The following is a 57671-nucleotide window of genomic DNA, read 5'->3' on the forward strand; positions in this document are numbered from 1 at the left end:
TTTTTCTGATAACCGAATTGGTTTTTTCTCTGAAAAGCATTGGTATTTTGCCGATGCACAGCAGGCAATGCTCGAAAAAGAGCTTATTACCCGCTGGCGTTTAGAACCAAAAAAGGAAGATGAAGAACGTTATTTGAAAGGTGAATTAGTAGAGCCGAAAAAACCAATCGTTTACTACATCGATCCGTCAACTCCAAAACAGTGGAGAAAGTATATTATTGATGGGGTACACGATTGGCAGGCAGCTTTTGAAAAAGCAGGATTTAAAAATGCTATTATTGCAAAAGAACCTACTGAACAAGATTTAGATTTTGATATTGATGATGTTCGTTATTCGGTAATCACGTATGCTGCTTCTTCAAAATCGAATGCAATGGGACCATCTGTAGTTGACCCAAGAAGTGGCGAAATTATAGAATCGGATATTATCTGGTGGCATAATGTAATGACTTCATTACAAAGCTGGATGCGTATTCAAACCGGGCCAATTGATCCAAAAGCTCGTGGAAACACTTTTAGCGATGAGCATATGGGAGAAGCAATTCGTTTTGTTTCCTCTCACGAAGTGGGTCACACTTTTGGTTTAAAACATAATATGGGTTCTTCTTTTGCTTATGATGTAGAGTCATTGCGTTCTAAAGAATTCACAGCAAAAATGGGCGGAACGGCTCCGTCTATCATGGACTATGCGCGTTACAATTATGTGGCACAGCCCGAAGATAATGTTACGGTAATCACGCCAAAAATTGGTGAATATGATAAATACGCTATCGAATGGGGTTACAGATGGTATGGTCCAAATGAAAATGAGGCTTTAAAACTAAACGCTTTAATCGCACAACATCAAAATGATCCGGTTTATTTTTACGGAGAACAGCAGGAAAATGTTATCGACCCGCGTTCACAATCTGAAGATTTAGGAAACGATGCTGTAAAAGCAAGTGAATATGGTTTAAAAAACCTAAAACGCGTTGTAGACAACATCTTAGACTGGACATACGATAAAGATAAATCGTATTATGAAACCGGCAAATTATACATCGGGACTATCGGTCAATGGCAAATGTACAACCGTCATGTCATGAATAATATTGGTGGTATTTATCTTAATCCAACTGTTCACGGCGATAACAAGCAAAGTTATGTCCCGGTTCCGGCGGCGATGCAGAAAAAAGCAACAGATTACCTGACGAGAAATTTAATTACCATTCCGCAATGGTTGTTTTTTAATGATATCCTGGACAAAACCAATCCGTTAAAAGATTCTCCACTTGGACCTTATGAGTATACGCCTTACACGCTTTCAAGAGAACTACAATACAGCATTTTGTATGATTTACTAGGTGATGATCGTTTGCTTCGAATGACTGAAAACGAATTATACCAAAGAAATAAATCTAAAGAAACGGTTTTCACCGTAAATGACTTATTTAAAAAATTACATCAGAGTGTATTTGCCGGAACAATCCAGAACAAAAATTTATCCATACTGGAGCGTATGACCCAGAAAAATTATGTTGATGTGCTGATAGTTTCGACAAACAAATTGTTTGAAAAAACAGAACCTAAGAAAACAATTGCCATTCAGCAAACATTAAATATGCCTCATTTGTGCAATCATTTAGACGATGCGCATATGGCAAGAAATATTAATTCGTCTTCTTTAAAAAGAGTTACAGAAGTGACTTCTGATAAAAAAGGAGAATTAAATAAAATCCTTCAATTATTAAAAACTAAAAAGAGTACAGGAGATCAATCTACCCAAAACCATTACCGCGATTTGATACAACGAATCGACAAAGCCCTAAATAATACAACCTTTTAATACATAACCCAAAACATGAAAAAAATTCTACATGCCTTACTGCTGTTCCTGGCCATCGCAGGTTACTCGCAGGAAACCCGTACTATTACGGGAATTATTCTGGACGAAGCAGATCACTCGCCAATTCCGGGTGCTTCTATTTACGTCGAAAACAATTCCATTTCAAACAAAACTGCATTAGCAGGAATTATTCAAAGTGAAGGAATCGGAACTACTAGTGATTTCGACGGAAAATTCACTTTGAAAATTAAAAAGAGTGTTACTTCCCTTAGAGTTACTTTTATGGGATACAAATCGTATACTCTTGAGCTTGATGCTCAAAAAGACTATACTGTCAGCTTAAAATCTGAATCTGCAAAACTTCAGGAAGTTGTCGTTACCGGTTACCAAAAAATTGAGAAAAGAAAAGTTACAGCTGCCATCACTAAAATTGATATGGCTGCAATCCAGCAGACTGGGGTTTCAAGTATCGATCAATTACTGGTAGGACAAATTGCGGGGGTTGCCGTTTCTACTCCGTCAGGAGCACCTGGAGCGCCGGCAAGAATCAGAATCAGGGGTACTGCTTCTCTTAACGGAACTCAGGATCCTTTATGGGTACTTGATGGTTTACCATTAGATAACAATGAGGTTCCTAAAGTATACGATAAAGATAATATCGATGCCTTAAACAACTACTCTATTGCTGGTTTAAATCCAGATGATATTAAAGATATTACGATTCTTAAAGATGCTGCTGCAACTGCAATTTATGGTGCACGTGCTGCAAACGGAGTTATCGTTATTACTACTAAAAAAGGTAGAGCCGGTAAAATGGTTGTAAGCCTTAATACAAATACATTTATTACGCTTAGACCAGAATTTTCGAAATTAAACTTAATGAACTCTAACGAGAAAGTTGATTTTGAGCTTGGAATGGCTAGTCGTGCCGACTTGACTTACAGAGACGCCGGTGGTGAAATTGCTCGAATCTTAAATGGTTCGAACGAATTAGAGGCATTCAGAGCCGGTGGATTCTCTTCTTTGAGTCCGCAAACACAACAATCTATCAATGCCTTAAGAGGTAACAATACCAACTGGGGTAACTTATTGTACCAAACTGCCGTAAATACACAACACGGTTTAAGTTTATCTGGTGGTGGAGAAAAATCAGATTACTACTTCTCTTTAGGATACTATGATGAGAAAGGAACCACTATCGGAACTGGTTTCAAACGTTACAACTTAACTTTGAAAAACAATTTCGAAATTACAGATAAATTCAAAGTTGGAGTTGGAATTTTTGGTTCAGAAAACAAAACTACTTCTTACCTGACAGATACCGGAGCTGCAACAAATCCTGCAAATTACTCCAGAAATGTAAACCCATACTTAACTCCTTACAATGCTGACGGAAGTTATAAATACGATCAGGATATTACAGGTTACTCTGAGCGTTATGTGCCTTTTAATTTCTTAGAAGAAAGAAACAATACATCTTACGATTATAAAACAAGAGCCGTTAAAGCTTTATTAGATGCTGAATACAAAATCACTAAAGATTTAAGAGCTACTTCTCAATTAGGTTTGCAGCTGGATAACAGTTCTAGTGAAAAATACGCAGATCAGGATACTTATTATACAAGAAAGCAAAGAGAAAAATCACGTTATTTCTCTAATGGAGCTTTCAATTATTTCCTTCCAGCTGGCGGAATCATTCAGAATTCTAACATCGACTTCTTTCAGTACAACCTTAAAACCATGTTGAATTACTCTAAAACTTTTGGAGAAAAGCATGAGGTTGAAGCTATGGTTGGTAACGAGATCAGAAGAAGTTACAATACTTTGGTTGCTACAAAAGGATTTGGTTTCGATAAAAATAATCTGACTACACAGCAGATTCTTTTCCCAAACACTACCAACATTAACGACGCAGATTATAAAACATACTTGAAGACGCAGAACGAAAATGCATTTGCTTCATTTTTCGCGACAGCATCTTATACGTACGACAGAAAATACAGTTTCTTTGGAAGTGTTAGATACGATGGTTCAGATTTATTTGGTGTAGATCCAAAATACAAATATTTACCACTTTGGTCTACTTCTGCTTCATGGGCAATTTCTGAAGAAAATTTCCTAAAAGACAACATGACGCTTTCGAACTTAAAACTTCGTGCATCTTACGGTTTACAAGGTAACATCGACAAAAATACTTCTCCTTTTGTAGTAGGTACAAACGGAACTGTAATTATACTTCCGGGTCAGGCAGAACCATCTATTGTAGTAGAAAGTCCGCCAAACGACAAATTACGTTGGGAAAAAACAGAAAATGTCAACTTAGGTTTGGATCTTGGATTGTTTAATAACAGAATCAGCATTGTAACTGAGGTTTACGGAAGAAAAAGTTCTGACTTAATTGGTAATAGAGCACTTCCGCTTGAAAATGGTTTTGAGTATACTAATTTAAACTGGGCACAGGTATCAAACAAAGGATATGAAATTACTTTGTCTACAAAAAACATCGACCGTCCAAATTTCAAATGGAATACAAGTATCAACTTTGCTCACAACAAAAGTAATGTAGATCGTATTGAAGTTAGAGATAGTGAGTTCTTCCCAAGCAGAGAAGGTCGTCCGGTAAATTCGGTATTTGCATTTAAAACAAATGGAATTGACGAAAACGGATATCCTTTATTTGTGAACAAAAAAGGAGAAACTGTAAATGCTCAGACTTTCTTTGGTTTATTTGATCCTTACGCAGATTTCTTCCCTGGATTAACATCTCAGTCAAGCTTAACTGCTGCTGAATTTAGAGATTTGTTTACTTACATGGGAGACAGAGATCCTAAATTTACAGGTGGTATTACCAATACTTTCAAAGTAAGTAATTTTGATTTGACAATTGCTGCGGCATTCAACATTAAACAAACTGTAGTAAAAACTCCTCCTTACAACGGAACTCAGGTTGACAGAGGACAAAATTACAGCAGAGATATTTTAGATGCGTATTCTCCAACAAATACTTCATCTAACTTACCTGGAATTACAAGCGAAACTTCAGGATCAGGAGATTCATGGATGGCTTATCAATATTTTTCAGGAGGAAACGCTATTCAGACTATGAATTATTTAGATACATGGGTTAGCGAAATGAGTTATATGAGATTAAGCAGTATGCGTTTAGGTTATACATTCCCTAAAGCGTTTACAGACCAAATCAATATTTCAAGCATAAGATTTAATGTAGAAGCAAGAAACTTATTCGTAATTAGTTCAGATTACAAAGGTTATTTTGACCCTGAAACTTATGGAAATATTTATGCACAACCAGTTCCTAAATCATTCACTCTAGGATGTAATGTAACTTTCTAATACAATTAAAGATGAAAAAATTCTCAAAATATATAGTACTATTTGTTGCTGCAATTGCCGTAACAAGTTGTGACGATTACCTGGATATTACACCTGTAGGGAGAGTAATTCCGGAAACATTAGACCAGTACCGTGCGCTTTTAACAGCAGCATATTCTAATTATCCTGAACATAAATCATTGACAGCAGTTCGTACAGACGAATTGGTACTAAATGATTTAAATGATGAGATTAACATTTACAAAGATGTTTACTTTTGGAAGGATTCTAATCCGGATAAATTTACACAATCTTTCCAGTATCAGGAATTATACAATGTCATTTTTTATGCAAATGTTATCATTAATGAAGCTTCAGCAAAATTAGGCGCTTCTGATGAAACAAATCAATTAGTTGGAGAAGCTTATGCATTAAGAGCGTTAGCTAACTTTGATTTGGTTAACCTTTTCGCAAAACCATATAATCCTGCGACAGCTGCTTCAGACAAAGGAGTTCCGTTGGCTTTAGAAATTGATTTGGAAAATGTTTACAAACCAGAAACTGTAGAAGTGGTTTACAATCAAATAATTTCTGACACTCAAAAGGCCGAAAATTTAATCAATGTAGATGCTCAGATTGCGGGTAAAAATTACCGTTTCTCTAAAATAGCGTTGTATACTTTTGAAAGCCGTTTGTATTTGTACCAACAACAATGGCAAAAATCATTAGACGCTGCAAACAAAGCTTTGGCGATCAACAGTAATTTAATTGATTTAAAAGCGACTGCTGTTCTTGCAACAAAATACAACTCTAAAGAATCTATTTTAGCGCTTGAAGACGGATTAATCAATGGTTTAAAAGGAGCAACATATGCTTCTCCAGACTTACTTTCAGCTTACAACAGAACAACAGATTTACGTTTTCCGCTTTACTTTGTAGCAAACGGAAGCCGTTTCAGAATTCAAAAAGGTGGTAATGATGATCAGAAAAGTACTTTCAGAACTTCTGAATTATATTTAACAAAAGCAGAAACATCATTAAAACTGAATAATATCGGAGAAGCTAAAACAACCGTTTTAAACTTCATCAAAAACAGATATTCGGCAGCAGGATATACTGAATTGGAAACAAGCATCAATGCGATGAATGAAGCCGATCTAAACACTTTTATATTAGCCGAAAGACAAAGAGAGTTTGCTGTTGAAGGTCAAAGATGGTTTGATTTAAGAAGAACAACTCAAAAACAAATTGTTCACACTTTTGACGGTGACAATTATACTTTGTTACAAAATGATCCGCGTTACACGATTATTTATCCTGCAAACGCTAGATTGAATAATCCCAATCTGTAGGTTTACCTATTGTTTTTTTTTTGAAAAAGGTCCGGTTTTAAACCCGGGCCTTTTTTGTTTTTAAAAAAATCTTGCATAAAAAGCCGAGTCGACTATATTTGCAAAATAAATGAGAAGCTCATTTTCCGATACGCAAATCAAATAGCAGAATGAAAATCGCCATTATCGAAGACGAATATCTTGCATCCAGTTATCTAAAATCTATTTTAGAGCAACAGGATATTTTTGAGATTTCCGACATAACGGTTTTGAAATCTATTAAAGAAGCAGTTACTTTTTTTAGCGAAAACAGAATCGATCTGGCTTTTATGGACATTCATCTGGGCGATGGAAAAAGTCTTGAGATTTTTGAAAAAACCATTGTCTCCTGCCCTGTCATATTTATCACTGCTTATGATTCCTACGCCATTTCGGTCTTTAAACATTTTACAATTGATTATCTTCTAAAGCCATTTGAAGAACAGGAATTGCTTGAAGCACTTCAAAAATTCAAAAAAATAAAAGACAGCTTTAACAGCGATTCAACACTTCAGTCCCTTGTGGCAATAGAAAATCCCGAAAGCAGTAAAATACAGCGCCATTTTCTGGTCAACCACGGCTATAAGCTCATATCCATCAACGAAAGTGAAATTACCTACTTTGCAGCCACAGGAAAGCATTTGTTTATCTACACCAAATCGGGTCACAGCTACCTATATAATAATACCCTGACTGATATTATAAACAGTCTCGATTCATTCCGTTTTTTTAAAATAAACCGTAAGTATATTGTTAATAGAAATTGCATAAAGGAAGTTATAAAACATTCCAATCAAAAAGTCGAATTAATTCTCACGGTCCCTGCGGTCGAAAGTGATCCGATTTTGATCAGTAAAAAAGAGATTAATAATTTTAAAAACTGGCTGGACCAGTAAATTGAGTTACTATTTTTAAGAATTGCGCTTTCGCGGAAGATCAAAAAAACTGCATATTTCACAATTTGTGAATTAAAAGCGGATTAAAAGCTGTCAAAAAGATTTCAAAACGTTAAATAAGCGTTATAGAAATCATAAAATTGACGATTCTGAATCAACAACATAGCATTAATTTTTCGTTAATTATTTATCTTTGAGAGAATAGAAATCAAATGTAAAAGAAAATGCCACAAAATAGATTTTATCCAAACGAACAGTTTAAGGAAATAGAAATAAACGCCTCATTACAATTAAAATATGCCATTTCGAACAGAGGACGCTTAATTAGTTTTACAGACAATATAGAAAACGGCCGCATACTAAAAGGCGGTTTAAGCGATGGATATCCCACTTTTCGTTTTAAAGTAAAAAAAGACGATAAAATCGTAAATAAATATCTCTTTTTATACAAACTGGTTGCACAATATTTTATTCCGAAAGATTCAGAAGACCAAACGTATGTACTCCATCTGGACTATAACAGAAGCAATGACGACGTCAGCAATCTGCGCTGGGCTACTAAACAGGAAATGATGGCGCACAGCCGCAAAAGTCCGCGTGTAATCCAGGCCAAAAAGAATCTTATAGAACACAATCTTAAATCGGACGGAAGAAAATTAACCACAACCAAAGTGATGTTAATTAAAAAAATCCTGGCAAGACCCGAACAAAAAACACGTCTGAAAATGATTGCCAAACAATTCGGCGTAAGCGAAATGCAAATCAGAAGAATCGCCAGCGGTGAAAACTGGGGACACGTGAAGGTTTAGAATTTTGTTTCAGGTTTAAATTTGTTTCAGGTTTCAGGTTATGCCTGTCAATTTGAGCCTTACCTCTAAATATAGTTGCCACATATTATTAGAATTAATGATTTTTATAATCCTGTTAATCCTGATAATCTGTGGCAATACTTTTTTAAATGAACCGAAAAACAATTTAATTTTTAGATTAAAAGCCTAAAAAACTAAATTCAATTCATAATTCATAATTTACAATTCACAATTCCTTCGGTTTCTGTGAAAAGATCAAAATCTGCAGGTGCAAAAATAAATTTTCAGGTGTTGATTTAAAATAAATCCTTAAATTCGCAAACACAAATAACAAAATAAAAAATCGGAAGTGAGTTTCGGAAAAATAATCTCATTTTTCGGTAGTTAATACTAAAAACAAAAAAAATGAAATACGACGTTATTGTTTTAGGAAGTGGTCCCGGAGGATATGTAACAGCAATTAGAGCTTCTCAATTGGGCTTCAAAGTAGCTGTTGTTGAAAAAGAAAGCCTTGGCGGAGTTTGCCTTAACTGGGGATGTATCCCAACAAAAGCATTACTAAAATCGGCTCAGGTTTTTGATTACCTTAAACACGCTTCTGATTACGGATTAAAAGTTTCTGACTTTGATAAGGATTTCCCAGCAGTTGTTCAGCGTAGCCGTGGTGTTGCAGAGGGAATGAGCAAAGGTGTTCAGTTTCTAATGAAAAAGAACAAAATTGACGTTATCGAAGGTTTTGGAAAACTTAAACCAGGAAAAAAACTTGACGTTACCGATAAAGACAATAAAGTTACAGAATACAGCGCTGATCACATTATCATCGCAACAGGAGCTCGTTCACGCGAACTTCCAAACTTACCACAAGACGGCGTAAAAGTAATTGGTTACCGTCAGGCAATGACTTTGCCTACACAACCAAAATCTATGATTATTGTAGGTTCCGGAGCAATTGGAGTTGAGTTTGCTCATTTCTACAACTCAATGGGAACTGACGTTACCATTGTAGAATTTATGCCAAACATTGTTCCTGTAGAAGACGAAGACGTTTCTAAACAAATGGAGCGTTCTATGAAGAAAGCAGGGGTGAAAATCATGACTAACTCTTCTGTAGAAAAAATTGATACTTCAGGAAACGGAGTAAAAGCAACTGTAAAAACAGCAAAAGGAGAAGAAATTCTTGAAGCTGATATTGTACTTTCTGCAGTTGGAATCAAAACAAACATCGAAAATATTGGTTTAGAAGAAGTTGGAATCGCAGTTGACAGAGATAAAATCTTAGTAAACGCTTACAATCAAACTAACATTCCGGGATATTATGCCATCGGAGACGTTACTCCGGGTCAGGCTTTAGCACACGTTGCTTCTGCTGAAGGAATTAACTGTGTTGAAAAAATCAAAGGTTTACACGTAGACCCAATCGATTACGGAAATATTCCTGGTTGTACTTACGCAACTCCTGAAATTGCTTCTGTAGGTTTAACAGAAAAACAGGCAAAAGAAAAAGGTTACGATGTAAAAATCGGTAAATTCCCATTCTCAGCTTCTGGAAAAGCAAAAGCTGCCGGAGCTGCAGACGGATTCGTAAAAGTAATCTTCGATGCTAAATACGGAGAATGGTTAGGATGCCACATGATTGGTGCAGGAGTTACAGATATGATTGCTGAAGCAGTTGTAGCCCGTAAACTTGAAACAACAGGTCACGAAATCCTAAAATCGATCCACCCTCACCCAACAATGAGCGAGGCAGTTATGGAAGCTGTTGCAGATGCATACGGCGAAGTAATTCACTTGTAAAATATACAAAGTAAAGATTGAAAGATCTTTACGGAGTTATATATAATTTTCAATTTATAAAATCCGGTTTGCGAAAGTGAATCGGATTTTTTTTTGTGCATTTTTCTTTTTTGTCATTTCGACTGAAAGGAGAAATCCCACTCGGGATTCCACAAAGATTGGAGATTTTCTTTCGCGGAATTCTATTGCGATTTCTCCTTTCAGTCGAATGACAATACTTTGTCATAAAATTACTTTTGTATATTTGATTGCATTTTAAGCTTTTATAAATTATCTAATTATCTCAATTTCCAAATTATCTAATTTAAAAAAATGACCACTGACATTATAGAAGTAAACAATTTTATCGTCTTAATCGAGCAATCCAATTCTGATAAAGAGTGTGTACAAAAATGCGAAATAGATGGCGACTCTGTTGGATTTGCTTTTTACGGTTCCGGGAATGTAGAATTAGAAATTAAACACAACGAACAGACAAAATATTTAACCAATACGACAGGTCTGGCGATTTCGTTTTTCGGAAATCAGAAAGTAGCTTTCGCACATAAAATTGCACCTGAAAAACCATTGCAATCCATCAGCATATTTGCAAAACTTAAAACCCTGCAGACCTTACCAAAGGAAGAAAAAGAAATATTCGAAAAACAATTACCTGAATTAGTAAATCCGACAGCGCATTTTGTTAAAGGCCCTACCCTATTTATGACGCTGGAAATGCAGCTGGCAGTCCAAAAAATATTCAATACCACATATACAGGTAATACCCGACTTTTATTCTTAAAAAGTCAGGTAAACGAATTACTGGCCCACTACTTTGCACTTTTATCCAGTGAAAAGAAAAGTGAGTTAACAGAAAAAGACAAAGAAAAACTTTTTCGGGCAAAAGATATTGTGACCACCAATTATTCAAAACCTCCAACGATTAATGAATTATCCAAATTAATCGGACTCAACAGTAGCAAGTTAAAAAAGAATTTTAAAGAATTATTTGGAATCCCGGTTTACAAATACATTCAGGAAGAACGACTCAATAAGGCTTACGAACTACTTTTCTCCAGCGAAAAAACGGTTCAGGAAACGGCCTGGGAAGTGGGTTATGAAAGTTTAAGTTCGTTTTCAAATGCATTTCAGAAAAAATTTGGATCAAGGCCCAATGAAATCCGTAAACAATTCCTTTCAGACAAATCATAATTCTTTTCAGACAAATGTTTTCATGATGATCGATGCAACTTTGCATCATCATTAATTTAAATCATTAATCATGAAAACAAACAAAATTTTAGTTCTGGGCGGAAATGGTAAAACTGGCCGTCGCGTTGTTCAACTACTGGAGAAACAAGAAAATGTATCAATCAGGATCGGTTCCAGATCTGCATCAATCCCTTTTGACTGGGAAAAACCGGAAACCTGGGCAAACGTTGTAAAAGATATCGATCGCATTTACATCACATTTCAACCCGATCTTGCAGTACCATCTGCACCTGAGATCATGCAGAATTTCACCGAACTTGCTGCTCAAAGCGGTGTCGAAAAAATAGTTCTTCTCTCTGGCAGAGGCGAAAAAGAAGCCCAGGTTTGCGAAGAAATTGTCAAAACTAAAGCAAAAAACTGGACCATTGTAAGAGCAAGCTGGTTCAATCAAAACTTTAGCGAAAGCATCTTTTTAGAACCTATTTTAGCTGGTTTTGTAGCATTACCACGAGCAGAAGTTTTAGAACCATTTACAGACGCTGATGATATTGCAGAAGTTGTAACAGAAGCTCTTTTGAATGAAAAGCACAATGGAAAAACATACGAATTGACTGGACCGAGATTACTGACTTTTAAAGAAGCAGTAAATGAAATTGCTGAAATTTCAGGTAAAAAAATCACTTTTCAATCTCTCGAATTGAAAGAATACATCTCAATGCTTAGTGAATATCAGGTTCCCGAAGATGAAAGTTGGCTTATCAATTATTTATTTACAGAAGTTTTAGACGGGCGAAACTCAAGTATTACAAATGATATTGAAAAAATTCTGGGTCGAAAAGCCACAGATTTTTCCGATTATGTTCAGAAGACAACGCAGACGGGAATTTGGAATGAAATAAAGCAATATAATTAAACACCAAACGCTCATCCGTTTAAAGACGCTCATAAAAGTATTTTATATTCTTAAATAAAAATTAAATCCGATTTTTTACAGATCGGATTTTTTATCTTGCTGTAAATTTATTTTCACAACGATACAATCAAATAAAAATATAAAATATGTCAGAAACACCAATATTCTACGCCGACGGCGAAAGTCCGAAAATGATTGAAGCTTACCAAAGAGCTCAGGAAACCTTTAAATATTTCTGGAGAGAATTATCTTGGGAATACCGCCGAATTGTTCCCGGACTGGATGTAGCGTGCGTAAAACTGGCTTTTACACAGGAAATCGATGGCGAAACCGTGGTAGAACACATGTGGATTAACGATGTAAATTTTGACGGCGAAGTTATTTACGGTGTCTTGGTAAATGATCCGGATGAATTAACCAACGTTAATAATGGTGACGAAGTTGCTATACCGGTCAATCAGATTAGCGACTGGCTGTTTGCTGCTCAGGGCAAAACATACGGCGCATTTACAATACATGCGATGCGTTCTGAAATGAGCGATGAAGAAAGACAGTCACACGATGAAGCCTGGGGATTGGAATTCGGAGATTTTGATGATATTGAAGTTGTTTTTGAACAAAAAGAAAATCCCGAAAATCTTATAGAACATCCTATGAGCAAAAACATGAAAGAAAGTTTAGTTGAATTCTTAAAAAACAATCCTGACGAAATAAACGGGCAGGACGATTTAGGCTATACTTTTCTGCATCGCGAAACCATTGCCGGAAACCAAAATTCTGTCGAAGTAATTTTAGATCATGGCGCAGACAAAAATACCAAAACAAACAGCGGAAAGACAGCCTTAGATTTTGCCAAAGAACTCAAATGGGATCATTTGTTACCCTTGCTGCAATAAAATTTAGAATCCGGTTTGCTCAAGTAAATCGGATTTTTCATATAATCTATGCAGAATAAATATTAATTTTTCATAACAATTTGCAGACAAATTTTTAATTATAAAGGCTTAATTTTGCAGCGCCCAATTAAATCTGTCATGAAAAAATTATTTTTCCTATTCGCCATTGTTTTCTTTTTACCTCTACATTTTAATGCTCAAATAAAACCGGAAGCTTCAGTCATTTTTGCGAAATCATACGATTACGTAAACGATTTTGAAAAAATCCTTACTCCTGCTCAGATCAAAAATTTAAATGATTTTTTAAAATCAAGCGAGGAAAAAACAAAAAGCAAAATCCTTATTATCACCACATCTTCCATAAGTCCGTACACCGATCTCACAGATTATTCTATGGATTTGGACAAGTATTTACTGTCAAAATTAAAAATAGACACTTCTATTCTAATTGTCATAAGCAAACAGCTGCGACAAATTCAGGTACAGGGAATAGATAAAATACGGGCAAAAATGAGCGATCAGGAAATGAAAGATATAATTTCAACATACGCTGTTCCCGAATTGAAAAAAGGAGACTATTACAAAGGTTTGCAGCAGGCTGCGATGCAATTAGTCAAAAAAATAGAATAGACTGACTTAAAAAATTCCTTTAAGGATGGCTAATCTCATTCGAACAAAATAAAACCACATTACAGGAAACCTATCTTATTGTTTTTCATAATTTTACAAAACTGTAAAATAATTCTATGAAAAACGAAATTGCGAAGTACAATAGTTTACAAACCGATTCGGATAAAAAAATCTGTGATCTTCTTTATGAAATTATAGACGGGAATTTACTGGAAGCCGAAAATAAAATCTGGCACGCACATCCTGTCTGGTTTTTGGACGGAAATCCGATTGTGGGTTACAGCAAACTCAAAGGTTCTGTTAGATTACTCTTTTGGAGCGGACAATCTTTTGACGAAGAAAAGCTTCAGAAGGAAGGTTCTTTTAAAGCCGCCGAAATGCGTTACACCGATATCAACCAAATAGAAGAAACTGATTTGAAGCGCTGGATTGAAAAAGGAAAAGAAATTCAGTGGGATTATAAAAATATCGTAAAACGCAAAGGAGTTTTGATTCGTCTCAAATAAAAAAGCATCACCACTAAAAGTTATATAATGGCGTGTCCCTCCGGGTCAGGCTGTCCGCTATATCTTTTCCTTTTTAAAGAAAAAAGAAAAAGGATGCCGCTCCCATCCTTCACGCAACTACTTTCATTAGAAATATTTTTTTCACAATTTTACAAATAAAAAAATTCAGGTTGAAAATCGAAATAAATAAGGCCCGCGAAAACGATTATGAATTGCTCAGCACAATTTACCTTCAGGAAAGAGCAACCACTTTCTATTGGATCGATTCTGCAAAGTTTCAGCTTAAAGATTTTGAGCGTGACACTAAAGATGAATTTATACTTATGGCAAAGCTTGACAATGTAATAGTTGGCTTTATCTCGCTGTATGTAAAGGCAAATTTTATTCATCATTTATATGTTGATCAAAAATTTCAGGGTAAAGGCATCGGAACTGCATTATTAGAAGCTGCCAAAAAGAAACTCCACTTTCCTCTGACTTTAAAATGTCTCGAAAACAATACAAAAGCGGTTTCTTTCTACCTCAAAAATGGCTTTTTACAAAGAGAAAGAGGGTTATCACATCAGGGTGGTTATATTTTATTTGAACTTCTTAAATAACAAACTTCAATCTTAAACAAATTATTCCGCGAAAAGCAATTTGTAACAATCTAACTTGTCAGCCAGGCATATTTAGAATTTCCGGAGACGAATAAAACTTTATTCTTAAAAATTTAATTTGTATTTTCGTATAGCCACAAATCGTAATGCAATTATTATTTTAAAATTATTAATTAAAAAATTTAAAATGAATATTTTAATTGTTTACGCACACCCAAGTAAAAAATCATACACCTTTCAGGTTTTAGAAAAACTAAAAACTGTTTTAGATAGGAGCGAATTTAATGTAGAGATTTCCGATTTATACGCAAATAATTTCAAAAGTGATTTGTCTGAAGAAGAGTACGAACGCGAAGGCTTTGGCAAAACCGAACTTCCTGTTCCCGACGACGTCTTGGCAGAACAGCAAAAAATAGAAAAAGCAGACTGCATTATCTTTCTATATCCGGTTTGGTGGAGCGATTGTCCGGCAAAGTTAAAAGGCTGGTTCGATCGCGTTTACTCAGTTGGATATGCATACGGACAAAACGAAACTTCCAGAAAAATGAAAACTGTTCCGCTTGGACTGGTTATTTGTACAGCCGGACATCCAAACGATTTTTTAAACGAGACAGAGATTGCTCCAAGTATGGTAAAAGTTATGCTGGAAGATCGTCTTGGAAAACGTTTTGAAGAAAAAGAAATGATTATTTTGGGCGGTACACTGGACTTAGATGACGTTAAAAAAACTCATTTTCAGGTAATTGACAAAATTCCTGAGAAAATCAAATTAATGAGCGAGGAATTTTATGATGCCTGATGCAAAATATTCAACAAAAATAATTCGATAGAATAAATAAATGATACAAAAGGAAACAGAAGAAAAATCGGTTTTTGAAGAAATCCCAACACAAAAAATTTACTCAGAAAAAGCAATAAAAATTGGAACCTTTTTTGCCGGTCCGTTAGTCGCGGGATATTGTATGGCAGAAAATTTTAAAGTTTTTAATGATTTTGAAAAAGCAAAAAAAACCTGGATTATTACCCTAATCTCTGCGGTTTTAATTATTGCACTGGTATTTTTAATTCCGGAGAATGTCCCAAGCTTTATCTTTCCTGTCATTTATTTATCCATAACTTCTTATTTAGTAAAAACATTTCAGGAAAAAGATATTCAGACCCATATTGCTAATGGTGGAGAAACCTTTAATGGATGGAGAACTACAATAGTGGGCCTTATTAGCGTCGCGGTATTTTTATCTGTAATCCTGGCTGCAGGAACGATTATTAGTTTGCTCTGACCAAAAATTAAAGTTTGAGACCTAAAGCATTCTGTCTGAAACAGCCCGTAAATCTGTCCGTTTAAGGCCTTAACTAATTGATTTTTAAATGTAAATTTACTTTTACTAACTTTGTAAATCATTTAAAATGAGCGTACAAGATTTTACCACAACAATAGTATTGGATCAATCTCCTGAAACTGTTTTTAAAGCCATACAAAATGTACGGGGATGGTGGTCGGAAGAAATTGAAGGAAAAACAGCAGAACTGAACGATGAATTTAACTATCATTATGAAGACATACACCGCTGTAAAATCAAATTGACTGAAGTGATTCCCAATGAGAAAATGGTCTGGCTGATTCAGGAAAACTACTTTAGTTTTACCCAGGACGATACCGAATGGACCAACACAAAAGCGGTCTTCGAAATTTCAACAGAAAACAACAAAACAAAACTGGTTTTTACGCATCAGGGTCTGGTACCGGATTATGAATGTTATGAAGTCTGTAAATCGGGCTGGACCAATTATATACAAAATAGTCTGCAAAAACTGATTACTACAGGAAAAGGCGAACCCAATTCGACCGGAAAGCCACAAACCGAAACCGAAAAAAAATTATCTGAACGCTAAATTTGGCTAACACAATAATAGATTTGGCTAAATTGAATCTGCGAATGTTACGCAACTTTGTATCAACAAAAATCGTACAAAGATGAAAATTACAATCACAGGTTCTTTAGGGAACATTAGTAAACCACTAACAGAAGAGTTGGTTCAAAAAGGTCATTCTGTTTCCGTAATTGCCAGCAGCGCTGACAGAGAAAACGAAATAAAAGAATTGGGCGCCAAAGCACTTATAGGTTCTGTTGAGGATCTGGCTTTCTTAACAACCGCTTTTTCAAATGCCGATGCAGTGTACTGCATGATACCGCGTGCCAATTACTTTGATCCAAATCTGGATTTAGATGCATTTACAGGTAAAATTGGAAATAATTATGCAAAGGCAATCGAAAATTCGGGTGTTAAACGTGCCGTTTTTTTAAGCAGTATTGGCGCACATTTAGAAAAAAACTCGGGAATCATTCAACGCTATAACGAAATCGAAACTGTTTTAAATGCGCTTTCAAATGTTTCGATTACCTTTATGCGTCCAACTTCCTTTTTCTATAATCTGGATGCTTATATACCGATGATAAAAAGTACAGGAAATATTTACTCCAATTATGGAGCCAAAATTACCATACCCTGGGTTTCTCCTCTGGATATTGCCGCAGCAATTGCCGAGGAACTTACAGATGCATCGGGTGTAAAAATACGCTATGTATCCAGTGAAGAATTAACGGGAGATGAAACTGCTCAAATTTTGGGTAGCGCTATTGGAAAACCAGATTTAAAATGGGAATTTATTAGTGATAATCAGGTTTTGGATGGTTTAATAAATGCAGGAATGCAGCCAAAAATTGCAAAAGGCCTGGTCGAAATGTACGCTGCACTGCAAAATGGTGTATTGGGCGAAGATTATTACCAAAACAGACCTGCTGAAATGGGAAAAATTAAATTAGCAGATTATGCAAAGGAGTTTGCTTTAAAATACAATCAACAATAATTAATTCTGGTTATGGCAGCTTCTCATCCACATCGCATAAAAACGATCAGCGATTTTCACGAATTTCGGGATTTACCAAAACCCGAACATCCGCTCGTTAGCGTGTATAATTTTGAAGACCTTAAATACCTTAATGAAAACGAACCGCAAAGTCTGATCCTGGACTTTTATTCGATTGCCCTGAAGAAAAACGCCAATGCCAAAATGCGTTATGGCCAACAGGAATATGATTTTAAAGAAGGTGTAATGTTATTTTTAGCGCCAGGCCAGGTTTTTTCTATAGAAGGAAATGCAGCATTGCAACATACCGGATATTCCCTTTTAATTCATCCTGACTTTTTATGGAATACGCCGCTTGCGCAGAAAATAAAACAATATGAATATTTCGGTTACGACGTTCATGAAGCTTTGCATCTTTCAGAAAAAGAAGAAAAACTGATTATTAATATTATTAAAAACATCCAGAGCGAATATCAGTCTAATATTGACAAATTTAGCCAGGATGTAATTATCGCACAGATAGAATTGCTTCTCACTTATTGTGAACGTTTTTACAACAGACAGTTTATAACCAGGAAAATAAGTAGCCACGAAATTTTATCACGCTTAGAAAAACTGCTGGAAGACTATTTCAGCAGTGATTCTTTGCAGAAAAAAGGATTACCAACCGTGCATCAAATAGCCTGGGAGCTCCATGTCTCTCCCAATTATTTAAGCGGTCTCCTAAAATCGCTTACAGGCCAAAGTACGCAGCAGCACATTCATAACAAACTGATTGAAAAAGCAAAAGAAAAACTTTCTGCCACTACACTGTCAATTAGTGAAATCGCTTTTGAACTCGGTTTCGAACATCAGCAATCATTCAGCAAATTGTTTAAAACCAAAACCAATAGTTCTCCAATTGCATTTCGGCAGTCTTTCAATTAAAATTTGATATTCTTAGAGTATTTAATTTTATAAATTTCAACTGATTTTCTGGAAAAATTTCAGGACATAATTTCATACCTTAGTTAGCTTTAAAAGCATTGAATTATGACTAAGAAAGAAATCGCTAAAAACTTCCTGAAATTAGCAGCAAAAGGACATTCTCATGAAGGTTTTCGATTGTATGTCGGAAAGAACTTCAAACATCATAACGCATACTTTAAAGGCGACTCCGAGACCTTAATGCTGGCTATGGAAGAATCTGCCAGAACAAATCCGAATAAAATCTTCAAAATCCATCATATTTTAGAAGACGGAAATCTGGTTGCCGTACACTCGCATCTCAAACAAACCCCTGTAGATCTTGGCTTTGCAGTGGTTCATTTACTTAAATTTGAAGGAGATAAAATCATAGAACTATGGGATTTGGGACAACCCGTACCCAAAGATCCCATTAACGAAAACGGAATGTTTTAATTACTGTTCATGTTTATATTTTTTCAGGTTTCATAAAGAACCTGAAAAGTTACTGAAAATACCATCCAAGCTTAAAAAAAAAACTTAATTACCAATGAACTTTTTTATGTCCAAAATCTCGTTATTACTGCTTTTGATCTTTTCCTCCTGCCATACTTCAGCCCAGAAAAAAGAAAACCTTTCCAGACAAATTGATAGTATAGTGCTTGTTTCCAATCCTAAATTTAATGGAACTATTTTAATTTCTCAAAAAGGAAAAGTAATTTACAGTAAAGCAGAAGGTTTTGCCGATTTTGATAAAAAAACGGCTTTAAAAATGGATAGTTACTTTAAGATTATGTCGAATACCAGACAGATTACAGCTGTTTTGATCTTAAAAGAAGTTGAACAGGGCAGAATAGATTTACAAGCTCCAATTAAAAAATATCTGCCCAATTTAAAACAGAGCTGGACCGACTCCATTACCGTCCATCAATTATTAAATCATACACACGGAATTGCAGGTTTAAATAAACCGCTGCTTTTTAAACCTGGAAGTGAATTTAAATATGGTAATGAAGGTTATCCATTGCTGGGGCTTATTCTTGAATCGGTCTCAAAAAAAATATACGCCGAAATAACCGCAGAACTTTTTAAGAAACTAAAAATGAATAATACTTTTTGTTATTCGGAAAGCAATTCTAAAAATTTAGTTACCGGCTATATAAATGAAAATAATCATTTGCAAAAGGCACAAAATTATTTACTTACTCCCGAAAAAATTCCGTCAGCCGGCGTTATTTCAACTGCAAATGATTTACTGATCTGGAATAATAATCTCCACAACGGAAAAATTTTAAAGCCGGAAACATATCAATTAATGTCGCAATATAATATCCTGGCACAACATAATGTTTTTGGAAAAGAAAAAGTGGGTTACGGTTATGGACTTCGGATTGTCGATAAGGAACCCATAAAATATATTGGACACACAGGGCTTGGTGATGGATTTTCGTCTCTAAATTTATACTTTCCCCAGAGTGATGTCAGTCTGATTGTATTGGAAAATGAAATGAATGCAAATTCTGATTTATTTTACAAAACCGGAATTGAAATCAAAAATTTACTTTTGAAAAGCAATTTATTAAATCAAAAAACCAAAGGAAATGATAAAAAATAAAACAACGTAAACCTTCAAAGAGATAATTTTACTTTCAATTCAATATACCACAAATTTATATCCCTCCAAATAAAAATGACAAGCTACATCTTACTTATACTATTTATTTTAATAGTTCTTTTTGCTTATAATTTTCTGCAACATCCAAAATTTGGAAAAGCGCCTTCCGGCGAAAGATTAACAGTGATCCACAAGTCGCCACAATATAAAAATGGAAAATTTGAAAATCAAAATTTTACTCCCGACCTTGCTGAAGACGCTAATTATTTGTCTGTTTTTTATAAATTTTTCTTTAAAAAAGTAGCCAGAAAAAAGCCATCTGATTTAATTCCGTCTCAAAAAACAAATCTCCAGGAACTTACTCCCGATCAGGATGTTCTGGTTTGGTTCGGACATTCATCTTACTTTATCCAGCTTGCCGGAAAAAAGTTCCTGATCGATCCTGTCTTTAGCGGAAATGCCTCGCCTGTTCCCGGAACAACAAAATCATTTAAAGGAACCGATATTTATACTGTAGATGATCTTCCTAAAATTGATTATTTACTAATTACACACGATCATTATGATCATTTGGATTATGAGACCATTTTAAAATTAAAACCTAAAACCAAAAAGGTAATTACGGCTTTGGGTGTAGGATCGCATTTTGAATTCTGGGGATTTCCAAAAGAAATTATTATAGAGAAAGATTGGTTCAGCAGAGTAGAATTAGATGAAAATTTAACCATTTACACCACTCCTGCACGACATTTTTCGGGTAGAAGATTTAAACGATGCAACACACTTTGGACTTCTTTTGTTCTCGAAAACAATAATTTTAGAATGTATCTGGGCGGCGACAGTGGCTACGATTCACATTTTGCAGAAATTGGCGAAAAGTACGGTCCTTTTGATATTGCTTTGATTGATAACGGTCAGTACAACAAGGATTGGAAATACATTCATAACTTGCCGGAAGATGTCATAAAAGCCATAAAAGATCTGAAAGCCAAAAGGGTTTTTCCCGTTCACTCATCAAAGTTTGCCTTATCGCTTCATGCCTGGGATGAACCACTAAAAAAAATAACAGAATTAAACCGATTATCAGATCATCCAGTACCTTTAATTACACCAATGATTGGCGAATTGACAGAGTTGAAAAAAGAAAATCAACAGTTTACAAAATGGTGGGAAGGGGTTAATTAATTTTGAATTGTGAATTGTGAAATGTAGATGTAAATTGCGTCCTGCATATTTTTCTTTGGTGATGTCGGGTTTCGGAAAAAATCAGGATTACTTTAAATATTAATTATGAAAAGAGATATACTCTTAATATCTTTATTAGTCCTCATTACTTTTACAGGATATGCTCAGGATACTTTTGTTTTTCTGGGATCGTATAATCGTGACAAAAATGCTGAGGCAATTCAGGTTTACAAACTGGATACCTTGAATGGGAAACTGACCAAATTTACTGCTGTTAAAAACTTAGTAAACCCTTCTTATTTAACGGTTTCTCCCGATGGAAAATTTGTTTATGCCTGCACCGATACCAAAACGCCAAACGCGGGAAGTATAAGCAGCTTCGAGTTTAATAAGATCACTAAAACACTGACTTTTATAAACAGCCAGCGCAGCGGTGGAGAAAATCCGGTTTATGTGAGTGTACACAAAAATGGAAAATGGCTTGCAAATGCGAATTATACAGAAGGAAGTGTTTCTGTTTTTCCGATTTTAGAAAACGGCAAAATAGATTCGATTGCCCAGAATTTTCAATATACAGACGGAAGCGTTCACAAAGAGAGACAAACACAATCGCACGTACATTCGGCTGTATTTTCGCCCCAATGCGATTTCTTGTTTTTACCTGATTTAGGAGCAGACAAAATTCGCTGTTATCGTTTTGACGAAAATCTGAAAAAGCCTTTGATCGAAACTGAACCCCCTTTTACAAAGACAGATTCAGAAGCCGGACCAAGACATTTTACATTTCATCCCAATCAAAATTGGGCGTATTGTATAGAAGAAATGGCTGGACAAATAAGTGTTTACGATTATAAAAACGGAACTTTGAAGAAAATCCAGCGAATTGCAACACATCCTGATAAAATAAAAGAAGGTTTTGAAAGTTCTGATATACATATTTCTCCGGACGGAAAGTTCCTTTACGCCACAAATCGCGGGAAAGAAAATAATATCGCTATTTTCTCAATTGATGAAAACGGAATTTTAAAAAACATTGGTTATCAGTCGACTTTAGGAAAACATCCGCGAGTTTTTGCTCTTGACGAAAGTGGAAAATTTTTAGTGGCATCGAATGTTCAAACTGGAAATATTGTTGTTTTTAAAAGAGATTCTAAAACCGGATTATTGAAGAAAACAGGAAAACAGATTAAAATGGAAAATGTTTCTTGTGTACAGATTAAAAAAATCTAAAATTAGCCTTTAACTAAAAACCATAAAATGCAAACATCAAACTTCAATTTACAACCTGATTTCTTAGAAAATGAAATCTCGAAATTAATTCCGTTAGAAGAAAAACATTTTGAAGCGTTATTTGAAGCTGCTTCCGACCCTTTAATTTGGGAACAAAATCCAGTGAAAGATCGATATAAAAAAGACGTTTTTAGAACTTATTTTGATATGCTTCTCACAAAAGATTCATTTCTAATTCTCGATAAACAAACCAATGAAATAATGGGAACAACGAGTTTCTACGATTACAATCCAGAAAAATCGAATGTTGGAATTGGCTATACTTTTATTACGAGAAAATATTGGGGCGGCCCGTACAATAAGTCAAACAAACAGTTAATGATAGATTATGCATTTCAACATCTAGATTCGGTACTTTTTCATGTTGGAGCAGAAAATTTCCGTTCGCAAAAAGCCGTTTTAAAACTTGGTGCAGAAAAAATTAATGAATTAACTTTTACTATCAATGATATCGAGGTCCCATATTTTGAATATGAATTGAAGAAAAAATAAGACTTTGGATGAAGGACAAGAAGCAATAGGGAGAAGCAATATACTACCAGATATTTTCTTGCTTCTCCCTCTTGCTTCTTGCTTCTTGCTTCTCAAAATAAAATATAAAAAAAATAAAAATGAAGAGAATTACGGTTTTCTGCGCATCCAGCTTTGGTACAGATAAAATTTATGAGGAACAGGCTGCTTTAGTCGGAAAAACTTTGGCAGAGCAAAATATCGAAGTCGTTTATGGCGGAGCAAATGTTGGCCTAATGGGCGCTGTTGCCGATGCAGCTTTAAATGCGGGCGGAAAAGTGATTGGCGTACTTCCGGATTTTTTAAGATCTAAAGAAATTGCGCATTTAGGTTTAACCGAATTAATTCTGGTTGAAAGTATGCACGAGAGAAAAACCAAAATGAACGATTTGTGCGATGGCGTGATTACGCTTCCCGGAGGTTTTGGAACTCTTGAAGAACTTTTCGAAATGCTGACCTGGGCGCAGTTAGGACTTCATAAAAAACCTATTGCCATTTTAAATACAAACGGTTTTTATAATTCTCTTATCGATTTGCTGGAAAATATGACCGTGAAAGGTTTGTTGAAAGAAGTCAATCAGAAAATGCTTCTGGTAAGCGAAGATATCGATGATTTACTGCATCAAATGAGAAATTATACAGCACCAACGGTCGGAAAATGGATTGATAAGGAGAAATCATAAATTCCTAATTTGATTTATGAAGTACAGATTTTAGAGCTATCTTTACAATTACTCTACAAATAACTTCTAACCTTTTTTAAAATGAAAACAGAAAACAACAAATTTGCGAAAGCCGAAATGCTGATTCGGAAACCTGTTTCAGAAGTTTTTCAGGCTTTTACTGATCCTCAGATTACGAGTAAATTTTGGTTTACAAAAGGATCCGGAAAATTAGAAGAAAATCAAAACACCGAATGGACCTGGGAAATGTACGGGTTTTCTCTTTCGGTAACCACGCTTGTTTTACAGGAAAATAAAAAAATAGTGATCGAATGGGGAAATCCTGACGAAATGACTTTAGTAGAATGGATTTTTCATCCGTTAAACGAAAGTGAAACATTTGTAAGCATTATAAATTCCGGATTCCACGGTGATGCAGATAGCATTATAGATCAGGTACGTAATGCTACAGAAGGCTTTACTTTAGTTCTTGCCGGTGCAAAAGCATATCTGGAACATCATATACAATTAAATCTGGTCTTAGATCGTTTTCCAAAAGGTCTTGCTTAGGTAAATATTGTTTCAGGTTTAAAGTTTCACGTTTCATGTTTTATGCAGCAACCTGAACCTGAAACCTGAAACTTGAAACTTTAAACCTGAGACCAAAACACTAATCCTCATGGACATTAAAAAACCCGAAAATATAGACGAATATATTGGTGCATTTCCTAATGATGTTCAGGAAATTTTGGAAAAAATCAGAATGACAATCCGGAAAGCGGCACCAGATGCAAAAGAAAAAATAAGTTATTCGATGCCTGCTTTCGAGCAAAATGGAATTGTGGTTTATTTTGCAGCCTTTAAAAATCATATTGGTTTATACGCACTTCCGAGTGGTCACGAAGAATTTAAGGAGGCACTTTCAAAATATAAATCAGGTAAAGGTTCTGTTCAGTTCCCGCTCAAAGATCCCATGCCTTACGATTTGATTTCTAAAATTGTAAAATTCAGAGTGAAAGAGAATCTGGCAAAAATAAAGAAGAAATAACTGCAATGAAGTTAACCGAACACTATAACAAACTATACACAACAGCTGAAAAGGCCATTTCATCAGGAAAATATGTGATAGATTCAGAACTCAAAAATGAATCTGATTCCCGATTTGGAATTACATTGCTTATTCGTCCAAACGATGAGATAAAAGCAAATATTCAGGAATTTATTAGCCAGTTAGAAAAAGTAGAACCTGACCAGTATTTTTACCCTGAATCTGATATTCATATTACGGTGCTATCGATTATTTCGTGTTCAAAGGATTTTACTTTAAGTCAGATTGCACCAAACGAATACATTGAAATTATTTGTCGAAGTCTGGTTGATGTAGACAAAATTAAAATTCATTTTAAAGGGATAACGGCTTCTCCTTCTGCTTTAATGATTCGGGGATTTCCAACAGATGAAACCCTCAACAATTTGCGAAACAGACTGCGTGAAAATTTTAAAAATTCCGGATTGCAGCAAAGTATGGACAGCCGTTATGAAATTTTTGCCGCTCATGCCACCGTAATGCATTTTCAGGAAAAGCTTCATGATCCTAAAAGACTATTGAAAGTTGCAGAAAAATTCCGTGATTTTGATTTCGGCGAATTTGATGTAAAAAACATCGAATTGGTTTATAATGACTGGTATCAGCGTAAAGCGACAACTCGGGTTTTGGGAGATTTCGGCTTGAGATGATTTTTTTTGCTGACTAATTACCAATAATTTATTTAGTAGTATAGTAGCTTATTTGAATTTTCCAAAATGCCACAAAACTCCTGCCGGATCATGCAGAAAACATTCACTTCCCCATTCCTCATAATGTATTGGTGTTAGTTTAACACCATATTTTTCAGTGAGATTTAAAGCTAAAAGTGCATTGTAGTATCTTTCGACATCATCCACTTCCACAAAAATCATTGTATTTTCAATCCAGTTTTTATCGTAATAATCCTGAAGGTAGAAAGCAATTTCATTGGTTTTAAAAACAGACATATTGGGGTCTAAAACTGTTTCTTCAAAACCTAAATCCTGATAAAATTGTCTCGAGACAGCAAAATTTTCAGAACCTATAAATGGACGAATTGATTTTATCTGGTGATTCATTTATTTACAAATTTATATCATTATAATAAATTAAAAACCATTGGTTTTTTATAAGTTTAAATTGTCTTTCAACTTCAAAACCGCTATCTGGAATCCAAAACTTTTCGATAATTAAAGTGTCTGTTTTCTCCAAAGAATGCTGATATTCTCCAATTTCTGTCTGGTCTGAAACCGGAATTGCCTGAAATTGCCAATTCTTTTGCGTCCAGCTATATTGTTGAAATCCGGAAACATGTTTTCCGTCTATAGGAAAATCAACTCTTGAAACCTGAAAAACAGAGTCCGAATGAAATTTTTTATTGAACTCGTCAAAGCTTTCGACTGCTGTTGTTTTTAATGTTTTAGTGGCGTTTAAATTGGACTCCTTATGCACTTTATTTTTATTGCAGCCCACAAAAACCAATAGCATCACAATAAGTTTTACAAACCTCATAAGAGACAATTTATCCTTTTTTCAAAATACTTCCTAAACCACGTCCGATTTGCTCAATTGCTTCAATTCCTTTTGTTAAAGGCGAAGCAGTAAAATCTTCGTACGCATCCATAGCACTTTCTTTACGATCGTCATGCGGGTAAACCAGAATTACATTGTTCTCGTTGAATGATTTTTCAAATTTCTGCGGCAATCGGTCAAAAATGGACTGATACGAAACAGAACCTTTTCGTGATAAATTGAAAACGACCAAATCGGTTGATTTTATTTCATCGGAAATAGATTCGAAGCTTTCCCAGTCGATGACACTTTTAAAACCTAATTTAGCATTGATTTTTAAATTATTGGCAATTTGCTGAATCGCCTGATGGGTATTGTATTCTGCATAAACCACGATTGGAATACTCAATTCCTGAGACAAACGACAGATTTTTTGCAGTAATAACTGAAATCCGATTCCTCTTTCAGAAAATGGCGGACAAACAAATACCAGTCTTTTTTCTTCAATAAAATTCTTCTGAAATCTGCAGATATATAAATTCTTGTCTACATTATTAATAATCGAATCTACGTTTTCTCCAAAGATTTTATCTATAAAACCGGTTTTTCTTGGCCAGCCCACAATCACGATATCCGACATAATTTCTTTTGACGTTCTCGCAATTCCACTCGCAGGATTATGATCGATTCTGGCAATCGTATTAATTTTTACTTCTGATGCAGAACCCTGAATCACAAATTTATCAACCGCTTTTCGATATTTTAAAATGTTCTTTTCAGCCTGACTATTATTGGGAACAATGGTTAATAAAGTCACAGGATTAGAAGATTTTTTATCTTTTATCAGCAAAGCAAAATCGAGCAAACTTGCTGTTGCAGAAGTTTTCGCCAGCGGAATCAGAATATGCTCGTCCAAAATCTGGTCTTTTCCATTGTCTTCGGGAGAAATTTCTTCTTCGCAAATTGCAATTTTCTTTGCTGCTTTTTCAGTTGCAAATGAAGCTACAATACAGGTTATCAGAATTAAAATAATAGTCCCGTTAAGAATATTTTCATCTAAAATCTTCGCTTTAAATCCGACCAGAATTACGGCTAAAGTTGCCGCAGCATGTGCACTGCTCAGTCCGAAAATAAGCTGTCTTTCGGTTTTGGTATATTTAAATACAATTTGTGTAAAAAATGCGGCGATCCACTTTCCAAAAATGGCCACAACACTCAGAGTTCCGGCCACAATTAAAGCGGTCGGACCACTTAAAATCACGCTGACATCTACCAGCATTCCTACCGAAATAAGGAAAAACGGAATAAACAATGAGTTTCCAATAAATTCGATTCTGTTCATTAAAGCGGAAGAATGCGGAATTAACGGATTTAGCGCTAAACCCGCAACGAAAGCTCCGATAATTGGCTCTACTCCCGCTACTTCTGCCAAAAACGCGGCAAAGAAAACGACGGAAAGGACAAAAATATAATGGGCGTGTTTCTCACTTTCCAGTTTCTTAAAAAACCATTTTGCAATACGCGGAATAACCAGAAACATGATGGCAGAAAAAATGGCCAATGAAACCGTTAATTTAATCCAGAAAGCCTGATTCAGATTTCCCTGACTGCTGCCCATAATCACGGCAAGAATAATCAGTACTGCTGTATCGGTCAGAATAGTTCCGCCGACGGTAATCGCAACAGCCTGATTTTTGGCAATTCCAAGCTTACTCACAATCGGGTACGCCACCAAAGTGTGCGTGGCAAACATACTTGCCGTTAAGAAACTGGCATTAAAATCATATTGCAGTAAATAGTAGCAAACCGGAAAACCTATTGACAGCGGAAATATGAAAGTAAAAAATCCAAACAGAAGACTCTTATTCCGGTTGGCTTTAAACTCATTCATATCTAATTCTAAACCCGCTATAAACATAATGTACAATAGCCCAATGGTCGAAAATAAATCGACTGCCGAGTTTTTCGCCAAAATATTTAATCCATGCGGACCAATTATAACACCCGAAATAATAAGTCCGATGATTCCCGGAATATTAATCTTTTTAAGTAAAATCGGCGAAAGCAGGATTATAAAGAGTATTAAAGAAAAAATTAATACTGGATTGCTGAGCGGTAATTCGAATTCTTGTAATAGATGTTTGAAAAATTCTATCATATGGTAACTTTATCTTCTTGTGGTATTACTTTTTGTAAAAAGACTTTCGCAGAATTTAAACAAAATACAGGAAGTATTAATATTAAAAATCCAGTGCATGTGCATCCTGATTCATTACAAAAATACCTAAAAAACATTAATATATTACCAAAGGTAAAGATTTAGGATCTAATTTTATTTCCTTGACAAATTATTAAAATTTAATATTTTTTTTAACAAATACGCAAGATTAACATTCGATTATAAATCTTCGTTGCATTATTCAATTATCTTTGTCTTAACAAAAATTGAACAATGGAAGAATGTATCTCTGTTTTTGATATGCTTAAAATTGGCGTTGGACCTTCAAGTTCACATACTTTAGGTCCGTGGCGCGCTGCAGAACGTTTTCTTGAAGAATTGAAAGAAGAGTCAATCCTGGAAGAAATTACGCGGGTAAAAGTCGATTTATATGGTTCCCTTTCCTTAACCGGAAAAGGTCATGCCACCGATCTTGCAGTTATGCTGGGATTAAGCGGACAAGATCCGGAATATATTCCTGTTGAAGATATTGCAGGAATTATCAAAAAAATCGAAACTACTAATGAAATCAATTTGGGTAACCACAAAGTGATTCCGTTCTTTTTTCTTCAGGACATTGTTTTCAATAAAGACTTTCTTCCTTTTCACGCTAACGGCCTGAAATTTACGGCATATAAATCGGATGATTCGGAATACGAATCTACTTTTTATTCTATTGGAGGCGGGTTCGTAGTGAAAGAAGAACGCACAAATGCCAAAATAAAAGAAGTCATTAAATGTGCATTTCCGTATCCGGTACAAAATGCTGCAGAATTATTGAATTATACAATTTCTGAAAATAAATCGATTTCTGAGATTGTCTACGAAAATGAAATTTCGATGCGTCCGGAAGCAGAAGTTCATTCTGAATTAATGCGTATTTGGAATACAATGTTAGAATGCATGTACATTGGCTGTCACTCTGAAGGAATTCTTCCGGGCGGATTACACGTTCGAAGAAGAGCTTTTGATATGCATCAGAATTTAATCGGTTTATCCAATTACAATGACCCGCAAAGCTGGTTGGGAGAAATTAGAAAAACAGAAGTTAAATTTCGACAAATATTAAAATGGGTAAGTTGTTTTGCACTTGCCGTGAATGAAGTAAATGCCTCTTTAGGACGTGTTGTTACGGCTCCAACTAACGGAAGTTCTGGCGTAATTCCGGCAGTTTTAATGTATTATATGGTTATTGAAAACCACAATGCGGGCGAAAAAGAAATCAAACAATTTTTGATGGTAGCAGGCGAAATTGGCAGTATCTTTAAAAAAGGTTCAACTATTTCTGCTGCAATGGGCGGATGCCAGGCAGAAATTGGCGTTTCGTCCTCAATGGCAGCGGCTGCACTTTGTGAATTGATGGGCGGAACTCCGGCTCAGGTACTTATGGCCGCAGAAATCGCGATGGAACATCACCTGGGATTAACCTGTGATCCTATTGGCGGTCTGGTTCAGATTCCGTGTATCGAAAGAAATACTATGGGTGCAATAAAAGCGATTAATGCTGCAGAATTAGCATTAGAAACCGATTCCAGAAATGCAAAAGTACCTCTGGATAAAGTAATTAATACGATGTGGGAAACAGCAAAAGATATGAATTCAAAATATAAAGAAACTTCAGAAGGCGGACTGGCAATTGCTGTAAATATGGCCGATTGCTAAAAATTTAAGTTATTACGAATTACATCGATTTGCACTAATTATAATGTATCAAAATGAATTCGGGCAAAATAATAAAACATTCATGAAAAAATTTTACTTCTTATTTGCTTTATTTTTATCTATTGTATCTCATTCGCAGGAGCGGTATTTTTTAAATTCAGATACAAGACTTTATACATCGCCAAATGCTTCTGCTGACTTTCTTGGTTATTTTAAATATGGCGCCGAAGTCCGATTATTATCTGAAGATCAAAACGGCTGGCACAAAATACAAGCCGATAATTTGAATGAAGGATATATTCAGTCCAAGTATCTAGCCAACAGACTTAATTCTAGAGATGTAAAAACACGAGATTCTCAAAGTCCGATTTTAGAAGGCGGTGATGCTTATTATGGCGGAAATCATCTTTTTGTATTGGCAGCAGGTTTAAAAGCCAGAGCTTTACCCGATAAAAATGCTAAGATCAGAGAAGTTCTTTTTACGGGAGATCCTGTTCCCGTTAATTATCTTCCTGTAAATCCTGAGGAATGGGTTAACATCAATGGTAGTTTTAATAAAGAATATGCGCAATATACTTTAAGAAAATTTCTTGGCGAAAGACCTAATTTTAATGCGCTTTTAAAAGATTTTGACAAACTTGATGTTAATGCTCTTGCAGAACGTAAAACTTTAAGCGAAAGAATTGTACAATTGGCCTGGAATACCGATTATTCTAGTTTAGTTCCGGCATATAAAAGATATTACGAAGTTGTAAAACAAATAAATGATCCCAAATTAATTGCAGAAACAGAGCTTAATATGGCTTTAGCGAAAGCTTTATCCAATCATAAATTACCAGAGCAAATTAGTGCTTTTACCCAGAAATCTCAATATTCTATTAAAGGTTTTAAAACAAAATCGGTTACCATTTCAAAGACTAATTTGCTGAAAGTAATGGGCAAACCATCCAAAAAAGCAACCATTTCAGATGAATGCGGCATTTACTTAAGCGATTTATTTTATTATTATCCCGATTTACAGGTTTCTGTAGATGAAAAACAGGACAAAGGAGAAATCATCAAAGTTTTTATCAATGAAAACAACACTTTCATTCTTAATCCTAATGCTATTTTAGATCATACACTTTCTGAAAAAGACTTCATCGACAAATATGGAACCTATGTTGAGGCTTCCCTAAAAACACCTCACCAGTACGCCATTATTATGGAAGACAGCCAATTTAGATTGGAATTTAAAGACGGGAAATTATTTTCTGTCGAAATATTCTACTATTGCTGATTCCCAATCTACAATTATTCAATACTTTTACATATTCAAAAAAACATAAAATGTCAGTAGCTAAAAAAGATTATAAAAGAATCACAACAAAGTCATTAATTGAAATGAAAAGCAACGGAGAAAAAATCTCTATGCTTACCGCGTACGATTATACAATGGCGAAAATCGTTGACACCGCCGGTGTAGATGTAATTTTAGTTGGAGATTCGGCTTCGAATGTTATGGCGGGTCACGAAACGACTTTACCGATTACTTTAGACCAGATGATTTATCATGCATCTTCAGTTGTGCGCGCCGTAGAAAGAGCTTTAGTTGTTGTTGATTTGCCTTTTGGAAGCTACCAGTCTGACCCGAAAGAAGCTTTGCGTTCTTCGATCAGAATTATGAAAGAAAGCGGCGGACATGCCGTAAAACTTGAAGGTGGAAAAGAAATTAAAGAATCTATTAAAAAAATATTACACGCCGGAATTCCGGTTATGGGACATCTGGGTTTAACTCCTCAATCGATCTACAAATTTGGAACATACAGTGTTCGTGCCAAAGAGGAAGAAGAGGCAGAAAAGCTAATTGAAGACGCTCAAATGCTGGAAAAAATTGGATGTTTTGCCGTTGTGCTTGAGAAAATCCCGGCAGATCTTGCCAAAAAGGTAGCAGAAAGCATTTCTATTCCGGTAATCGGAATTGGCGCCGGTGGCGGTGTTGATGGTCAGGTTCTCGTTATTCACGATATGTTGGGAATGAATAATGAATTCAGTCCGCGTTTTTTACGCCGTTACTTAAATCTTTATGAAGAAATGACCAGAGCAATTGGCCAATATGCTGCAGATGTAAAGTCTAGTGATTTTCCTAATTCTGGTGAGCAATATTAAATTTTTCTAGGTTCTGAGGCACTGAGGTTCTAAGGGACTAAGTTTTAGCTACTATGCTTTTGGCAGGAAAGTCCAAAAGATTTCCTTTCATAATATTAAAATTTTTGAATTGCCTCCAGCTTTAGTTGGAGTTTTATTAATTTAAAATTAAAAAGGCTTCAGCCACATTTCTCAAATTTAAGATTCAACCACAGAAAAATTCATTTTGAAAATAGTCTCAAACAAAAATAATCTGCAAATCCTTCACGAAGACAACCACATTATCGTAGTTAACAAACGTGTTGGCGACATTGTTCAGGGCGATAAAACCGGTGACAAACCTTTGTCTGATGTTGTGAAGGAATATATTAAAGAAAAATACAATAAACCGGGAGATGTTTTTTTGGGTGTAATTCATCGTTTGGACCGACCTACAACCGGAATTGTGGCTTTTGCGCGGACAAGTAAGGCGCTTTCGCGAATGAACGAGTTATTTAGTAATCGCGAAACACAAAAAACGTATTGGGCAGTTGTTAAAAACAAACCAAAAGAAACCTCCGGAAATTTGGTTCATTATTTAAAAAGAAACGAAAAGAACAACACGTCAAAAGCGCATCTTAAAGAAGTTCCCGACAGCAAAAAGGCCAGTTTAGATTATACGATAATTAAAGAATTACAAAACTATACCGCTTTAGAAATCAATTTACATACGGGACGTCATCATCAGATTCGCGCTCAGTTGTCAGCCATAGGATCTCCTATAAAAGGCGATTTAAAATACGGTGCTGACAGAAGTAACCCTGACGGCGGAATCCATCTTCATGCCAGAAAATTGTTTTTTGTGCATCCTGTTTCAAAAGAAGAGGTCACGATTGTCGCTCCAACTCCCGACGATCCGATTTGGAACGCAGTCTGATTTTTATGATTTAATTGTTAATTTTTTAAATTTTATCAATTAACTTGCATAGAGAAAATCAAGCTGGGCGAAAAATGGATTATAAAAGTGACATCGGATATCGAAAAGAAACTTTAAAAAAGTTATTGTATAATATTCAGAAAAGCGAAGATCTAATCGTAAAAGCGTTATATGATGATTTCAAAAAACCGGAGTTTGAAGCTGTTTTAACAGAAACCAATTATGTTATTTCAGAGTTAAAAGATGTGATAAAAAACATCAGTAAATGGGCAAAACCCGATCGTGTTTTTCCTTCACTTCTTAATTTCCCTTCTACAGACCGTATTTACAAAGAACCTTACGGAGATGTTTTAATCATTGCGCCGTGGAATTATCCTTTCCAACTCGCACTTTGTCCGTTGGTAGCAGCTGTTGCAGCGGGAAACAGAGTGGTCTTAAAACCCTCAGAACTTACACCGCATACTTCTGCCGTAATAGCAAGAATTATCGAAAAAACATTTCACATCAATCACGTAGAAGTTATTGAAGGCGGTATAGAAGTATCCAATCAATTACTGGCAAAACGCTGGGATTATATCTTTTTTACCGGAAGTGTGGCTGTCGGCAAACTGGTTGCAAAAGCTGCAGCCGAAAATCTTACACCTGTAACTTTAGAATTAGGCGGTAAAAATCCCTGTATTATTGATGACAGCACTGATCTAAAACTAGCAGCAAAACGAATTGTCTGGGGAAAATTTATCAATGCCGGACAAACTTGCATCGCCCCCGATTATGTATTGATTCAGAAAAACATGAAGGTCAATTTTATTTCTTACCTAATTGAAGAAATAATTAAGGCTTACGGAAAGAAAACAGATAAATCTCCAGATTTTGCACGCATTATCAATACAAAAAACTGGTATCGTTTAACGAATATGATTCAGAACGAAAATGTTTTATTTGGCGGAGAATACGATGCAAACACACTTTACATTGCTCCAACTTTAATCGAAGAACCCGATTTGGACAGTCAGATTATGCAGGAAGAAATTTTTGGTCCTATACTTCCCATTCTTGTTTACGAAAATGAAAATGACATCCAGAACGTCATCAGTCGTTATGAGAAACCTCTTGCATTTTATATTTTTAGTGAAAATAATTCATTTGTTAAACAATTAATTTCCAAATATTCTTTTGGAGGCGGCTGCATTAATGATACAGTGGTTCATTTTTCTAACAAAAGACTGCCATTTGGAGGCGTAGGCCATAGCGGAATGGGCGCTTACCACGGCAAACGCAGCTTCGACACCTTTTCTCATCACAAAGCTGTTGTCAAAAAAGGCAACTGGCTCGATTTACCTATGCGTTACGCGCCTTATAAAGATAAATTAGCTTCCATAAAACGTATTTTAGACTGGCTTTAAATCAGTTAAATCATTTCGTAATGTTTTGTAGATTTTTCACGAGAATTGATTTAAAATATTATATTTACGTCAACATACCCGTCAAATTTTACAAGTCTATTAAAAAAAATTACGCAAAATGAAATCTACGCATGACCAAATTGAGGACATCAAAAAGAATGGCTATTCCCTTGATTTTGCAACCGTTTTTAATCACGCATTCGAAAACTACAAAAAAATAGCACTTTACTCCGGACTTATTATTTTGGTCTTTTCCATTATTGCCTTCATAGCTGTTATGGGAATTGTGATCGCCTATTTTGGTGCGGAAAGCATCAGCAAAAACTTCTTTGAAGAATTTGAAAATCAAGATTTTACTTCTGTAGAACTTTTAATACAAACTGTTATTGTCGCTCTAGTTGCCGGAATCGGAGCGCCTTTTGGAGCAGGGTTTCTAAAAATGGCCGACTGTGCAGATAAGGATATTGAATTTAATGTATCTACCATTTTCAGTTATTATAAATCACCCTATTTTGGACAAATTTTTGTATTGACATTTCTTACGACTATCGTAGGAAGTGGTATTGCCAACTTAATTGAAGTCTCTTTAAATTCTTCGGGAGGCAATATCATTGCTGTTGCCATTCCATACATGATATCATATTGGACCTATCTGTCAATTCCTTTGATTGTTTTTGGAAAATTAAATGCCATCGACGCTTTAAAATCCAGTTTTATTGTAGTATCCAAAAATCCGCTTAACATATTTGCATTTTTCATTGTTGGTTTAATCGGTTCTGTAATCGGTTTATTTGCCTGTTGTATCGGAATACTCTTTACAGTGGTTTTTAACAGTTCTATGACCTACGCAACTTATTTCGGAATTTTTGGAGTGCAAAATGAGGAAGAAGACACTATCGACTCAATTGGAAAATACAATGTAGATTAAATTAGAAATTCTTATTGCAAAAGAACCTAACCAATTCTTTAAAGAATTTCAAAAGACTGTTTATCTAACCAACATACCTCAAATTCTATGGCCGCAGACTGTAGTTTTTTCAATCAGGTTATTTTAGGAATTTCCGGTAACGGGAATATCTTAGAATCAATTATGAAAGTATGGTATGTACATAATCCTGATATTACTTTCTATAATAATCCCAAAATTATTATTTTAGGTTTATCTCTTCTTGCCTTTCTAACATTATTAATTTACCAGTTTTCCAGAATTAAATCTAAAATTGGTTATTTCATAGAAAAGAAAAAAGAACAGGATGCAATTGGCAGAGAATATCAGCTTTATATTTTATTTTTTGGTATTGCCATAATTGTAATAGAAATTATCAACGAAATTTTTAAGATAAGACCCAAAAGTCTCTTGCTGATAAATGTTTCAATTGGTATTACAGTTCTTATTATTTATGGCGTTACGGATCGAATAAAATGGCTTAGAGATCAGATTCAGCAGATTTTTATATTTTGTTTTTTTATCTACATAGGTTACGTGGCATATAATATCGTTGCGCACGCCGATGATGTTGTTCCGATTATTGTTTTTTTAATTTCCTTTTTCTTTTCGTACAGCATTCTTAAACCCATAAAAGTCTATTGGCTTTTTATAGCGCTGACTTTTTTCTTTCTAATTTCAACCGTAGCCTTTCAGCTCATTCCCATAAAATCATCTATCCTGCTAATTAATTTCTGCATTCTGATTTTCATAATCAATCAGGTAAAATATGCCGTTTTATTAAATAATCGTGACAACTTCAGGTTTGCAAGCGAAATTGTTCATAAAGGAAATTCACTCACAATAGCATCCAATCAAAATGGTGAAATAGTATTCTGCAGCGAAACCATAATACCCATTCTGGGCTATCAGCCGGAAGAAGTTATGGGATTAAAATTCTGGGAATTAACTCAGGATCCGGAATTCGTTAAAAAATCAAATCCTGTTAAAAATTATGAGAATAAACTTTATATCAGAAAATTAAAAACGGGAAATGGCGATTATAAATACATTCAATGGAAAGATAAAAAGTTTTCTAATGATTTAATAATCAGTATTGGACAGGATGTTACAGAACAGGTAATCGTTCAGGATCAATACAAAAATCTTATTCAGACCGCAACAGATATTATTTTCGAAATTGATGCAGATGGCCATTTTAGTTTCCTTAATGAATTTGGTTATTCTATACTCGGCTATTCTGAAGAGGAGATTATGCAGAAGCACTATTCCAATATAATTCCTGAAAATCACATAAAAAGCGCCGTAGATTTTTACGAAAATCTTGTGCTCAATGAAGACAATTATCCTATTATAGAAATTCCGATCTTAAAGAAAAACGGTAAAGAAATATGGGTTTCGCAAAAAATTATTATTCGAAAAAATGATGCTGGTCAAATAATTGGCTTTTCGGGAATTGCCAGAGACATTACAGAAAAAAAGAACATCGAAAACGAGAAAAAGAAACGTCTTCAAAAAATTGAAGCTTATAATAATTCAACCAAAAAATTATCGACCACCGATTTTAGCAAATACGACCAACTGAATGTTGTTATTGATCTGATAATTAAAGAAGCCGCCATTATAAGCCGCACAAACCGCGTTAGTTTCTGGAAATATGATAAGGATTTAATTACCTGTCAAAACATTTTTAGTATTGATAACCAGAGTTTAAAAGACAAAAACATTTTAGATAAAGAATCGTATCCCATTTATTTTGAAACATTAAACAAAAAAGCAATTATTAACGCTCCGGACGTATTTAGCAAATTGGAAACTTCGGAGTTTCACAAACTTTATTTTACTAAAAATAATATCAAGTCAATGCTTGATGTTCCTATTTTTTTTACAGGACAGCTTGCCGGAGTTGTTTGTTTTGAAAGCACCGAAAAAAAGCGGGACTGGGACAATGAGGATATTAATTATGCCAGAACGATTTCAGATGTTATTTCGCTAGCAATTTCTTCACAAATGCGACTGGAAGCAGAGAGAAAGCTGGAATTTAAAAGTCAGCTCTTATCCGCCCTTTCTTCCTGTACAGAAAAATTCCTGCTGAGTAAAACGACACAGCAGATGTTTGAGGAAACGTATAATATTATTGGAAAAGTAGCCAATGTAGATCACATGTATTATTACGAAAAAGATCCGGTTTATAATACGATGAGTCAGAAATACAAATGGTCACGCGAGGGAGTTACGCATCAGATTACGCCTTTGCGTCATATGACAGAAGAAAATTTAAAAGAGATTTACGAAGCTGCATCACAAAAAAAAATCCTCAATACGCTGACTAAAAATCTCGAAGATGGCTTTTTTAAAACACTGCTTATTAACAACGAAATAAAATCTATTCTCATTTTACCTCTGTATATCAACGATTTATTTACCGGCTTTATTGGTTTTGATGATTGCATGAGAGAGAAGAAATGGTCGGAAGATGAAATTAATATTTTTCAGGTATTAGCCAATAATATTTCCTCGGCACTGGAAAGAAATCGGAATGAAACGAAAATTGTTGAAAGCGAAGAAAAATTCAAATTAATTGCCAACAACATTCCGGGAACGGTTTACTTATCGAAATTTGATGCTTTTTCGACTAAAATTTTTCTTAATGATGAAGTTTTAAATCTGACAGGATATTCAAAATCTGAGTTTATTGAAAATAATTTGTCTTTTCTTTCCTTAATTCATCACGAAGACAAAGAAGACGTAGTTAACAACCAGATTGATAATCTCCAAAAAGGCCATCCTTTGCACAATGTATATCGCATTAAGCGAAAAACGGGTGAATATATTTGGGTTGAGGAGTTTGGCGACGTGATTAAAAGAGATGATGAAATCGAATTTGTGGGCGGGATTTACTTTGACATTACCAACAAAAAAGAAATAGAAGACGCCATAAAAGCCAAACAACTGGCAGAAGCCGCAAATAAATCTAAGTCTGATTTTCTGGCGAATATGTCGCACGAAATAAGAACTCCGTTGAACGGAATTATTGGCTTTACCCATTTATTGATGAAAACTGAATTGGAAGAAATTCAGGAAAAATACATGACGACGATAAACCAATCGGCGCATTCGCTGCTTGAAATTGTTAACGATATTCTGGATTTCTCTAAAATTGAAGCCGGAAAACTCGAGTTATTTATTGATCTCTACGACATTCAGAAAGTACTGGGACAGGTTTTCGACTTAATCCTGTACGAATCCAATCAGAAAAATCTGGAACTGGAACTCAACATCGATCCGGATGTTCCAAAATATATATGGACGGATATTGTCAGGATCAAACAAATTTTGATTAATCTCCTTTCAAATGCGGTTAAATTTACAACAGAAGGCTCTATTAAATTAAATGTCACTGTTTTAGAAAAGAAAAAAAACAACCATCATCTGATTCGTTTTGCGGTAATTGACACTGGAATAGGTATTCTGGATAAAAACCAAAAGAAAATCTTTAAGGCTTTTTCTCAGGAAGACAGTTCTACAACCAGAAAATTTGGAGGGACAGGCTTGGGATTAACGATCTCAAATCAACTGCTTGCTTTAATGGAAAGCCGTTTGCAACTCGAAAGCAAAATTGACGAAGGAAGTACTTTTTTCTTCGATTTAAGTTTAAAAACCAGCAATCAAATTGGTAATCAAAAATATAACTCCGAACTTAAAAATCAAAATACCGAACTTCATTCTGAGGAAATAGAACCAGGCCCAAATACGATTCGGTTTTTAATTGTAGAAGATAATAAAGTTAATATGCTGCTGCTTAAAACTATAATTAAAAACCTTTACAATAGCGCCTATGTATTTGAATGCGAAAACGGTTATGAAGCAATACAGCAATTTGAAAAAATAAATCCCACGATTGTTTTTATGGACATCCAAATGCCTATTATGAATGGATATGAAACCGCAAAAGCCATTAGAAACACTAAATACGGCAAGGATATTCCGATCATTGCAGTTACAGCCGGCGCAGAAAAAGACGAAAGAAACAAATGCATTGCCGCAGGAATGGACGATTATATTTCAAAACCCATTATGAAAGGAACTGTAGAAGAAGCATTGATAAAATGGCTGGGCTGATTTCTATTATTTGAACACCATAAGCAGACTAAGAATGCTCCTTAAGCCACAAATAAACCCAACGTAAAACTGAATATTTTTTTATAAAACATAAATGCTGTAATTGTGAAATTTATCATAAAAAATATATAAATTCGTACATCATTAAAAACAATCAGTATAAAAAGAATTCAATATGAAATGGTTAGGAAGAAGACAAAGCGATAATGTTGAAGACAGGAGATCAATTTCCGGCGGAAAAGCCGTACTTGGAGGTGGTGTTATCGGGATTATTATTTTGTTGTTAAATGTTTTTGGCGGTGAAACCGGTCAGACCGTAGGATCTGCGTTAGAGCAGCTTCAGGGTGGACAAAACCAGCAGACGGAAGCAGCTGCTCCTCTGAGCAAAGAAGATGAAGAAATGGGGAATTTTGTCCGTGTCATTCTCGCAGATAATGAGGATATCTGGAGCAAAATTTTTGCCGATAACGGAATGACATACGAAAAACCAAAATTAGTTCTTTTTAAAGGTTCTGTACAAACTGCCTGTGGTGGTGCATCCTCTGCTTCGGGTCCGTTTTATTGTCCGGGCGATCGTAAAGTATATATGGATCTGGCTTTCTTTGAGGAATTAAAAACAAAATTTGGAGCCAAAGGCGGCGATTTTGCCATTGCTTATGTAATTGCCCATGAAATTGGACATCATGTTCAGACTTTATTGGGAACATCTGATAAAATGCGTCAGGATCAGCAGGGAAAAAGTGAAGCTCAGGCCAATAAACTTTCTGTTGCTTTAGAATTACAAGCCGATTTTTACGCCGGAGTCTGGGCACATTACAATCAGGATAATTTAGATGTCGGAGATATTGACGAAGCTCTTAGCGCAGCAAATGCAGTAGGAGACGACGCCATTCAGAGTAAAATGCAGGGTCATGTAGTTCCGGATTCTTTTACACACGGAACATCAGAACAAAGAATGTATTGGTTTAAAAAAGGTTTTAAAACCGGAGATATCAACCAGGGTAATACATTTGAAGAAATTAGATAATACATTAAACCAAATATAATAACCGCTAGAAAGCATGACTTAACCGTCATGCTTTTTTTTGTTTTTAATTATATAAGTTTATTTCACACTTTTATAGAATAATACAAAAAGCCTTAAATGCTCTTATTTAACTTATATGGTAAAATAACAACGCACAAAAAAAGCCCTGAATTTCTTCAGGGCTTTAAATTTCTGGGTGGCTGACCGGGTTCGAACCGGCGACCCGCGGCACCACAAACCGCTACTCTAACCAACTGAGCTACAACCACCATTTTTGCTTAGCGAGTGCAAATATATAACAAAGGTTTACTTCTACAAAGAAAAAAATGAAAAATTTACAACAAATTTTCTAAGCTATTGACTGCCAAACACCTTTCTACTGTAAAACCTTCAGCAAAATCTTTACCCACTAACCTGCCCAGGTCCTGCGCACGATAATTTAAGCTTTCAAAGAAGTTTTTACTGGTAATCGGTGTCGCAGGTTCTTTTGAATCCGGATCGTAAAACTGCGTTTTGTAAGCGGCAATCGCTTCGATCTTTTTATCTTGAAATCCTGTTATGTCCACTACAAAATCAGGTTCAATATTTTTCCACTGTATGTAATGATATACGAGTTTTGGTCTCCAGGCTTCTTGGTTCTCTCCGTCAAGAACAGTTTCAATTTTCATTAAGCCTGATAAAAAACACGAATCAGAAACTAATTTGCTTCCTTTTCCGTGATCAATGTGGCGGTCGTCGATTGCGTTGCACAAAACGATTTCCGGTTTATACTTTCGTATCATTTTTATAACCTCTAACTGATGGCTTTCATCGTTGACAAAAAAGCCATCACGCATCGCTAAATTTTCGCGCACAGCAACTCCTAAGATCCTCGCTGCATCTTTCGCTTCCTGATCTCTGGTTTCTGCCGTTCCGCGGGTTCCTAATTCACCACGGGTTAAATCAACGATTCCAACTTTTTTCCCCAGGGAAACTTCTTTTAAAATTGTGCCGGCACAACCTAATTCTACATCGTCAGGATGAGCACCAAAGGCTAATATATCTAATTTCATTTTTGTTTTTTTTTGTTTCAAGTTTCAGGTTTCAAGTTTCAAGTTCTGTGGAGGCAACCTGAAACCTGAAACTTGAAACTTGAAACTAATTTTTTTAACTATTTTTTCAAAACTCTTTTCATCGTCATGGATTTGTTCACGCTTTCCTCCCATTCTTTTTCGGGAATGCTTTCTTTTGTAATGCCGCAACCCATGTACAGAATGGCTTTTTCATCTTCAATCTGCATGCATCGTAAATTTACAAATAAATCAGAACTCGCATTATTTCCTTCAAAAGTGCTGTTTAACTCTCCTAAAAATCCGGTGTAAAAACTTCGGTCGTACTTTTCATTTTCTAAAATAAATGCTTTCGATTTTTTCTTTGGTAAACCACAAACTGCCGGCGTTGGATGCAGGGTATCTATTACTTCTTCTAAAGTCGAATTATTTTTTAAAACTCCAGAAATATCAGTTTTAATGTGCCAGATTGAGCCCGCTTTTAAACTGTAAGGTTCAGAAACCACAACCGAAGCGGCAAATTCGCGGAGACGCTTCACAATAAAATCGGTTACATATTGCTGCTCGTCTTTTTCTTTTTGCTGCCAGACAATTTCGGTTTGCCTATTATCTTTCTGCGTTCCCGCCAAAGCCATTGTTTCAAAAACATTTTCATTTGCTTTGAGAAGTTTTTCGGGCGTTGCTCCCATCCACATTCCAATTTTTGGATGAAAAAAACAATAACAAAAAGTTGCAGGATATAGTTGAACCAAATGCTGAAAGGTTTCGATAAAATCAAATTCAGATAACGGAACTTCTTCACTTCGCGATAAAACTACTTTTTTAAATTCTTCATTTTTAATCGCCTGAATGCCCTGAGCAACTAAATATTCATATTGAAATTTAGCTTCAGTATCAAAATTCAAATCATCAATTTCAATTGGTTCAAATGAAGTAGCTTGTTTTTCAGCAGTAATAATCTCCGATTCACTCTCCGGAATTAAAATCAGTTGTTTTTCATCAAAAGAAGCAAAAACAAATCCTTTTTCGCTGTAATCTCCAACGTGAAATAAAGTATTATTCTGCTGTAAAATGCCAACAAGATTCGAAGTATTGGGCTTAGAATAAAGTACAAAGGGTAAATTTTGTTCTTTATGATTTTTAATTTTTAAGAAAAATGGACTCATAATTTATTCACTTTTCTTTCTGTCTAAAACCATATTCGTCAATTTGCACAGCGAAATCAAATTACCATCTTCGTCTGTAATTTTAATTTCCCAAAGATGCAGACTTCGTCCTTTATGAATAATTCTGGCTGTTCCAAAAACATATCCCTCACGGATACTCTTCAAATGATTGGCAGAAATTTCGATTCCTCTTACCTCCTGCTCTTTTGGATTGATAAAAAAGAAGGAAGCCGCACTTCCGACACTTTCTGCCAAAGCCACTGAAGCGCCGCCGTGCAATAGTCCCATCGGTTGATGAACACTCGGATTAACAGGCATTTTTGCGGTTAAAAAATCTTCTCCGGCGTCAATATATTCTATTTTCAGCGTTTCCATCAATGTGTTTTTAGAAAACTCATTACAGCGCGCCAAAATTTCCTGTTTTGTATGATTCATTAAAATAAACTTTAAAATCGTAAAATTAAAGAAAGATAAGACACAAATCTAAAATCCTCCCGAAATTTCGGGACTAAAATTTAAAAATCACTTTAAAGCTGTAGGTTTTTTGTTATTTTTACAAAAACAATCAGAATGGCAAAAACATCTATTTAAATGCGTCAAACCTTTACACTTTTTATTTTCGGAATAATTCTAATTTGCAGTTCCTGCCGAACTGATTTTGATACTGTTGCAAGTTCCGGAGATTTAAAGTTCTCCAAAGACACAGTTTATCTGGATACCGTTTTTAAAAATATCGGTTCAAGTACCTATCAATTAAAAGTCTACAATCGTAGTAAAAATGATATCTCGATTCCGGTCGTAAAATTTAGAAAAGGCCTGAACTCCAAATATCGCATGACCGTTGACGGAATGTCGGGGACTAATGGTAAGATTTTTAATAATGTTACACTTTTAGCAAAAGACAGTCTGTATATTTTTATAGAAACAACTGCTGACATTTCAGACGCCAATCCGGCGGATTTTTTATATACCGATGAAATTCAATTCGACAGCGGAGCTAATCTGCAAGAAGTGGCATTGGTTACTTTAATTCAGGATGCTGTTTTCCTATATCCAAATCAAAATCCCGACGGGACAAAGGAAAAAATAAAAATTGAAGGCAAAGATACAGACGGCTTTTATCTGGAAGATAATGAACTCCATTTTACTAAAGAAAAACCATACGTCATTTATGGCTACGCAGGAGTTCCCGAAAATAAAACTGTAACTTTTGAAGCCGGTTCCCGAATCCATTTTCATGCTAATTCCGGATTGTATGTTGGCGAAAAAGCTTCGCTTCAAATAAACGGAACACCTTCAACGACCGAAAAATTAGAAAACGAAGTGATTTTTGAAGGTGATCGTCTTGAATCTTTATATGATGATATTCCCGGTCAATGGAAATCGGTCATCTTTGAGAAAGGAAGTCTGGATCATTCCATCAATCATTTAACCTTAAAAAATGCCGTTATTGGTTTAGATTTAAGAAGTCCGTTAAATGTAGTCGAAATCAAAAACTCGCAGATTTACAATTGTGCTGAGTACGGAATTCTGGCTCAAAATGCTCAGATCGTGGGAGAAAACGTTGTAATAAATTATGCCGGATTAGCGGGTTTATCTTGCGTATACGGCGGAAATTACAGTTTTACTCATTGTAACTTCTACAATAACTGGCCGTCAGGTTCTCAGTTTGCAGTAAATGTGAGTAATAGTCTGGCCGGCGCAACACCGGAAACGAATCCGCTTACTAAGGCGACCTTTAACAATTGCATTATTTACGGCTCCGGCAGCAACGCATTTAATTTAGATAAAAAAGCAACCGCTCCATTTGTGTATCAATTAAACAATTGTTTGCTGAAATTTGCAACCACAACAAATCCCGATTATCAATTTAAAACAGATACAGAGCATTATAACGGTATTATTCTAAACGAAAATCCGAAGTTTTACAATGTCAGTCAGAACAAATTTAATATTGATAAAACTTCTGCCGCTTTCGCGAAAGGGAATCAGGCCTATATAATTCCCATGGATATTTTGGGGATTGCAAGAACTTCTCCTCCCGATTTGGGTGCTTATCAAAGTGCTGAATTTCCGAAATAAAATTTACACATTATGGTAATCTGAAAAATTCTTATAGTGTTCAAAATATCGAGGCTTTCAACCATTTTTATTACTCAAAAACAGAGTAAGAAAATATACCCAAAATTAAACATCGCTTAACATTTCGTATTCATTAAAAATGTAAATTTGATTGAACTTTATTTTAACTTTCTAAAATACAATTCTTTAAAAGTTAAATTATAATTTCTAATCCAAATTTGTTACTTATGAAAAAAAACTACTTTTTGCTCTTATTGATGTTTACCACACTGGGATTTGCCCAAATCCCTTCAGGATATTATAGCACCGCAACAGGAACGGGCTATGCGTTAAAAACACAACTTTACAACATTATTAAAGGCCATACTGATAACGGCTATGCGGGTCTTTATGTCACTTATGCAACATCTGATTTAGATCATTTTTATGAAAACGATGGTTCGGTTCTGGACATGTATTCTGAAAATCCTGCCGGGACAGATCCATATACTTATAGTATTGCAACAACACAAAGATGTGGTAATTACAGTAACGAAGGAGATTGTTATAACAGAGAACACATTATTCCGCAATCTGTATTTGACGAAAAATCGCCTATGGTTGCTGATGCTCATTTTATTACACCAACAGACGGAAAAGTAAACGGAATCCGTTCCAATTATCCGCACGGAACTGTAATCAGTGTAACTTATACCTCTCAAAACGGGAGTAAATTAGGAGAAAGCGGCGTTTCAGGATATTCAGGAACTGTTTTTGAACCTATCGACGAATTCAAAGGTGACATTGCGCGAATGTATTTTTATTTTGCAACCCGATACGAAAATACAATTGCCGGCTATTCTTATCCTATGTTCAACGGAACTTCGAGCAAGGTTTTTACACCTGATTTCTTAAGTATGCTTTTGGCGTGGCACACACAGGATCCGGTAAGTGCCAGAGAAATAGAAAGAAACGACGCGATTTATGGACGTCAGAATAATAGAAATCCATTTATCGATCATCCGGAATATGTAAATCAAATCTGGACAACCGAATCTGATGATACGACGCCGCCAAGCGCGCCAACCAATTTAATTGTTACCGGAAGCACTTCAAATACAATAAGTTTAAGCTGGTCTGCTTCGACAGATAATGTGGGAATTGCAGGTTATGCGGTTTATGCAAATGGCATTTTTAAACAAAATGCAACAGGAACAAACGTTACGGTGACTGGTTTAACTCCTTTAACAACTTATTCTTTTTATGTCATTGCAAAAGATACCTTTAATAATTCGTCAACCGAAAGTAATACTGTCAGCGGAAGCACAATTGAAGCTCCAACAGGCGGCGGAACCGGTAATGAAATTTTCTTTACAGAATATATTGAAGGATCAGGTAATAATAAATATATAGAGATCTCGAACTTCACAGGAAGCAGCGTTGATTTAACAAAATATACGATAAAAAAACAAGTAAATGGGGCTGGTCCGTGGACATCAACTGCGGGACTTGCACTTACGGGAACACTGGCACATGCTGCGTCTTATGTTATCGCTTATAATCAGGGAACAGTAACTTGTTATGCACCTGCCAACGCTAATTTATCAAGCGGGGCAGCTGAACTTCAATTTAACGGAAATGATCCTCTTGGACTATTTAAAGATGATGTCTTAATAGATATAATTGGTACATTAGGAAATACTGCTAATTTTTCTATCGATGAAACTTTAAGAAGAAAACCCACAATTTCTTCGCCAAATATCACCTTTGATAAAGCTGCAGAATGGGATGTATATCCAAAAGATACCTGCAACGGATTAGGTAGTCATACCCTGGCTAATTTAGGAACCGGAGATTTTGATTTCAATTCCTTCTCCATTTATCCGAATCCGTCGAATGGACATTTTACTATTCAGCTAAAAGATTCCGCTGAAGCCTCAAATGTTGAAATATTATCAATTCTAGGACAGAGAATATATTCGAAAGAAAATAGTACGAGTTCGTCTATAAACATAAACAATATCCAAAAAGGAATATATATTGTGCGAATCACGCAAGGTTCAAAAACAAGCAGTAAAAAGATTATTATTAACTAATTAAAATTTATTTTATATGGATGCTTTCCGCAACTCCATTCTTTAAAAAAATCGTGATCAGTTAATTTATTACATTTATAAAAATTGAAAAGCAGCATTTTGTGCTGCTTTTTGTTTTAATAAAAATCCATTAATCTGCCTAAATCTCAGAAAATCTGCGTGAAACAAAACCTTTTAACTCATCTCAAAATGAAAAAAATCCGCAAAATCTGCAAAATCTGCGAGAGCTAACATTAAACAGTTTTAATAAATTCGCGTCAGGAGAATAATTCAAAAATCACGACAATCCATTAAAAATAAAAACTTTTACTTCATTCAGAATTAAAAAATCTTTGGGTCTTAAAGCCTTCGCGACAAAAAAATAATTCTGCAATAAAAAAGCATCTTCAACTTTTTTTTAAAGAGAAGGTTTCCAAATTTGCGCTTACTATTTATTTAAACTAAATTTGCACCTCAATACAACAAACTACACACAAAAATGATCCATTTCTTTGAAAACCAAAGCAAAACTGTTTTTGCCGTACAAACGCAAAACGAAATTTCAGCTCAAGACATTTCAAAATTAAACTGGCTTTTTGCCGACGCAAACAAGATCGATAAATCCGCACTGCCGGGTTTTTTTGTTGGTCCGCGTGCCACTATGATCACACCCTGGAGTACTAATGCCGTAGAAATTACTCAGAACATGGGAATTCCGGGCATTATCAGAATCGAAGAATTTCATCCGGCAACGGAAGACTTCAATGATTTTGATCCGATGCTTTCTCAAAAATTCAACGAATTAGATCAGGAAATTTTTACGATCAACATTCAGCCGGAACCGATTCTGGAAATTGATGATATTGCTACATATAATAAAGTTGAAGGTTTAGCTTTAAGCGAAGAAGAAGTAGATTACTTAAACAATCTTGCTGTAAAACTAGGAAGAAAACTAACTGATTCTGAGATTTTTGCTTTCTCTCAGGCCAATTCAGAACACTGCCGTCACAAAATCTTCAACGGAACTTTTGTTATTGATGGCGAAGAAAAAGAGACTTCTCTTTTCAAATTAATCAAAAAAACATCACAGGAAAATCCTAACGATATAGTATCTGCTTACAAAGACAATGTTGCTTTTGTAAAAGGACCGAAAGTGCAGCAATTTGCACCAAAATCGGCTGACAAACCCGATTTTTACGAAGTAAAAGAATTTGATTCTGTTATTTCATTAAAAGCAGAAACCCACAATTTCCCAACAACTGTAGAGCCTTTCAACGGAGCTGCAACAGGATCAGGAGGAGAAATTCGTGACCGTTTAGCAGGAGGACAAGGTTCTTTGCCGTTGGCTGGAACTGCGGTTTACATGACATCGTACTCTCGTCTTAAGTCCGACTCAGCACAGCCCTTCGACTCCGCTCAGGGTGACAGAAAATGGGAAAATGCTGTCGAAGAAAGAAAATGGTTGTACCAGACTCCAATGGATATTTTAATCAAAGCTTCAAACGGAGCTTCTGATTTTGGAAATAAATTTGGCCAGCCGTTAATTACAGGTTCTGTTTTAACTTTCGAACACGAAGAAAACAACCGTAAAATTGGTTATGATAAAGTAATCATGCAGGCGGGTGGAATTGGTTATGGAAAACTGGATCAGTCAATCAAAAAGAAACCACAAGAAGGCGATAAAATCGTAATTCTGGGTGGAGAAAATTATAGAATCGGAATGGGTGGTGCTGCAGTTTCGTCTGCAGATACAGGAGCTTTCGGTTCAGGAATCGAGTTAAATGCGATTCAGCGTTCAAATCCGGAAATGCAAAAACGTGCTGCAAACGCGATTCGTGGTTTGGTAGAAAGCGACAATAATCCTATTGTTTCGATTCACGATCACGGTGCTGGCGGACACCTAAACTGTCTTTCTGAATTAGTGGAAGAAACCGGAGGTTTAATCGATTTGGATAAATTACCAGTTGGCGACCCGACACTTTCTGCAAAAGAAATTATCGGTAACGAATCTCAGGAAAGAATGGGATTGGTTATTGGTCAAAAAGATATTGAAACATTACAAAGAATAGCTGATAGAGAGCGTTCTCCAATGTATCAGGTTGGGGATGTAACAGGCGATCACCGTTTTACTTTCCAATCGCATTCAAACGGTTCCAAACCGATGGATTATGCTTTGGAAGATTTCTTCGGAAGTTCTCCAAAAACGGTTATGACCGATAAAACGATCGACAGAAAATATGCTGATGTTTCGTATTCTGTAAATGATTTCGAAAGTTATTTAAAAGACGTTTTACGTTTAGAGGCAGTTGCATCTAAAGACTGGTTAACCAATAAAGTTGACCGTTGTGTGGGCGGAAAAGTAGCAAAACAACAATGTGCTGGTCCGTTACAATTGCCTTTGAACAATGTAGGTGTAATGGCTTTGGATTATTTAGGAAAAGAAGGAATTGCAACTTCTATCGGGCATGCTCCTATTGCGGCTTTGATTGACCCGGTTGCCGGATCCAGAAATGCCATTGGTGAATCTTTATCAAACATTATCTGGGCTCCGATTAAAGACGGAATGAAAGGGATTTCTCTTTCTGCAAACTGGATGTGGGCTTGTAAAAATGAAGGTGAAGACGCTCGTTTGTACGCGGCTGTTGAAGGCTGTTCTGAATTTGCTATCGAATTAGGAATCAATATTCCAACAGGAAAAGATTCACTTTCGATGAAACAAAAATATCCAAACGATGAAGTAATTGCGCCGGGAACGGTTATTATTTCTGCGGGAGGAAATTGTACAGACATTAGAAAAGTAGTTGAACCTGTTTTACAAAAAAACGGAGAATCTATTTATTATATCAATTTGTCTCAGGATAATTTCAAACTTGGAGGTTCTTCTTTTGCACAAATTAGAAATACAATCGGAAACGAAACTTCTACTATAAAAGATGCGAAGTTCTTCAAAAATGCTTTTAACACGATTCAGGAATTAATCGGCGAAAGTCAGATTTTAGCCGGACACGATATCGGAAGCGGTGGTTTGATCACAACTTTACTTGAAATGTGTTTTGCTGATGTGAATTTGGGAGCAAAAATTGATTTTTCTGCGTTTAATGAAAAAGACTTATTAAAAATCCTTTTCGCAGAAAACATCGGAATCGTATTTCAGGCAAAATCAGATTCAGCTGTTGAAGCGAAATTAAAATCAAATAATGTTGAATTCTTTAAATTAGGTTCAGTTACAACTAACGAAACTTTGGACTTAGGACTATGGACTCTAAACATTCCAACTTACAGAGATATTTGGTTTGAAACTTCATACTTATTAGACCAAAAACAATCTAAAAACGGAAGAGCTCAGGCACGTTTTGAAAACTATAAAAATCAGGTTTTACAGTATACTTTCCCTGCACATTTCACAGGAAAAAAACCAGAAATTGACAATTCTAAGCCACGACCAAAAGCAGCAATTATCCGCGAGAAAGGAAGTAATTCTGAGCGCGAAATGGCAAATGCAATGTACTTAGCCGGTTTTGATGTAAAAGACGTTCACATGACCGATTTAATTTCAGGTCGTGAAACTTTAGAAGATATTCAGTTCATCGGAGCAGTTGGCGGATTCTCTAACTCAGATGTTTTAGGTTCTGCTAAAGGCTGGGCAGGAGCATTTTTATACAATGAAAAAGCAAAAACAGCTTTAGCTAATTTCTTTAAAAGAGAAGACACATTATCTGTCGGAATCTGTAACGGATGCCAATTGTTTATGGAACTGGAAGTTATTAATCCGGAGCATGAAGTTCACGGAAAAATGCTTCACAATCAAAGTCAGAAACACGAAAGTATTTTTACTTCTGTAAAAGTTCAGGAGAATAATTCTGTAATGCTTTCTACATTGGCCGGAAGCACTTTAGGAGTTTGGGTTTCTCATGGAGAAGGAAAATTCAATTTGCCTTTAGCAGAAGAAAACTATAATATTGTTTCTAAATATGCTTATGAAGGTTATCCGGCAAATCCGAATGGTTCTGATTATAACACAGCCATGATGTGTGACAAAACCGGAAGACATTTGGTGATGATGCCTCATATTGAACGTTCTACTTTTTCGTGGAACTGGGCACATTATCCAAAAGACAGAAATGACGAGGTTTCGCCTTGGCATGAAGCTTTTGTAAACGCCAGAAAATGGATTGAGAAAAACTAAAAATATGTTTTTAATACACAAAACGCCCGATAATTCGGGCGTTTTTTTTTGACCAAAACTGCCTGAAACGGACCCATTTAATTACTGGTTTTTTAATTTGATTCATATTACTTTTTTTTCTCTTTTTTGAAGGAAGAAAACTATCTTTTTTTATCTGGCATTTTGTTTAAAAAAAATCAGGATCTAAGGATTTTTCATTCTTTTAGAGAAGTAAAATTAATTTATATTCGCCACAAGATTTTTAGTCCCAAAAACATTAAACCTACATAGAATGAAATTAAAATTACTTTTCTTCAGTTTATTTCTAACTGCTATTCCATTACATGCACAAATTAAGGTTGAACAAATTACACACAAAGGACACGACCGCTACATTACCACAACAATTGGATATCCTGTCGACGGAACTTTTTTGTATGAAGGAAAAAAAGAGCCTGTTGTACAATTAAATACTAATGGAAAGGGAATTTTCCAGTTTGAAGATTTATCAAAGAAAAATATAAGTTGGGGAGTTGAATGTTCAGAAGAAGGCGTTCCTTTATTTAAAGAAGGTTTCAACAGTGCTTCTTATACTTTTTGGTACAAGGAAGATAATCAGGAAGAATGGAATTACACGCAGCTTTCTATTCATTTCAATAAAAAGAAAATGTACATTATGGGAGAGCGCGTAAAAGATTACGAAGATTATAATGACATGACCAAGCATTAAAGAAAATAAACTTTTCTCTCTATTTTATAAAATTTACTAAAAAAAAGAAAACGTTTTCGTTGAATTTTAATAGTACCCATAAATTTTGCCATTTAATTTTATAAAATTAAAAATCATTCCTAATTTTTATTTAATTTGCAGTAAAATTCAATATATTAAACATGGTTTCAATCACACGCCTCTTTGATTTTCCTTATTATCAATTAGAAACTTATAATCTCCCTGTTGCTTTGGCAACTAAAAAAAATGGAGCCTGGGAAAAAACATCCACCCAGGAATATATTGCAAAAGCAAATGCCGTATCACGGGCATTATTGCGCATGGGCGTACAAAAAAATGATAAAATTGCACTAATCACTTCTAATAATCGTACAGAGTGGAATATCATGGATATCGGTATTTTGCAAACCGGTGCTCAAAACGTTCCCATTTATCCCACAATTGCAGAGGAAGATTACGAATATATTTTAAATCACAGCGGAAGTATTTACTGTTTTGTTTCGGATGATGAAGTATATCAGAAAGTAAAAGCCATACGCGATAATGTATCTACTTTAAAAGAAGTATATTCATTTAATGAAATTGAGGGCTGCAAACACTGGTCTGAACTTTTAACTTTAGGAGCTGATGAAAGCAATCAGTCTGAAGTTGAAGCTTTAAAAGAAAGTATTAAGGAAGATGATTTAGCCACTATTATCTATACTTCCGGAACTACCGGAAAACCAAAAGGTGTTATGTTATCGCACAGAAACATTGTTTCTAATGTATTGGACAGCGCACCAAGAATTCCCTTCGATGCCGGAAAAAGTACTGCATTGAGCTTTCTTCCTATTTGCCATATTTTCGAAAGAATGATTTTGTACATCTACCAATATTATGGTGTTTCGGTTTATTTCGGAGAATCTATCGAGAAAATAAGTGACAATTTAAAAGAAGTTCGTCCTACTGTAATCACGGCAGTTCCAAGACTTTTAGAAAAAGTTTACGATAAAATATATGCTAAAGGTGGAGAACTTACCGGAATAAAGAAAAAACTGTTTTTCTGGGCTATCGATCTGGGTTTAAAATACGAACCTTATGGAGCAAACGGATTCTGGTATGAGTTTCAGTTAAAAATTGCGCGTAAACTTATATTTAGCAAATGGAAAGAAGGTCTGGGCGGAAACTTAGATTTAATGGTTTCAGGAAGTGCAGCACTACAGCCAAGATTAACACGAGTTTTTGCAGCGGCAGAAATTCCGGTTATGGAAGGTTACGGATTGTCTGAAACTTCACCGGTAATTGCGGTAAACGACCAGAGAAATAAAGGTTTCAAAATTGGAACTGTTGGAAAAGTAATCCGTAATGTGGAAGTAAAAATTGCCGAAGACGGAGAGATTTTATGTAAAGGTCCAAATGTAATGCTGGGCTATTATAAAGACGAAGAAAAAACTGCCGAAGCCTTAAAAGACGGCTACTTCCATACGGGCGATATAGGAGAAATTGACAGCGAAGGTTTCTTAAAAATAACCGATCGTAAGAAAGAGATGTTCAAAACTTCTGGCGGAAAATATATTGCACCACAATTAATTGAAAATGCTATGAAACAATCCCGTTTTATTGAGCAGATCATGGTTGTGGGTGAAGGCGAAAAAATGCCGTCGGCTTTTATACAGCCTAATTTTGAATTTGTAAAAGAATGGGCCAAAATCCATAAAATAACTTTAGGAAGCACAAATGCTGAAATTGCTGCAAATCCTGAGGTGGTGAAACGCATTGATACTGAAGTGGAAGAAATAAACAAAAAATTCGGACACTGGGAACAAATCAAACGTTTTGAGCTAACTCCGGATGTATGGTCTATTGACGGCGGTCAACTGACACCTACTCTAAAATTAAAACGTAAAATCATTAAAGAAATCTATAAAGATCTTTACGCAAAAATCTACGGAAATAATAATTAATCAAAATAATATAACCAAAAGTAAAACGGCTGTCTAAAATTTAGACAGCCCTTTTTTTAATTGCGTAAACACCAATTCAAAATCTTAGCGATATTTTTGGCATCATCAATTCCTCGGTGATGCGTTCCTTCCAAAGGAATATTCAATAAAGCTAAGGCACCATTCATTCCCGTAGGTTTCTGCAAACCAAATTTCTCTGCAAACCATGTTTTTACATTAATATGTTCAGCTCCCATCGGGTATGTAATTTCGAACGATTTACATTGTTTCAGAAGCATATTCAAGTCGTACTGACCGTAACTGGCCCAGGTATACAAATCTGGATTGTATTCGTCTGTTAGCTGATTGATAGCTTCTTCAAAACTGACACCATTTTGATCCAGTAAATCTTGGGTAATGGTGGTTAGTTCTGTGCAAAACGGACTCACTGTTGAACGCTGCGGTTTTATGAGAATACCTTTGTTTTGGGTAATTTCACCTGTGTGCGAATCCAAAACCGCTAAGCCAATTTCGATAATCTCATTTTGCTGGCCTTTCGGAACTTCGCCCTGCCAACATGTGGCTTCTAAATCTATGATAATAATTTTATCTGTAGTTTTCATTTTTTGTTTTTAATAATTATTTTTAAACTGCCAGCCTATCTGCTGGCAGTCTTCTTAGTTTAAGAAGGTCCCGCTTCAATTGGCCAGATCATGCTAGCTGCTTGACATCTCGATTATTTTTCTCGAAAACATATTTTTAAAGTTTGCAAAAAGACTTATATTCTTCGCCTCCTTTCTCGACTTTTCTTTTTTTGTTTTCTTGCTTTCTTTCCTGATACCCGTTTTTTCAGCTTTAACTTTATTGCTGCTTTCAATTTGCATTGTTTCTTCCAGTCTAAACTTTCTGAACGGACGCGGTTGAAAATCGACCAAAATCGCTGCCATATTTATGGCGTCCATATTGGTTAGGTCGGTTTCTCCTTTAAAGAACGTTTCGATAGGTCTGAACTTATCTTTTTTCTCCTTAAACTTGTTCTTTTTGACAGGATCAAAATCCATGGAGAACATGTTTTTAAAGACGTTCAAATCGTCCGGCGTTGGGTTTTCTTCGAAAATCATCCAACAGAAATCACGTAATTTTCCACGAGACGGTTTGTATAGGTAATCGAAGTATTCGCCTTCTTTTGCGATTTTGTACTTATTAAGAATTGCTTTTTTATAATTTTTTATTGTATTGTTGTGCATGATAATTTATTTTTAAGGTTATTGGAATCTCAGGAACACTTTGTAATTCAGGGAAACCAATAACAATAAAGACTTATCTGCATCTTTATATTATCAACGCAATATCATAAATACGATATTACTTTTTCCCAAAAAAATACCTCAGCATTCCATAGTCTGATGGCTTGCGAATCTGTTTCTTCATCAGAATAGATCAGGAATACACTAAAGCGACCTGTATCTGTTTGATCAAAATGATGATCTGTCTTAATGGCTATTTTTGGATTCATTTTTATTTTTTTAATTTTAAACTTGTTTCTGTTGCCTGCCTGGCAAAAGGACATAAAAAAAGCACCCGATTAAAGGCGCTCACAAAAATTATAAGATATATACATACGTATCTTATTGCTCATGATGATGCACCTGCTTTATTATAAATCCAAAGGCTGACCCTGCTAATACCAATTCTATTTTACTTTTTAAACTGAAATTCATTTTTATAATTTTAATTCATTTAATCTGACGTTATTTTATTCAGATTTGTTTGGCAAATATACTATCGAAAAAATCAATTCTCCAAATTTATTTTAACATATTTTATTGACATACAATTAGTTAACCCTAAAAATAAAGTCAAAGAAATTCCTGTCCGCAAACTGGTGCAGCTCTCTTTTTTTTATCAAGTTATTGTCCTTCATCCAATTACTTTCCAAAATTAATTTTCGGTATTGGCTTTAATTTTCGAATATTTATTCATCAATTTTATTATTATTACATTTTATTTTTTAAGTTAATTCTTATATTTTATTTTAATCATTTACAAACTGCAAATTGCTTTAAAACAAAAAAAGCGCCCTTAATAAAAGGACGCTTTCTATATTTATCTCGATTCGAAATTACAACTTGCTTTTCTCTTGAAAAAAATACATACGCCTATAACTTTTTGTCAGGGCAAATTCTGCCGGACAATCATTATTTACTGTTTTTATTAAACTAGTACGCATTTTCTTTTCTTTTATTGATGTACAAATGTAGCTAATTATTTCTTAATTTAACATTTTATGTTAAAAAAGTTAAAAATAAAACATTTAAAATCTATGAAATAGTCATCTTTACCGCCAAAATATGCTTGCAAATTCCACGTTTTCCCTGATAAGCGGTAAACCAGTCGCACGTACATTTTTGAGAATTTTGATCAATAATCACTTTGTGTAAAACGCCCGAACCTTTTACTTTCGCTTCTATATAATTGGCTTTTCGTTCTACGATTTCAACTTCTTCATTGTTAATTAATTTCTTCGCATTTTTTAAACGCGGATTTAAAGACAAAATCCTTTCGGTTTTAAACGGAAGACGTCTGTAGAAATGCGCTTTTTCGCTTAAATCAAAACCTAATAATCCCATAGAGGATAAATTGGAAGTTAGATTATCCATTGTTCTAAAATCGATATCATTTTCTATCGAAAGCATTGTCGGATCAAACATTTCGTTTGATTTTAATAAATTATTTAAACCGTAAACCCATTCCATAGGCAGATTTTCAGTCATGGTTTCCAGTACATTTCCTTCGCCTGAAAATCCCCGGTAAGAATCTGGAGAAAAAGCCATTAATAATTGCATTTTTCCAAACTCACAAACTATTGCGCAAGTTTGTTTGTCTGACGATTCATACACAAAGATTTTATCTACAATAGAAAGAATTCCTTCCAGAAGTCTCAATCTTTGCACCCCGCCAATTCTTACACTGTCGCTCGATGTTAACGTTGAAAACATAAATTTCCCGGCTCTTTTGGTAATAAAAAAATCGCCTTTTACATTTCCTTTAGGCAGACTTTGAAACAATTGAACGGTCTGAATTTTATTAAGTTCGAATTTCAAATCCATATCGGCAAGATAAAGCTGAACACTCGTTAAGCCTTTTATCCATCTAGGCGGAAGCGTTACTTTTTTCTCGACCACTTTTGCTTTACTTGTAATGACCTGAACATCCTGCTGACCAACAGCAAGTGTAACCTTTTCATTCTTCTGAATAGCGTTTAAAGCATTTAGCATCGGATCATTAAAATCGACATTTGTAGTTCCATTGGCTATAAATTCGCCGTCAATCGCTTCCGGCTTCATATCCAGTCTGACATAAACGCCATTACAGGAAGAAAATCCCTCAAAACGCAATCTCTCCGAACCTGCAGACACAATTGGATCGCGAAGACTGGGCGGAATCGGTCCAAAACTCGAACGCACGACTTTTGCAATTGTACTCCAGCATTTTGCGGTAACATACGGATCCGTTAAACTTCCCCAGAAAAAACACGGAATATTATTGACTTCTTCAATTTCCGTCTGATGCGCCAAAACCAGATTATTAATTCCCTTTGCTTTGCTGTAAGTCGAAATTCCTTTATAATTATATTCTAAATCTGTCATTTTCTTTATTTTAAAA

50 protein-coding genes and 1 tRNA gene (2 of these 51 only partly in view) are annotated in these 57671 nt (G+C 35.2%); 39 read left to right on the forward strand and 12 right to left on the reverse strand.

Going from position 1 to position 57671, the window contains the following annotated elements:
* From ABEB31_RS01940 to ABEB31_RS02065, 26 genes are all read left to right on the forward strand, one after another.
* Window positions 1–1825, forward strand: partial view of a zinc-dependent metalloprotease gene (locus tag ABEB31_RS01940; RefSeq protein WP_347049657.1) — the 3' portion only. The gene continues 770 nt to the left of window position 1, outside the view; the window shows 1825 of its 2595 coding nt (coding positions 771–2595); the start codon falls outside the window, past its left edge; the stop codon is at window positions 1823–1825.
* A 15-nt stretch (window positions 1826–1840) separates the two neighbouring features.
* Window positions 1841–5179 (forward strand): SusC/RagA family TonB-linked outer membrane protein, encoded by a 3339-nt coding sequence (locus tag ABEB31_RS01945; RefSeq protein ID WP_347049658.1) that lies wholly within the window; start codon window positions 1841–1843, stop codon window positions 5177–5179.
* A gap of 11 nt (window positions 5180–5190) precedes the next feature.
* A complete protein-coding gene (locus ABEB31_RS01950) occupies window positions 5191–6510 on the forward strand; it encodes a RagB/SusD family nutrient uptake outer membrane protein (protein WP_347049659.1) in 1320 nt (439 codons plus the stop codon).
* 149 nt (window positions 6511–6659) lie between these two features.
* Window positions 6660–7424 carry a LytR/AlgR family response regulator transcription factor gene (locus ABEB31_RS01955; RefSeq protein WP_347049660.1) on the forward strand — a complete coding sequence of 255 codons (765 nt, stop codon included), beginning with the start codon at window positions 6660–6662 and terminating at the stop codon, window positions 7422–7424.
* A 224-nt stretch (window positions 7425–7648) separates the two neighbouring features.
* Window positions 7649–8233, forward strand: a complete 585-nt coding sequence (locus tag ABEB31_RS01960; RefSeq protein ID WP_347049661.1) for an NUMOD4 domain-containing protein — start codon at window positions 7649–7651, stop codon at window positions 8231–8233.
* 405 nt (window positions 8234–8638) lie between these two features.
* A complete protein-coding gene (gene lpdA / locus ABEB31_RS01965; RefSeq protein ID WP_347049662.1) occupies window positions 8639–10027 on the forward strand; it encodes a dihydrolipoyl dehydrogenase in 1389 nt (462 codons plus the stop codon).
* A 312-nt stretch (window positions 10028–10339) separates the two neighbouring features.
* Window positions 10340–11218, forward strand: coding sequence for an AraC family transcriptional regulator (locus tag ABEB31_RS01970; protein ID WP_347049663.1), 879 nt, complete (start codon window positions 10340–10342; stop codon window positions 11216–11218).
* A 70-nt stretch (window positions 11219–11288) separates the two neighbouring features.
* Window positions 11289–12131, forward strand: a complete 843-nt coding sequence (locus ABEB31_RS01975) for an NAD(P)H-binding protein (RefSeq protein WP_347049664.1) — start codon at window positions 11289–11291, stop codon at window positions 12129–12131.
* Between the two features lie 146 nt (window positions 12132–12277).
* Entirely contained in the window at window positions 12278–13027 is a 750-nt protein-coding gene (locus ABEB31_RS01980) for a DUF2314 domain-containing protein (RefSeq protein WP_347049665.1), read from the forward strand.
* 138 nt (window positions 13028–13165) lie between these two features.
* A complete protein-coding gene (locus tag ABEB31_RS01985; RefSeq protein WP_347049666.1) occupies window positions 13166–13657 on the forward strand; it encodes a TPM domain-containing protein in 492 nt (163 codons plus the stop codon).
* Between the two features lie 116 nt (window positions 13658–13773).
* The gene (locus ABEB31_RS01990; RefSeq protein WP_347049667.1) at window positions 13774–14163 is read left to right on the forward strand and encodes a DUF1801 domain-containing protein; all 390 of its coding nucleotides are present in this window, start codon (window positions 13774–13776) and stop codon (window positions 14161–14163) included.
* 170 nt (window positions 14164–14333) lie between these two features.
* Entirely contained in the window at window positions 14334–14762 is a 429-nt protein-coding gene (locus ABEB31_RS01995) for a GNAT family N-acetyltransferase (RefSeq protein WP_347049668.1), read from the forward strand.
* A 187-nt stretch (window positions 14763–14949) separates the two neighbouring features.
* The gene (locus ABEB31_RS02000) at window positions 14950–15561 is read left to right on the forward strand and encodes an NAD(P)H-dependent oxidoreductase (protein WP_347049669.1); all 612 of its coding nucleotides are present in this window, start codon (window positions 14950–14952) and stop codon (window positions 15559–15561) included.
* Window positions 15562–15601: 40 nt separating this feature from the next.
* Window positions 15602–16042, forward strand: coding sequence for a hypothetical protein (locus ABEB31_RS02005; RefSeq protein ID WP_347049670.1), 441 nt, complete (start codon window positions 15602–15604; stop codon window positions 16040–16042).
* A 127-nt stretch (window positions 16043–16169) separates the two neighbouring features.
* Window positions 16170–16655: an SRPBCC family protein gene (locus tag ABEB31_RS02010; protein WP_347049671.1), complete on the forward strand. Its 486-nt coding sequence runs from the start codon at window positions 16170–16172 to the stop codon at window positions 16653–16655.
* Window positions 16656–16737: 82 nt separating this feature from the next.
* Window positions 16738–17631 (forward strand): NmrA family NAD(P)-binding protein, encoded by an 894-nt coding sequence (locus ABEB31_RS02015; RefSeq protein ID WP_347049672.1) that lies wholly within the window; start codon window positions 16738–16740, stop codon window positions 17629–17631.
* A gap of 12 nt (window positions 17632–17643) precedes the next feature.
* Window positions 17644–18558, forward strand: a complete 915-nt coding sequence (locus ABEB31_RS02020) for a helix-turn-helix domain-containing protein (RefSeq protein ID WP_347049673.1) — start codon at window positions 17644–17646, stop codon at window positions 18556–18558.
* 105 nt (window positions 18559–18663) lie between these two features.
* Window positions 18664–19032 (forward strand): nuclear transport factor 2 family protein, encoded by a 369-nt coding sequence (locus ABEB31_RS02025; protein WP_347049674.1) that lies wholly within the window; start codon window positions 18664–18666, stop codon window positions 19030–19032.
* 106 nt (window positions 19033–19138) lie between these two features.
* Window positions 19139–20191, forward strand: coding sequence for a serine hydrolase domain-containing protein (locus tag ABEB31_RS02030; RefSeq protein ID WP_347049675.1), 1053 nt, complete (start codon window positions 19139–19141; stop codon window positions 20189–20191).
* Between the two features lie 75 nt (window positions 20192–20266).
* Window positions 20267–21376: an MBL fold metallo-hydrolase gene (locus ABEB31_RS02035; protein WP_347049676.1), complete on the forward strand. Its 1110-nt coding sequence runs from the start codon at window positions 20267–20269 to the stop codon at window positions 21374–21376.
* 105 nt (window positions 21377–21481) lie between these two features.
* Window positions 21482–22606 carry a lactonase family protein gene (locus ABEB31_RS02040; protein ID WP_347049677.1) on the forward strand — a complete coding sequence of 375 codons (1125 nt, stop codon included), beginning with the start codon at window positions 21482–21484 and terminating at the stop codon, window positions 22604–22606.
* A gap of 27 nt (window positions 22607–22633) precedes the next feature.
* Window positions 22634–23158: a GNAT family N-acetyltransferase gene (locus tag ABEB31_RS02045; RefSeq protein WP_347049678.1), complete on the forward strand. Its 525-nt coding sequence runs from the start codon at window positions 22634–22636 to the stop codon at window positions 23156–23158.
* A 119-nt stretch (window positions 23159–23277) separates the two neighbouring features.
* Complete coding sequence (locus ABEB31_RS02050; protein ID WP_347049679.1) at window positions 23278–23859, forward strand: LOG family protein; 582 nt, start codon at window positions 23278–23280, stop codon at window positions 23857–23859.
* Between the two features lie 81 nt (window positions 23860–23940).
* Window positions 23941–24408, forward strand: coding sequence for an SRPBCC family protein (locus ABEB31_RS02055; protein ID WP_347049680.1), 468 nt, complete (start codon window positions 23941–23943; stop codon window positions 24406–24408).
* 109 nt (window positions 24409–24517) lie between these two features.
* Window positions 24518–24886 carry an iron chaperone gene (locus ABEB31_RS02060; protein WP_347049681.1) on the forward strand — a complete coding sequence of 123 codons (369 nt, stop codon included), beginning with the start codon at window positions 24518–24520 and terminating at the stop codon, window positions 24884–24886.
* A gap of 5 nt (window positions 24887–24891) precedes the next feature.
* The gene (locus ABEB31_RS02065; RefSeq protein ID WP_347049682.1) at window positions 24892–25575 is read left to right on the forward strand and encodes a 2'-5' RNA ligase family protein; all 684 of its coding nucleotides are present in this window, start codon (window positions 24892–24894) and stop codon (window positions 25573–25575) included.
* Between the two features lie 48 nt (window positions 25576–25623).
* On the opposite strand, the gene ABEB31_RS02070 is transcribed toward ABEB31_RS02065, so the two are convergent.
* The 3 genes from ABEB31_RS02070 to ABEB31_RS02080 are packed head-to-tail and all read right to left on the reverse strand — an operon-like array spanning window position 25624 to window position 28574.
* Entirely contained in the window at window positions 25624–25983 is a 360-nt protein-coding gene (locus ABEB31_RS02070) for a VOC family protein (protein WP_347049683.1), read from the reverse strand.
* Between the two features lie 4 nt (window positions 25984–25987).
* A complete protein-coding gene (locus tag ABEB31_RS02075) occupies window positions 25988–26416 on the reverse strand; it encodes a hypothetical protein (protein WP_347049684.1) in 429 nt (142 codons plus the stop codon).
* A gap of 10 nt (window positions 26417–26426) precedes the next feature.
* Window positions 26427–28574 carry a cation:proton antiporter gene (locus ABEB31_RS02080; RefSeq protein WP_347049685.1) on the reverse strand — a complete coding sequence of 716 codons (2148 nt, stop codon included), beginning with the start codon at window positions 28572–28574 and terminating at the stop codon, window positions 26427–26429.
* Between the two features lie 294 nt (window positions 28575–28868).
* Between ABEB31_RS02080 and ABEB31_RS02085 the strand changes: the two genes are divergently transcribed.
* The 8 genes from ABEB31_RS02085 to ypfJ all read left to right on the forward strand — a co-directional run bounded on the left by ABEB31_RS02085 (window position 28869) and on the right by ypfJ (window position 40837).
* On the forward strand, window positions 28869–30296 hold the full coding sequence (locus tag ABEB31_RS02085) for an L-serine ammonia-lyase (protein ID WP_347049686.1): 1428 nt from the start codon (window positions 28869–28871) through the stop codon (window positions 30294–30296).
* A gap of 82 nt (window positions 30297–30378) precedes the next feature.
* Entirely contained in the window at window positions 30379–31575 is a 1197-nt protein-coding gene (locus ABEB31_RS02090) for an SH3 domain-containing protein (protein WP_347049687.1), read from the forward strand.
* Between the two features lie 50 nt (window positions 31576–31625).
* On the forward strand, window positions 31626–32444 hold the full coding sequence (gene panB / locus ABEB31_RS02095; RefSeq protein ID WP_347049688.1) for a 3-methyl-2-oxobutanoate hydroxymethyltransferase: 819 nt from the start codon (window positions 31626–31628) through the stop codon (window positions 32442–32444).
* A 205-nt stretch (window positions 32445–32649) separates the two neighbouring features.
* On the forward strand, window positions 32650–33339 hold the full coding sequence (locus ABEB31_RS02100) for an RluA family pseudouridine synthase (RefSeq protein WP_347049689.1): 690 nt from the start codon (window positions 32650–32652) through the stop codon (window positions 33337–33339).
* Window positions 33340–33413: 74 nt separating this feature from the next.
* Window positions 33414–34742 (forward strand): aldehyde dehydrogenase, encoded by a 1329-nt coding sequence (locus tag ABEB31_RS02105; protein ID WP_347049690.1) that lies wholly within the window; start codon window positions 33414–33416, stop codon window positions 34740–34742.
* Window positions 34743–34860: 118 nt separating this feature from the next.
* Window positions 34861–35670 carry a hypothetical protein gene (locus ABEB31_RS02110; protein WP_347049691.1) on the forward strand — a complete coding sequence of 270 codons (810 nt, stop codon included), beginning with the start codon at window positions 34861–34863 and terminating at the stop codon, window positions 35668–35670.
* An 87-nt stretch (window positions 35671–35757) separates the two neighbouring features.
* Complete coding sequence (locus ABEB31_RS02115) at window positions 35758–39810, forward strand: PAS domain S-box protein (RefSeq protein ID WP_347049692.1); 4053 nt, start codon at window positions 35758–35760, stop codon at window positions 39808–39810.
* Window positions 39811–39985: 175 nt separating this feature from the next.
* Window positions 39986–40837, forward strand: coding sequence for a KPN_02809 family neutral zinc metallopeptidase (ypfJ, locus tag ABEB31_RS02120; RefSeq protein ID WP_347049693.1), 852 nt, complete (start codon window positions 39986–39988; stop codon window positions 40835–40837).
* A gap of 195 nt (window positions 40838–41032) precedes the next feature.
* Here the strand turns inward: ypfJ and ABEB31_RS02125 are convergent.
* From ABEB31_RS02125 to ABEB31_RS02140, 4 genes are all read right to left on the reverse strand, one after another.
* A tRNA-His gene (locus ABEB31_RS02125) sits at window positions 41033–41106 on the reverse strand.
* A gap of 66 nt (window positions 41107–41172) precedes the next feature.
* Entirely contained in the window at window positions 41173–41889 is a 717-nt protein-coding gene (bshB1, locus tag ABEB31_RS02130) for a bacillithiol biosynthesis deacetylase BshB1 (RefSeq protein WP_347049694.1), read from the reverse strand.
* A gap of 98 nt (window positions 41890–41987) precedes the next feature.
* Window positions 41988–43052 (reverse strand): chorismate-binding protein, encoded by a 1065-nt coding sequence (locus tag ABEB31_RS02135; protein ID WP_347049695.1) that lies wholly within the window; start codon window positions 43050–43052, stop codon window positions 41988–41990.
* A 3-nt stretch (window positions 43053–43055) separates the two neighbouring features.
* Window positions 43056–43487 (reverse strand): PaaI family thioesterase, encoded by a 432-nt coding sequence (locus ABEB31_RS02140; RefSeq protein WP_347049696.1) that lies wholly within the window; start codon window positions 43485–43487, stop codon window positions 43056–43058.
* Window positions 43488–43643: 156 nt separating this feature from the next.
* Between ABEB31_RS02140 and ABEB31_RS02145 the strand changes: the two genes are divergently transcribed.
* The 5 genes from ABEB31_RS02145 to ABEB31_RS02165 all read left to right on the forward strand — a co-directional run bounded on the left by ABEB31_RS02145 (window position 43644) and on the right by ABEB31_RS02165 (window position 54026).
* Complete coding sequence (locus tag ABEB31_RS02145) at window positions 43644–45134, forward strand: right-handed parallel beta-helix repeat-containing protein (RefSeq protein WP_347049697.1); 1491 nt, start codon at window positions 43644–43646, stop codon at window positions 45132–45134.
* A 227-nt stretch (window positions 45135–45361) separates the two neighbouring features.
* Window positions 45362–47209, forward strand: coding sequence for an endonuclease (locus tag ABEB31_RS02150; protein WP_347049698.1), 1848 nt, complete (start codon window positions 45362–45364; stop codon window positions 47207–47209).
* Window positions 47210–47687: 478 nt separating this feature from the next.
* Window positions 47688–51374, forward strand: coding sequence for a phosphoribosylformylglycinamidine synthase (purL, locus tag ABEB31_RS02155; RefSeq protein WP_347049699.1), 3687 nt, complete (start codon window positions 47688–47690; stop codon window positions 51372–51374).
* 271 nt (window positions 51375–51645) lie between these two features.
* Window positions 51646–52083, forward strand: coding sequence for a hypothetical protein (locus ABEB31_RS02160; RefSeq protein WP_347049700.1), 438 nt, complete (start codon window positions 51646–51648; stop codon window positions 52081–52083).
* Between the two features lie 161 nt (window positions 52084–52244).
* The gene (locus ABEB31_RS02165) at window positions 52245–54026 is read left to right on the forward strand and encodes an AMP-dependent synthetase/ligase (RefSeq protein ID WP_347049701.1); all 1782 of its coding nucleotides are present in this window, start codon (window positions 52245–52247) and stop codon (window positions 54024–54026) included.
* A gap of 56 nt (window positions 54027–54082) precedes the next feature.
* On the opposite strand, the gene ABEB31_RS02170 is transcribed toward ABEB31_RS02165, so the two are convergent.
* From ABEB31_RS02170 to ABEB31_RS02190, 5 genes are all read right to left on the reverse strand, one after another.
* Window positions 54083–54628 carry a 3'-5' exonuclease gene (locus ABEB31_RS02170; protein ID WP_347049702.1) on the reverse strand — a complete coding sequence of 182 codons (546 nt, stop codon included), beginning with the start codon at window positions 54626–54628 and terminating at the stop codon, window positions 54083–54085.
* Between the two features lie 93 nt (window positions 54629–54721).
* Window positions 54722–55252 (reverse strand): hypothetical protein, encoded by a 531-nt coding sequence (locus ABEB31_RS02175; RefSeq protein ID WP_347049703.1) that lies wholly within the window; start codon window positions 55250–55252, stop codon window positions 54722–54724.
* A 104-nt stretch (window positions 55253–55356) separates the two neighbouring features.
* Entirely contained in the window at window positions 55357–55521 is a 165-nt protein-coding gene (locus tag ABEB31_RS02180; protein WP_347049704.1) for a hypothetical protein, read from the reverse strand.
* Window positions 55522–56326: 805 nt separating this feature from the next.
* Window positions 56327–57655, reverse strand: coding sequence for an SWIM zinc finger family protein (locus ABEB31_RS02185; protein WP_347049705.1), 1329 nt, complete (start codon window positions 57653–57655; stop codon window positions 56327–56329).
* A gap of 5 nt (window positions 57656–57660) precedes the next feature.
* Window positions 57661–57671, reverse strand: partial view of a DUF6493 family protein gene (locus ABEB31_RS02190; RefSeq protein WP_347049706.1) — the final stretch only. It continues 3094 nt past the right edge of the window; 11 of the gene's 3105 nt are visible here — the last part of the coding sequence; the start codon falls outside the window, past its right edge — the gene reads right to left on this strand; it ends in the stop codon at window positions 57661–57663.

The organism is Flavobacterium olei (assembly GCF_039749035.1).
In the GTDB taxonomy this organism is placed as follows: domain Bacteria; phylum Bacteroidota; class Bacteroidia; order Flavobacteriales; family Flavobacteriaceae; genus Flavobacterium; species Flavobacterium olei.

Coding starts and splice junctions, on each gene's coding strand:
- ABEB31_RS01945 (WP_347049658.1), top strand. CDS start 1,841: ATGAAAAAAATTCTACATGCCTTACTGCTGTTCCTGGCCATCGCAGGT.
- ABEB31_RS01950 (WP_347049659.1), top strand. CDS start 5,191: ATGAAAAAATTCTCAAAATATATAGTACTATTTGTTGCTGCAATTGCC.
- ABEB31_RS01955 (WP_347049660.1), top strand. CDS start 6,660: ATGAAAATCGCCATTATCGAAGACGAATATCTTGCATCCAGTTATCTA.
- ABEB31_RS01960 (WP_347049661.1), top strand. CDS start 7,649: ATGCCACAAAATAGATTTTATCCAAACGAACAGTTTAAGGAAATAGAA.
- lpdA (WP_347049662.1), top strand. CDS start 8,639: ATGAAATACGACGTTATTGTTTTAGGAAGTGGTCCCGGAGGATATGTA.
- ABEB31_RS01970 (WP_347049663.1), top strand. CDS start 10,340: ATGACCACTGACATTATAGAAGTAAACAATTTTATCGTCTTAATCGAG.
- ABEB31_RS01975 (WP_347049664.1), top strand. CDS start 11,289: ATGAAAACAAACAAAATTTTAGTTCTGGGCGGAAATGGTAAAACTGGC.
- ABEB31_RS01980 (WP_347049665.1), top strand. CDS start 12,278: ATGTCAGAAACACCAATATTCTACGCCGACGGCGAAAGTCCGAAAATG.
- ABEB31_RS01985 (WP_347049666.1), top strand. CDS start 13,166: ATGAAAAAATTATTTTTCCTATTCGCCATTGTTTTCTTTTTACCTCTA.
- ABEB31_RS01990 (WP_347049667.1), top strand. CDS start 13,774: ATGAAAAACGAAATTGCGAAGTACAATAGTTTACAAACCGATTCGGAT.
- ABEB31_RS02000 (WP_347049669.1), top strand. CDS start 14,950: ATGAATATTTTAATTGTTTACGCACACCCAAGTAAAAAATCATACACC.
- ABEB31_RS02005 (WP_347049670.1), top strand. CDS start 15,602: ATGATACAAAAGGAAACAGAAGAAAAATCGGTTTTTGAAGAAATCCCA.
- ABEB31_RS02010 (WP_347049671.1), top strand. CDS start 16,170: ATGAGCGTACAAGATTTTACCACAACAATAGTATTGGATCAATCTCCT.
- ABEB31_RS02015 (WP_347049672.1), top strand. CDS start 16,738: ATGAAAATTACAATCACAGGTTCTTTAGGGAACATTAGTAAACCACTA.
- ABEB31_RS02020 (WP_347049673.1), top strand. CDS start 17,644: ATGGCAGCTTCTCATCCACATCGCATAAAAACGATCAGCGATTTTCAC.
- ABEB31_RS02025 (WP_347049674.1), top strand. CDS start 18,664: ATGACTAAGAAAGAAATCGCTAAAAACTTCCTGAAATTAGCAGCAAAA.
- ABEB31_RS02030 (WP_347049675.1), top strand. CDS start 19,139: ATGTCCAAAATCTCGTTATTACTGCTTTTGATCTTTTCCTCCTGCCAT.
- ABEB31_RS02035 (WP_347049676.1), top strand. CDS start 20,267: ATGACAAGCTACATCTTACTTATACTATTTATTTTAATAGTTCTTTTT.
- ABEB31_RS02040 (WP_347049677.1), top strand. CDS start 21,482: ATGAAAAGAGATATACTCTTAATATCTTTATTAGTCCTCATTACTTTT.
- ABEB31_RS02045 (WP_347049678.1), top strand. CDS start 22,634: ATGCAAACATCAAACTTCAATTTACAACCTGATTTCTTAGAAAATGAA.
- ABEB31_RS02050 (WP_347049679.1), top strand. CDS start 23,278: ATGAAGAGAATTACGGTTTTCTGCGCATCCAGCTTTGGTACAGATAAA.
- ABEB31_RS02055 (WP_347049680.1), top strand. CDS start 23,941: ATGAAAACAGAAAACAACAAATTTGCGAAAGCCGAAATGCTGATTCGG.
- ABEB31_RS02060 (WP_347049681.1), top strand. CDS start 24,518: ATGGACATTAAAAAACCCGAAAATATAGACGAATATATTGGTGCATTT.
- ABEB31_RS02065 (WP_347049682.1), top strand. CDS start 24,892: ATGAAGTTAACCGAACACTATAACAAACTATACACAACAGCTGAAAAG.
- ABEB31_RS02070 (WP_347049683.1), bottom strand. CDS start 25,983: ATGAATCACCAGATAAAATCAATTCGTCCATTTATAGGTTCTGAAAAT.
- ABEB31_RS02075 (WP_347049684.1), bottom strand. CDS start 26,416: ATGAGGTTTGTAAAACTTATTGTGATGCTATTGGTTTTTGTGGGCTGC.
- ABEB31_RS02080 (WP_347049685.1), bottom strand. CDS start 28,574: ATGATAGAATTTTTCAAACATCTATTACAAGAATTCGAATTACCGCTC.
- ABEB31_RS02085 (WP_347049686.1), top strand. CDS start 28,869: ATGGAAGAATGTATCTCTGTTTTTGATATGCTTAAAATTGGCGTTGGA.
- ABEB31_RS02090 (WP_347049687.1), top strand. CDS start 30,379: ATGAAAAAATTTTACTTCTTATTTGCTTTATTTTTATCTATTGTATCT.
- panB (WP_347049688.1), top strand. CDS start 31,626: ATGTCAGTAGCTAAAAAAGATTATAAAAGAATCACAACAAAGTCATTA.
- ABEB31_RS02105 (WP_347049690.1), top strand. CDS start 33,414: ATGGATTATAAAAGTGACATCGGATATCGAAAAGAAACTTTAAAAAAG.
- ABEB31_RS02110 (WP_347049691.1), top strand. CDS start 34,861: ATGAAATCTACGCATGACCAAATTGAGGACATCAAAAAGAATGGCTAT.
- ABEB31_RS02115 (WP_347049692.1), top strand. CDS start 35,758: ATGGCCGCAGACTGTAGTTTTTTCAATCAGGTTATTTTAGGAATTTCC.
- ypfJ (WP_347049693.1), top strand. CDS start 39,986: ATGAAATGGTTAGGAAGAAGACAAAGCGATAATGTTGAAGACAGGAGA.
- bshB1 (WP_347049694.1), bottom strand. CDS start 41,889: ATGAAATTAGATATATTAGCCTTTGGTGCTCATCCTGACGATGTAGAA.
- ABEB31_RS02135 (WP_347049695.1), bottom strand. CDS start 43,052: ATGAGTCCATTTTTCTTAAAAATTAAAAATCATAAAGAACAAAATTTA.
- ABEB31_RS02140 (WP_347049696.1), bottom strand. CDS start 43,487: ATGAATCATACAAAACAGGAAATTTTGGCGCGCTGTAATGAGTTTTCT.
- ABEB31_RS02145 (WP_347049697.1), top strand. CDS start 43,644: ATGCGTCAAACCTTTACACTTTTTATTTTCGGAATAATTCTAATTTGC.
- ABEB31_RS02150 (WP_347049698.1), top strand. CDS start 45,362: ATGAAAAAAAACTACTTTTTGCTCTTATTGATGTTTACCACACTGGGA.
- purL (WP_347049699.1), top strand. CDS start 47,688: ATGATCCATTTCTTTGAAAACCAAAGCAAAACTGTTTTTGCCGTACAA.
- ABEB31_RS02160 (WP_347049700.1), top strand. CDS start 51,646: ATGAAATTAAAATTACTTTTCTTCAGTTTATTTCTAACTGCTATTCCA.
- ABEB31_RS02165 (WP_347049701.1), top strand. CDS start 52,245: ATGGTTTCAATCACACGCCTCTTTGATTTTCCTTATTATCAATTAGAA.
- ABEB31_RS02170 (WP_347049702.1), bottom strand. CDS start 54,628: ATGAAAACTACAGATAAAATTATTATCATAGATTTAGAAGCCACATGT.
- ABEB31_RS02175 (WP_347049703.1), bottom strand. CDS start 55,252: ATGCACAACAATACAATAAAAAATTATAAAAAAGCAATTCTTAATAAG.
- ABEB31_RS02180 (WP_347049704.1), bottom strand. CDS start 55,521: ATGAATCCAAAAATAGCCATTAAGACAGATCATCATTTTGATCAAACA.
- ABEB31_RS02185 (WP_347049705.1), bottom strand. CDS start 57,655: ATGACAGATTTAGAATATAATTATAAAGGAATTTCGACTTACAGCAAA.